This window comes from Gordonia sp. YY1 (assembly GCF_009872315.1).
GTDB lineage: Bacteria > Actinomycetota > Actinomycetes > Mycobacteriales > Mycobacteriaceae > Gordonia > Gordonia amicalis.
Genome location: NZ_WXYI01000019.1, coordinates 1 through 57671, shown reverse-complemented (window position 1 = coordinate 57671; position 57671 = coordinate 1). Strand labels below are relative to the sequence as shown.

Below are 57671 nucleotides of genomic sequence, written 5' to 3'. Positions count from 1 at the left end.
GCCGCTGGTGGCCGACCCCGCAGGAGCCGAATAGATGACGGTGACCCCCGTGAATCAGTCCGAGATCCCCGAGGCGGGCACCGGGCCGTCGAAGGCGAAATCCCTTCTGCAGCGCGTCATCTTCCCGCGCCCGGGTGAGCCGCTCGACGTGCGGTCGCTGTACCTGCTCGAGTCGGACTCCAATCACCGGCGTGCGCACGCGCCGAGCCGGACATCGGTGCTGCTCGGCGGCGAATCCGAGGTCAGCTTCGAGACCTACTTCAACGCCTTCGCGGCCGCCTACTGGCGACGCTGGAGCATCCTGGACTCGGTGGTGCTGCGCGTGGAGGTGGTCGGCACCGCTCGCGTCGACCTCTACCGCTCCAAGATCGACGGTTCGCGCATCGGCATCGGTGGCGACCTGATCGCCACCGACGAGAACGGCCGCGGTGTGGCCGAGTTCGAGCTCGACCTCGGTCCCTTCGAGGACGGTGGCTGGATCTGGTTCGACATCACCACCGACACCGACACCGAGATCGTCTCCGCCGGTTGGTTTTCGCCGATCGATGCGCCGATCTCGGACGCCGACACCAAGCGCGTGACCGTCGGCATCCCGACCTTCAACCGTCCCACCGACGCGGTGAATGCGTTGGCCGCCTTGACCTCCGACCCGATGGTCGACGAGGTCATCGACGCGGTCATGATGCCCGACCAGGGCACCAAGAAGGTGGTCGACGAGCCCGGATATTCCGAGGCCGCAGCGGCTCTCGGGGATCGTCTCCACATCTTCGACCAGGGCAACCTGGGCGGTTCCGGCGGCTACGCGCGCATCATGTACGAGGCGCTGCGACTCACCGATTCGCCGTACATCCTCTACATGGACGACGACATCGCCATCGAGCCGGACTCGATCCTGCGCGCGCTCGCGATGTCACGATTCGCCAAGTCCCCCATGCTCGTCGGCGGGCAGATGCTCAACCTGCAGGACCGCAGTCATCTGCACTGCATGGGTGAGGTGATCCGCCGCGACACCTTCATGTGGACCGCGGCGCCGTTCGTCGAGTACGACCACAACTTCTCCGAACACCCGCTGCGTGACCGCAAGAACTCGAAGAACCTGCATCGCCGGATCGATGTCGAGGGCAACGGCTGGTGGATGTGCATGATCCCCCGGGAGTGCGCCGAGACCGTCGGCCTGCCGATGCCGCTGTTCATCAAGTGGGACGACTGGGAGTTCGCGCTCCGCGCGGCTCGGGCCGGCTATCCGACGGCCACCATCCCGGGCATCGCGATCTGGCACATGGCGTGGAGCGACAAGGACGACGCCATCGACTGGCAGGCGTATTTCCACCTGCGCAACCGTCTCGTCGTCGCGTCGATCCACCATGACGGACCCATCAAGGGCATCCTGCGCTCGATGACCAAAGCGACCGCGAAACATCTTCTGTGCCTTGAGTATTCGACCGTCGCCATCCAGAACGAGGCGATCCGCGACTTCCTCGCCGGTCCCGAGCACATCCGCAGCCTGCTGCCGACCGCGCTGCCCAAGGTGGCGGCGATGCGCAAGGAGTACCCGGACGCGGTGGTGTTGCCGTCGGCGACCGAGCTGCCGCGGACGTCCGGCGAGGCGACGCATCTGGGTACGGCGATCCCGCTGAACCCGATCAGCAAGGTCAAGGCGCTGACCGCCGCGGTGGTCAACAACGCCCGGCCCGCCGACCCCCGGCATCATGAGGTACCGCAGGCGAACTACCCGCCGATCGAGGCGCGCTGGTTCTCGCTCGGACGCGTCGACGGTGTCACCGTCACCACGGCCGACGGCCGGGGAGTGGTGTACCGGCAGCGTGATCGCGAGAAGATGATCGCTCTCGCACGTGAGCATTTCGCGCTGATCAAGGAGCTTCAGGAGAAGTTCGGCGACATGAAACAGCAGTACCGTGCCGCACATCGTGAGTTGACCAGTAAGGAGAGCTGGGCGGTTGTCTTCGGAATCGAGTAGTCCCGAGGTGGAGGTCGACGAGTCGATGAAGCTCCCGGCCGACCACGCCCCCAGACCCCTCGCGGGTGAAGAGAAGGTCCTCGTCGCCATCCAGTCGGGCATCGGTTCCCGGCCGGGTGTGCGGTCGGCGGCGCGTGGTCTGTCGCACTTCGGCGAGCACGCGCTGGGATGGCTGGCCATCTCCGGGGCCGGCTGGACGCTGGCGCGTGCCCGCGGCGACGTGCGCTCCCAGCAGCTGTGGATCGAAGCCGGTGTGGGTGCCTTCGGCGCGCATGCGGCGTCGGTGATCATCAAGCGCATCGTGCGCCGGCCGCGGCCGGCACATCCCGCGATCGACATCGGGGTGTCCACGCCGAGCAAGCTGAGCTTCCCGTCGTCGCACGCCACCTCGACCACCGCGGCCGCGATCCTCATCGGCCGGGCGGCCGGCTGGGACGCCCGGGTGCTGCCCGCCGCGCTCGTGCCGCCGATGCTCCTGTCACGCCTGGTGCTCGGTGTTCACTACCCGACGGACGTCACCGCGGGCGCCGCGATCGGTGCCGCGAGCGCAGCGGCCGTCATCGCGGGCGATAAGGTGCTGCTCGAACCCACCCGGAATGCTCCGGCCTCAGGACGTGCCCGTCGCGCGGCGCGCGTCCTGACGCGGCTCGGCCTCACGGCCGCAGTGCCCGGCGGGCCGCTGCGACTCGCCGCGTCCCCCGTCATCGCGCGGGTGACACGACACAGGGAGAGTGCATGAGCGAGGAGCCGATCGAGCACGGGAAGGTCGCCGGGCCGCCGAAGAACCTGACCACCGGGCTGATCAAGGCGATCCGTCTGCGGCAGTGGGTGAAGAACGTCCTGGTGCTCGCCGCACCGCTGGCGGCGGGCAACATCACCGAGCTGTCGGTGCTGGCCGACGCCGGCATCGCCTTCATCGCGTTCTGTCTCGCCGCGTCGAGCATCTACCTGGTCAACGACGCCATGGATGTCGAGTCCGATCGCAATCACCCGACCAAGCGGTTCCGGCCGATCGCGGCCGGGGTGGTCCCGGTCCCGCTGGCCTACGCGCTCGCGTCGGTGCTGCTCGCCGGCTCGATCGGCGTCGCGTTCCTCGCGAACTGGCAGACCGCGGTCGTCATCGCGATCTACCTCGTCATCCAGCTCGGCTACTGCTTCGGTCTGAAGAACCAGGCAGTCATCGACATCTGCATCGTGTCGTCGGGCTTCCTGCTGCGCGCGATCGCCGGTGGCGTGGCCGCCGAGATCGAGCTCTCGCAGTGGTTCCTGCTGGTCATGGCCTTCGGTTCGCTGTTCATGGCCGCGGGTAAGCGGTACGCCGAACTGCAACTCGCCGAGCGCACCGGCGCCAAGATCCGCAAGGCGCTGCAGTACTACACCACGACCTACCTGCGCTTCGTCTGGACACTGTCGGCCACGGCCGTGGTCATCTTCTACGGGCTCTGGGCGTTCGACAAGGGCGGTGACAACGGCCACGACAGCAACGTCGCCTACGCGGTGTCGATGGTGCCGTTCACGGTCGCGATCCTGCGCTACGCCGTCGACGTCGACGGTGGCGCGGCGGGCGAACCCGAGGAGATCGCCCTCGGCGACCGTGTACTGCAGCTGCTGGCCGTGGCCTGGTTAGTATGCGTGGGTGTCGCGGTCTATGCAGTCAATTGACGGTCTGCAGTCCACTGACGGTGTCCGGTCGGAAGGCGGAACCGACGCCGTCGTAGATCCCCGCACCACGGATCGTCCGCAGTCGTCAGCGGGTCGCGCCCGGCGTCGTCTCGCCGCGGTCAGCTTCCTGATCGGCGCCGTCGCCGTCACGACGTTCTTCGCGATCGGCGCCTGGCAGCGCCGGTGGATCGCCGACGACGGCCTGATCGTGCTGCGTACCCTGCGCAACCTCTTCGCCGGCAACGGACCGGTGTTCAACGCGGGTGAGCGCGTGGAGGCCAACACCTCGACCGCGTGGACCTATCTGCTGTGGTTCTGGGCCTGGATCACCGACGGACAGCTCGAGTACGTCGCGCTCTGGGTGGCCCTGGTCTGCTCGGTCGCCGCCATCCCGATCGCCATGTACGGCAGCGCACGCCTTTACGGCAGGCGTCTGGGCGGTATCACCGGTGACGGCTGGACCCTGCTCCTCCCGTTCGGCGCCATCATCTACGTCGCCATCCCGCCGGCCCGCGACTTCGCGACGAGCGGCCTGGAGAACGGTCTCTGCATCTTCTGGGCCGCCGTGCTGTGGTGTCAGCTGGTGGCCTGGGTGAGGCGCGGTCCCCACGCCGGACCCCGCGCGGCGGCGGCGACGCTCGCCCTGGCCTTCACCGCCGGCCTGGCGCCGCTGGTCCGTCCCGAGCTCGCCGTGTTCGGCGGTCTCGTGCTGGTCCTGGTCTTCTTCGCGCCCCTGGGCTGGAAGATGCGCCTCGGCGTGGTCCTCGTCGCCGGTGCCCTACCGGTGGGCTACCAGATCTTCCGGATGGGCTACTACGCCCTGCTGGTCCCCAACCCCGCGGTGGCGAAGGACGCCAGCGGCGCCAAGTGGGAGCAGGGCCTCTCCTATCTGACCAACCTGTTCGGCCCCTACGCGCTGGTGCTGCCGGTCGTGATGGCCGTCGTCGCCGGGGTGATCCTGGTCGTCGGTGCCCGTCTGCGCGCGGACGCCAAGCGGAACGCGGACGCGGCCGACGAGACCCCGACCGACTCCCTGGAGGCGGTGACGTGGCGCTCGCGTCTGGCCGCGTTGTCGGCTCGACTGCAGTCGTCGACCGCGGTCGTGTCCGTCGTGGTGGTCGCCGGTCTCATCCTGATCGTCTACTGGATACGTCAGGGCGGCGACTTCATGCACGGTCGGGTGCTGCTCGTCCCGCTCTTCGTGACGCTGCTGCCGCTGATGGTCGTGCCGCTCACGGTCCCCGCGCACCTCGGTGCCGTGTTCGGGCGTCGTGCCTCACAGAAGTCCGTCATCGACGATGATCTGGAACCCGTCACCGTGTCCTCGGCCGAACGTCGTCGCACCCGCGCCGGTCTGGTCGGCGCGGTCGCGATGGCCGGACTGTGGGTCACGGTCCTCATCTGGGGGATCAGCACCCACGCCAACGTGCTGCCCAACGCCGGCATCGACATCGGGCGCAGCGGCATCGTCGACGAACGTCGCTTCTACGTGACGAACATGGGCAACGAGAACCCGGTGACCGCCGAGGACTACCTCGCCTACCCGCGCATGAGTGCGATGGTCGAGAAGATCGACAAGTACCACGAGGATGGCGGCGTCATCCTGCCGTCGTTCAACTACGACGAGTGGTACGTCGCGCAACTTCCCGCTGTCATGCCGCAGGGCGCCAAGCGTCAGGTGACCGTCTACTTCCTCAACCTCGGCATGACGAGCATGAACGCGCCGCTCGACGTCCGCGTCATCGATCAGATGGGGCTGGCGTACCCGCTCGCCGCCCACACCGAGCGACTCGAGGACGGCCGTATCGGGCACGACAAGATCCTGCCGAGCGAATGGGTCGTCGCCGAGGCCGGGGCGTACCCGCGCAAGCCGGTCCTGCCGGGATACCTCGACGAGGACCTCGTCCGCCAGGCGCAGGTGGCCCTCCAGTGCCCCGAGACCAAGGACCGGTTCGCCTCCTTCGAGGCGCCGTGGTCGTTCAGCCGCTTCAAGCACAACCTGAAGCAGGCGTTCACGTTCAACAGCTATCGGATTCAGCGCGAGCCGGAGTACGAGATCGCCCGGTGCGGTCTGGAGATGCCCCCGCCGGTCAATCCCGGATAGTCGGACATCCGGGTTCACGCGGGTGCGCGCGACCTTGGCACACGAACCCAGGCAAAAGCACAGAAAACACGTGTCCTGTGCTGAGGACTTGCCACCGAACATCTCGGATCGGTAACGTCCCGGGCCCAGGGGCCGATAGTTCGTTCGTGACCGAGGTGTCCGGGAGTGCTGCGACACCCTCGGTAACGGGGTTGTGATCGCAATCACATGGTTTGTCACGCCGGGGGGCATCGAATAGGCTCGCCGACGGCGAATCGCATGCGAGATCGGCTCGGTAACCATCGTCGCGCCGGCACTGCGCCGGCGACGAGAGATGTGAGACGCACTAGGACCGGACGGGACCGGCGGGATATGAGAATCCGCAGCTCGACCGGCTGAAGAGGGAGATTCTGTACATGCGTGAAGCTGCCACCCAGGCGAGCAGGCCAGCGCGCGGCCGGATCGGTAACCGGCTGATCGCCGCACTGGTCGCCGTGCTGACAGTTGTCGGGCTGACCGGAGTCGTCGCCGGACAGGCCAGCGCCCGCATCGGCGGGACGCAGGTCGGTAAGCAGGAGTTCTGGGTCAACGGCTGCGGGATGCCGAATGTGAAGGTCCGCGCGTGGAAGCGGCCCGGCAACTACAAGACCGTCATCATGCTCGACGGCATGCGCGCCCAGTACGACTACAGCGGCTGGGAGATCAACACCAACATCCAGGAGATGGTGAAGTCCGGCGTCAACGTCGTCGAACCCATCGGTGGTCCCGCCAGCTTCTACACGGACTGGGATGCGCCCAGCAATTTCAATGGTCAGCCCTACCGGTACCGCTGGAACTGCGTGATCAGCAACACTCTGGTCCGCGAGCTCGACCGGCGCGGTTACCGCGTCGGGCCGTCGAAGCGCTACGCGATCATGGGCCTGTCGATGGGTGGTAATGCCGCCCTCGTGATCGGCGCGCAGAACCGCCAGAACTTCGACCGCGCCGGCTCGCTGTCGGGCTACAACTTCCTGAGCGCACCCGGTATGCGCACCGCGCTGCGTCTGGCCATGTTCGACGTCGATCCCAAGCCGTGGAACATCGACGCGATGTGGGGCCCGCCGTGGAGCCTGCGTTGGTTCCAGAACGATCCCTTCTGGAACATCGGCAACATGCGTGGCATGAAGCTCTTCGTCGGATCCGGCAACGGGCTCTTCGGTCGGTACAACGCGCTGCCGAACGTCTTCGACGACCTGTTCAAGGGTTCGACGCTGGAGTTGCTGGCGTTCACCCAGTCGAAGGCCTTCGAGGCCGCCGCATTCGTCCAGGGCGTGCCGCTCATGACTTACTACGCCAACGGCACCCACGCCTGGGGTTACTGGCAGGACATGGTCTGGAACGCCAAGAACCGCGGATTCTTCCGCTGATCGGCACCGGTCCGGCCTGACACGGCCATCACGACGCCCCGTCCGGGAATCCCGGGCGGGGCGTCGTCGTGTCATGCAGAGCTCCACCTGCTTTCGGTATCAACTGTCACACAAATCTCACGAGTCACAGCGTGGCGTTCGGACACCGGGCATCAATCCCGTGTAAGAAACTCCTGAGGCGTTTGGTATTGATGATGCGTTGTGACTGACGGGGAATCGGTCAGGATGTGCGGACGCCGTTGTACTTGGGCGAAGGAGTTCTGGAGAGTGATGCGGCGAAACAGTGGTTCACGACCGTTCGGTGTCGGAGTGGCCTGGCGAACGGCGATGGCCGTCGTGGTGGCCATCGTGGCCGTGGTGACGCTTGTCGTCGGCCAGGGCCTCGCGGGCGCCGAGCCGGCTCCGGCTTCTCCGGCCGCACCTCCCACCTCGGCAGCGCCGGCACCCCCGGCCTCGCCGCGCGCGCCGGCGCCGGCTCCGGCTCCGGCGGCGGCCCCGGTCCCGCCCGGCAAGGTGACCAACACCTACTGGTACACCGATCGCCGGGTCGCCCTCTGGGTGTACTCGCCGTCGATGAACACCAACATCCAGGTGCAGATCCTCCTGGCCCGTGACTGGCACGCCAAGCCCAAGGAGAAGTTCCCCCAGCTGACGATGCTCGACGGTCTGCGTGCGCAGGACGACCAGAGCGGCTGGATCCTCAACACCAAGATCGTCGACTTCTACAAGGACAAGAACGTCAACGTGATCCTGCCGATCGGCGGTGAGTCGAGCTTCTACACCGACTGGAAGGAACCCGACCGCGGCAAGAACTACAAGTGGGAGACGTTCCTGATGCGGGAACTGCCGCCCGTCCTCGAGAACGACTGGCGATCCACGGACGTCCGCGGCATCGAGGGTCTGTCGATGGGTGGTTCGGCCGCGATGATGCTCGCCGCACGTAACCCCGGGTTCTACAAGTTCGCCGCATCGTTCTCCGGCATCCTGCAGTTCAGCTCCTTCGGTATGCCGCAGGCCATCCAGTTCGCGGTGCGCGACGGCGGCGGCTACGACTCGATGAAGATGTTCGGGCCGCCCTCGGATCCGGCCTGGAAGGAACACGACCCGTACGTGCTGGCCGAGAAGCTGCAGGGAACGAGCCTGTACGTCTCCTCGGGCAACGGCATGGTCGGCGAACACGACAAGCCGTCGGACATCCCGATGCTGGCGACCAACTACTCCGGCGTGGGCTTGGAGATGCTGAGCCGCGTCACATCTCAGCAGTTCGCAATCCAGTTGAACCGCAAGGGAATTCCGGGTCAGGCCGTCTACCGTCCGTCCGGGACGCACACCTGGCCGTACTGGGAGTTCGAGATGATGCAGGCATGGCCGCAGGCTGCGGCTGCCCTCGGCCTCTCGCGTGATGCGGTCGCCTGCCGCGTCGACGGTGCATTCCGCAAGCTCTGGGACGCCAACAAGGGCGATCTGGGTGGCTGCCTGACCCCGTCCTACGGTGTGCCCGGTGGCAAGGCCCAGGACTTCGCCAACGGCCGCATCTTCACCGGTCCGAAGGGTCCGAAGATCGTCACCGGCGCCATCGGCGGTGCCTATGTGGCCGCGGGCGGCCCCGGGGGCCGTCTCGGCAAGCCGCTGAGCAACGAGGAGCCGACCCGCGACGGCAAGGGTCGGGTCAACTACTTCGAGCACGGCCGCATCACCTGGACGGCCAAGGACGGCAGCAAGGTTCTGAAGTGATGGGTTCTGAGGTGATGGGTTCTGGAGTGATCGGGGCCTCAAGTGCGGGTCGAACCTCGACCGCACGTGTGCACCTGCTGAGACTTCGCTGAGGAATCGAGGGGTTCGTGCAGGTCGCGCCCGTGAGCGGGATCGTCGGGGTGTGCGGGGACGGTAGCCTGACGGGGCGTGCGATGCAGTGTCCGACTGCGTCGCGTCCGGCTGGATAGAAGGTTCGACAGGAAGTGGCGATGACAACGAAGTGTGCTCGGCTGGTGCTGGCCGTGACGGGCCTCGCTCTCGCGCTCGGCTCGGTCTCGGCCTGTTCGGACGACTCGACGGCCAGTGCACCGATCACCAACAACCCGGTCACCACCACGTCGCTGTACTCGGCCGCGGGATCGTCCGCGAGTGCGCCGGGTTCGGCATCGGCCGAGTCGCCCAGCAAGGCCGTGTCAGACGCGCCGTCGGGCACCTCGAAGCTGCCCGAGACCGGACCCAACCCGAGCACCAAGGTCCCGGACAGCTTCCCCGGTCCCAGCGGAGCGCCGCTCGACGACAAGGCGCGTGCCTACCTCGGTGCGCTCAAGGCGGCGAACGTGACCTTCATGGGGGACAACGACAACTCCGTCGCGCTCACCATGGCGAAGTACGTCTGCGGCGCCCGGCAGAAGGGCACCGATCCGGGCATGGTGAAGGCTTTCGTCACCGCCTCGGTCGGGCCGGGCACCAAAACCGTCGAAGAGGCGAACATCAAGGCGGACAAGGTGATCCGCGCGGCAGAACAGCACTACTGCTGACGTGATGGCCAAACGCACCGCGGGCCGCGCTCGGCAGAGCCCCGCCCGGCGGTTGGGTAAGTTCTCCCTGTTGCTGCTCGCGCTCGCGGTCATCGCGATCGTGCTCATCGTCCTGCTCGTCCTGGTCTGGCTGAAGCCGGGACCGACGCCGCCGATCGGTCCCGGGAAGCCGTCGACTCCGACGAAGGAACGTCCCGAGGCGCAGCCCGCGGACTGTCCCGATGTGCTGACGGTGGTGATCCCCGGAACCTGGGAGTCGAGCGCCGGAGACGACCCGTACACGCCGACGGCCAATCCGAATTCGCTGATGTTGCGAATCTCACGGGGGCTGTCCGAGCAGTTCGATTCGTCGCGGACCGAGATCTACACGGTGCCGTACACCGCGCAGTTCCGGAATCCGACGAATCTCGCCGACCGTCAGGCCGATTACAACGTCTCGCGCACCCAGGGCTACAAGCGTGCGGCCGGAAAGATCATCAACACCAACAAACGCTGCCCGCTCACGAACTACGTGCTGATGGGGTTCAGTCAGGGGGCGGTGATCGCGGGCGATCTCGCCAGCAACATCGGCAACGGCCGGGGTGTGCTCGCCGACGGTGACCAGGATCTCGTTCTCGGGGTCGGGCTCATCGCCGACGGGCGTCGCCAGCCCGGCAAGCAGAACGACGTGGATCCCAGCCCCGACGGTGTCGGTGCCGAGATCGCGCTCGGCGGCATGGGCAACATCGTCCCGGGCATCACGATGACCGGTCCACGCGACGGGGGATTCGGCGATCTCGAGGACCGTGTGGAGTCCATATGTGCGCCAGGTGATCTCATCTGCGATTCGCCGACGGTCCTCAATCCGCTCGCCGCCGTGTCGAAGTTGGCGAACGTCGCGAACAACCCGATCCACGCCATGTACGCCACGCCACGGCACTGGGAGAACGACGGTCAGACCGCGACACAGTGGATGTACTCGTGGGCCAAGGGCCTCATCGACGACGCCCCGCGTCCGAAGCACAGCTGACCCCTCGGTGTCCCGCAGTCCGTCAACTTGCTGTAACCCTGCTGCCGACACCACCGATTCGTTTTGCGGGGCCGTCACGCTGCATTAACGTGTTGGGCTGGCCCGGCGTTCGTCCGGGCGATCGACACAGGAGATGCCACACGGCGTCCCTCGACGGCCGGAACACGAGGAGAGGACAGCGATGACGCAACCCCCGAACGATGCGGGTGGCAGCTCCTCCGGTCTGCGTCCATTCCGATTCGGTGCGGGTGGTGAGGGCAACAAGGACGAGGGTGGTGCCCGCAAGTTCGTCAAGCTGGCCCAGACCGCCGAGGAATACGGCTACGACACGTTCGCGGTGCCGGATCACCTGGGCAACCAGGTCGGTCCGCTGGCCGCGCTCGGTGCGCTGACTCAGGCCACCAGCACCATCCGCCTGGCGACCTCGGTGCTGGCCAACGGCTGGCGTCACCCGGCGTTGCTGGCCAAGGAGGCCACCACGATCGACGTGCTGAGCAAGGGGCGACTCGAACTCGGCATCGGCGCAGGCTGGATGAAGGAAGAATTCGACAAGGCGGGGATCGAGTTCGAGTCCCCGGGTGTCCGTATCCGTCGGCTCGGCGAGGCACTCGTCATCCTCGACGGGCTGATGCGCGGCGAGACCGTCGACTTCGACGGCGAGTTCTACAAGATCAAGGGCCTCGAGGGCAGCCCGCGACCCCGTCAGGGACCGCGGCCGCCGATCGCGGTCGGCGGTGGCGGACCCAAGATGCTGGCGCTCGCCGCCAAGCACGCCGACATCATCTCCGTCGCCCCGGGCACCACGCCCGACGGCAAGATGAAGTTGTCGGACATGACCATCGAGAAGACGGCCGAGCGCGTCGACCGCATCCGCCAGGCCGCGGGTGACCGTTTCGACGACATCGAGCTGAACTGGACCATCGCCGTCACCGTGATCACCGACGATCGCGTGGCAACCGCCGGGATGGCGCTGAAGGCCCTGGAGCAGGGCTATCCGCCGAACATCGCGCACGACACCGAGTTCACCGTCGACGACGTGCTGTCCTCGCCGTACATCGCGATCGGCAGTTTCGAGGAGATCGCGGATCAGATCCGTGAGGTCCGCCGCCGCACGACCATGTCCTACGTCGGGGTCTTCCCGACCCAGATGGACGCCTTTGCGCCCGTTCTGGCCCAGTTGAAGGGGGAGTAGGATGACCGTCTGTCTCGCCGGTGAACCGCGAGGTGGTGGGTCGTCAACCCGCGGGTGTGCGTCACCGAGCCGACGTACGCTTTTTCAAAGCTGAGCATGACGATCACAATTTTTTCGTTGGGTAACTGGACGTGCGCTACCGTATCCCGCGGTCGGCACAGGACGTGGATGGCAGAAACGCCGGGTGTTGTCGCCGAAGGACGTCACCGGGGAACTGCACTCGCGTGGGGGGAGTCCACGAGGGGGCCACAGGAGTAATGAATGCTGAAGACTGAACTCGAAGACTTTCTCGACGAAACGGGCAACATCTCGTTCACCGAGGAAGCGACGCTTGTCGACTACGTCGAGCAGAACGTACGCGAGCAGGCCGATACGCTGGCCTACCGGTTCATCGACTACAGCCGTGAGCGTGACGGTGAAGCCCAGGACCTGACCTGGGCGCAGTTCGGCAAGCGCCTGCGCGCTGTCGCCGCACGCCTGCAGCAGGTGACGAAGCCCGGCGATCGTGTCGCGATCCTCGCGCCCCAGTCGCTCGAGTACGTGATCGGCTTCTTCTCCGCGCTGTACGCCAGCACCGTCGCGGTGCCGCTGTTCTCGCCCGACGAGCCCGGCCACACCGATCGTCTGCACGCCGTCCTCGACGACTGCAAGCCGACCGCGATCCTCACCTCCACCAAGTCCGCCGAGGCGGTCCGCGACTTCTTCGCGCCGCTGCCGGCCAAGGAGCGCCCGCGCGTCATCGCCGTCGACGCGGTGCCTGACTCGGTGGGGTCGAGCTGGGTCGCCCCGGTCGCGGGCCAGGACCACAACAAGGACACCGTCGCGTACCTGCAGTACACGTCCGGTTCGACCCGCGTCCCCGCAGGCGTGGAGATCACCTACCAGGCGGTCGCCGCGAACGTCCTGCAGATCTCCGACACCATCCAGATCGACCGCAACGCGCGTGGCGTCACCTGGCTGCCGATGTTCCACGACATGGGTCTGCTGACCGTGATCCTGCCCGCGCTCGGCGGCCGCTACATCACGATCATGAGCCCGCAGGCGTTCGTCCGCCGGCCCGGCCGCTGGATCAAGGAACTCGCCGCGGCCGCCGACGGCGCGGAGACCTACGCCGCGGCCCCGAACTTCGCCTTCGAGCACGCCGCCGCGCGCGGTCTGCCCAAGGAGGGCGAGACCCTCGACCTGTCGAACGTCATCGGCCTGATCAACGGCTCGGAGCCGGTCACGGTCAGCTCGATGAAGAAGTTCAACGAGGCCTTCGCGCCCCACGGCCTGCCGAAGACCGCCATCAAACCCTGCTACGGCATGGCCGAGGCCACCCTCTTCGTCTCCGCGACCCAGCGCGACAACGAGGCGAAGGTCATCTACGTCGACCGTGACGATCTCAACGCGGGCAAGCTCACCGTCGTCGACGAGGGTGCGCCGAACGCGGTCGCCCAGGTGTCGTGCGGTCAGGTCGCGGTGAGCCAATGGGCCACCATCGTCGACCCGGAGACGGCGACGGAGCAGCCCGACGGACACGTCGGCGAGATCTGGCTGCACGGGCTCAACATCGGTGCCGGCTACTGGAACAAGCCGAAGGAGACCGAGGAGACCTTCCACAACAAGCTCGTCTCGCCGCTGGCGGAGAACAGCCATGCCGAGGGTGCCCCGGCCGACGCCCTGTGGATGCGGACCGGCGACTACGGTGTCTGGCTCGACGGCGAGCTCTACATCACCGGCCGCGTCAAGGACCTGGTCATCGTCGACGGACGCAACCACTACCCGCAGGACCTCGAGTACAGCGCCCAGGAAGCCAGCACCGCGCTGCGTCCGGGCTTCGTCGCCGCCTTCTCGGTACCGGCGAACCAGCTGCCCGCCGTGGTCTTCGAGTTCGCCGGCAGCGGCCTCACTCCCGACCCCGACGACGCCTCCGAGCAGCTGGTCATCGTCGCCGAGCGCGGCCCGGGTCGCAAGGCCGATCCGCAGGAGGTCGCCGACACCGTGCGTGCCGCCATCGCGCAGCGTCACGGCGTCATGGCGCGCGACGTCCTGCTGGTTCCCGCCGGCTCGATCCCGCGCACCTCGTCGGGCAAGATCGCCCGCCGGGCCACCCGCGCCGCCTACATCGACGGCAGCCTGCGCGGCGGCTACAAGCAGACGGCGTTCCCGGACGCGGCGGAATAGCGCGCCGGGCACCCGTTCACGGCCGCGGTGTCGGTGATCGTCCACAACAGTCACCCGGCACCCGGTTTCGGGTGCCGACGAGAGCAGTAGTCTGGAAACGATGTCTGAACTGAACACCGACGAGTCGCGCAGCACCGATCTGCCCGACGATTCGTCCCTCGAAACCCCCGGTTCGGTAGACGGAGCGACCGCCGACGCGAGCACTGCACCCTCGACCGGTCAGGCCACCCCCGGAGAGACCGCCGGTGACCTCACCGTCGATGAACTGCGTGACTGGCTGCGCGACTGGGTGTCGCAGTCGACCGGTGTGCCGGTCGGCCAGATCGACGTCGACCGGCCGATGGAAGAGCTGGGACTGTCCTCGCGCGATGCGGTGGCGCTCGCCGCCGACGTCGAGGACAAGACCGGGGTCATCCTGACCGCGACGGTGGTCTACAACCATCCGACGATCGCATCCCTGGCCCAGCGCATCATCGAGGGCGATCCCGACGAGGGCCTCGACGACACCGCCGACACGTTCTGGCGGCGTGATCGCAGCGCGGACGACGACATCGCGGTCGTCGGCTTGTCGACCCGTTTCCCCAAGTCCGGCACCACCCCGGAGTCGACCTGGGAGGCGCTCATCGGTGGCGTCGACGGCATCTCCGACCTGCCGGAGGGCCGCTGGACCGAGTTCACCTCCGATCCGCGTTTCGCCGAGATCCTGGAGTCGTCGAACATCAAGGGCGGCTACCTCGACGACGTGCGGTCGTTCGACGCCGACTTCTTCCAGATGAGTCCGCGTGAGGTCGAGATGGTCGACCCGCAGCAGCGGCTCGCCCTGGAACTCACCTGGGAGGCGCTCGAGCACGCGCACATCCCGCCGAGCGACCTCAAGGGTGCGCCGGTGGGAGTGTTCATCGGTACGTCGACCAACGACTATCAGCTGCTGGCGACCCTCGGCCTCGGTGAGGGCGCCGAGGACACCGCGGCCTACGCGCTGACCGGTACCTCCACGGCCATCGTCGCCAACCGCGTCTCCTACTTCTACGACTTCCGTGGACCGTCGATCGCGATCGACACCGCGTGTTCGTCGTCGCTCGTGGCGATCCACCAGGCGGTCCGCAGCCTGCGTACCGGCGAGTCCGACGTCGCCCTCGCCGGTGGCGTGAACATGCTGATCACGCCTGCTGCGACCCTCGGTTTCGACCGGATCGGCGCGCAGGCCAAGGACGGCCACATCAAGGCCTTCTCCGCCGACGCCGACGGCATGATCCGCGCCGAGGGCGGCGGTCTCGTCGTGCTCAAGCGGATGGCCGACGCCCGCCGCGACGGCGACGAGGCCCTCGCGGTCATCGCCGGTTCGGCCGTCAACTCCGACGGTCGATCGAACGGTCTGCCGGCCCCGAATCCCGAGGCCCAGGTCGAGGTGCTGCGCTCGGCCTACACCGACGCGTCGATCGATCCGCGCTCGGTGGACTATGTCGAGGCCCACGGCACCGGCACCATTCTGGGTGACCCGATCGAGGCGGACGCTCTCGGGCGCGTCGTCGGACGCGGCCGCGCCGCCGACAAGCCGATGCTCCTCGGTTCGGTCAAGACCAACTACGGCCACATGGAGTCGGCGGCCGGGGCCGGCGCGATCGCCAAGGTCGTGCTCGCGCTGAAGCACGGGGTCATTCCGGGTTCGCGCAACTACAGCGGCCCCAACCCGTACATCCAGTTCGACGCCAACAACCTCAAGGTGATCCCGGAGTCCACCGAGTGGCCCCGCTACTCGGGCCACGCCGTCGCCGGCGTCTCCGGCTTCGGCTTCGGCGGCACCAACGCGCACGTCGTCGTCCGCGAGGTGCTGCCGAGCGACCTGCAGCCGGAGGCGGCTCCGGTCGATGCCTCGGCTTCCGAACTCCCGGCCACCGAATCGTTGCCCGGGAACTCTTCGCTGGTTGAGCCGTCTTCTCCGCTGGTTGAGCCTGTCGAAACCGAGGACGAGTACCTGACCGAGGCGGAACGGGCCATCCTCGCCGCTCAGGCGTCGAACACCGAGCCGGCGGTCGAGGAGACCGCCGTCGATCCGGCCGAGGGTTTCGCACCGTGCGCGGTCGAGGGTTCGGTTGTGCCGCTGGTGATCTCCGGCTTCCTCCCGTCGCGGCGTCGCAAGACCGCGGCCGACCTGCTCGAGTGGCTCGAGTCCGACGAGGGGCGGGCGACCCCGCTCGCCGACATCGGTCGTGCCCTCGCACACCGCAACCACGGCCGCTCTCGGTCCGTCGTGATGGCCCGCTCGCACGAGGATGCCATCACCGGTGTCCGGGCGATCGCCGACGGCAAGGGCAATCCCCTCGTGTACTCGGCGGATTCGCCGGACGCCGCCTCGGCGGTCTGGCTGCTGTCGGGTTTCGGGTCACAGCACCGCAAGATGGCCAAGCAGCTCTACACCGAGAACCCGGTCTTCGCGAAGTACGTCGACCGCGTCGACGGGTACATCCAGAACGAACTGGGTTACTCGATCGCCGAGATGTTCCTCGACGACGAGCAGACCTACGGCATCGAGACCAGCCAGGTCGGCATCTACACCATCCAGGTCGCGCTGGCCGACACTCTCCGCCACCATGGTGCGGAACCCGGTGTGCTGGTGCCGCATTCGATGGGTGAGGCGTCGGCCTCCTACATCAGCGGCGGACTGTCGCTGGAGGACGCGACCCGCGTCATCTGCCAGCGTTCGCGCCTGATGGGCGAGGGCGAGTCGATGCTGCAAGGCGACGACATCCGCCTGATGGCGCTGGTCGAGTACAGCGCCGAGGACATCAACGACGTCCTCGTCGACTACCCCGACCTCGAGATCTGTGTCTACGCGGCACCGACGCACACCGTCATCGGCGGCCCGGAGGCGCAGGTCGACGCGATCGTCGAACGCGCCGAGGGCGAAGGCAAGCTCGGACGCAAGCTGGCCACGAAGGGCGCGAGCCACACCTCGCAGATGGACCCGATCCTGGGCGAGCTCGCCTACGAGCTCACCGGTATCGAGCCGCAGCGCCTCACCACCGGTTTCTACAGCTCGGTCGACCGCGAGGTGTTCTACCGTGCGGGACACGGGCCGGTCCACACCATCGACTACTTCCTCAAGGGTCTGCGCCACAGCGTGTGGTTCAGTCAGGCCATCTCGAAGGCCGTGGAGAACGGTCACCGCACCTTCCTGGAGCTGTCGCCGAATCCGGCGGTCCTGATCTCCGTTGCGGCCGTGACCTTCTCGGCCGGCCTGCACGACGCCGAGCTCATCGAGACGCTGCGTCGCAAGGAGGACGAGAGCTTCGGCCTGGTCAACGCGCTGATGAAGCTGTACGTGCACGGCCACCCGGTCGACGTCGCGTCGCTGTTCGGCACCGGCGACTATGCGGCGGTCCCGCGAACCCGCTTCGAGCGCAAGGAGTTCTGGCTCAAGGCGCAGATCTCCTCGGGCGGCTCGGCCGGCTCCGTCCCGGGTTCGCATGTCGCGCTGCCCGACGGACGCCACGCGTGGGAGGTCAACGCCGCAGCCGTCACCGACCTGCGTGCGCTGGTGCACGCCGCCGCCGCTCAGGTGCTGACCAACGCCTCCGTCGGTGCGGCGGTCTCGCACGGCGAGATGCCCACGACCGGCACCGTCACCACCACGCTGAGCCCGCATCCGGGCGGCGCGTCGGTGAGCGTGCACGTCAAGGCGGACAAGAACTTCCGTCTGCTCTTCGAAGCCGTCGTGACCGGCGACCTCGACGAGGCCGCGGGTTCGGTGTCCACCGCGCCGGCGGCGTCCACGGAGTCCGGTCCGGCCGTCTTCGCCGACGACAAGGTGGTCGTCGAGGACGAGGTCGTCGACGACATCGGCAACAGGTGGAATCCGGATTCCGGTGAGAGCGTGGGGGATCGCCTCGCGATCATCGTCGGCGAGTCGATGGGTTACGACCCCGAGGACCTGCCGCGCGAGATCCCGCTGATCGAGCTGGGCCTCGATTCGCTGATGGCCGTGCGGATCAAGAACCGCGTCGAGTACGAGTTCGACATCCCGCAGCTGCAGCTGCAGGCGATGCGCCAGGCGAACCTGGCCGATGTCCAGAAGTTCGTCGAGTTCGCGGTCACCCATCGCGACCAGCTCGACGACCTCGCCGAGAACGCTTCCGGCGGAGGTGAACTCGACACCGCAGCGCTCAACGCCTACATCGACGAGCAGAACGCCAAGGACGAGGCCCCCGTGCCGGCCACCGAGGAGTCCCCGGAACCGAAGCAAGAGGTCGCCGAGGACGTCGCGGACGTGGAGGTCGCGGTCGCGACCTCACCCGGCACCAATCCCGAACCGGTGAAGGCGCCCACCGACATCACCTCGCAGAAGGCGGTCGCGGAGGCCGCCGGTTCGGATGTCCCGCCGCGCGATGCGGCCGAGCGGCTGACGTTCGGCACCTACGCGGTCGTGACCAAGAAGTCCGCCGGCGGCATCTTCAACAAGCTGCCGGTGCTGTCGGAGGAACTGGCCCAGCAGCTGACCGATCGTCTCAACGAGCGGACCGGTGGCGACATCGACGTCGAGGACATCCTCGACTCGGAGACCATCGAGGAGATGTCGAACTACGTTCGCGATCACCTCGATGCCGGGGCGTCGACCGACGGATTCCTGCGCTACCTGCGTCTGGTTCCCGAGGGCAAGAAGGTCTACGACCCGTCCGCGGGCGACCCGACCCCGATCCTGCTCTTCCACCCCGCGGGCGGCAACACCTCGGCCTACGAGGCACTGCTCAAGCGCCTGCCCGACGACCAGCCGGTCATCGGTTTCGACCGCGGTGTCGAGGGAACCATCGAAGACCGTGTGCGCGAGTACATCCCGCGTCTGCGTGAACTCCAGCCGCACGGCCCGTACGTGCTCGTGGGCTGGTCGTTCGGCGGTGCCCTCGCCTACGGCGTCGCCCAGGTTCTCCGGGAAGCCGGTGAGGACGTGGCCTTCGTCGGTCTCATCGACGTCGTGCGTCCGCGTGAGGACATGACCGAGACGCCGGAGACCAAGCGGGCCCGCCTGGAACGGTGGAAGGACTTCGCGATCCGCAACTACGACCTCGACCCGGATGTGCCGATCCCGATGGAGCGGCTCGTCGAGACCGACGACGAGGGACAGTTCGCGATCATCATGGAGATGATGTCGATGTCGGGCACCAAGATCCCCGGCGGCATCATCGAACACCAGCGGACCTCGTTCATCGAGAACCGGGTGCTCAGCAACATCGCGCCGGAACCCTACGACGGCAAGGTCGTGCTGTACCGCGCGGACAAGATGCATGCGGGTGCGATCGAGCTGGAACCGCAGTGGGCCGAGATCGACGAGGACGGCCGGTGGGGTGAGGTCGTCGACGACCTGGAGATCATCCACATCGGCGGCGACCACCTGTCGATCGTCGACGAGCCCTACATCGCCAAGATCGGCGCAGATCTGGCCACGCGTCTCGGCGAGCTTGGTAAGAAGTAGTTTCAACGAGACATCGTGGTCGCGTAGAAAGTGAAGGACCGTGACTGACACCACCGCAGGCAAGCTCGCCGACCTCCGGCAGAAACTGAAGGCTGCTCGCGAACCGGGAGGGGAGAAGGCACTCGCCAAGCGTGCCGCGAAGGGGATCTGCTCCCCACGCGAACGTCTGGCGATGCTGTTCGACCCGGGGACGTTCGTCGAGATCGGCGCGCTCGCCAAGATGCCGGGTGCCGCGGAGAGCGGCTACGGCGACGGTGTGGTCACCGGCCACGGCCTCGTTCACGGTCGCCCCGTCGCTGCGTTCTCGCACGACCAGAACGTCTTCGGCGGCACCGTCGGCGAGATTTTCGGCCGCAAGGTGGCCTCGCTGATGGAGTGGGCGGGCAAGATCGGCTGCCCGATGGTCGGCATCAACGACTCGGCCGGCGCCCGTATCCAGGACGCGGTCACCTCGCTCGCCTGGTACGCCGAGATGGGTCGCCGCAACGACCTGCTCTCCGGTCTCGCCCCGCAGATCTCGGTCATCCTCGGCAAGTGTGCGGGCGGTGCCGTGTACACCCCCGCCAACACCGACATCCTCGTCGCCGTCGAGGACAAGTCGTACATGTTCGTCACCGGCCCTGATGTGCTCAAGCAGGTCAACGGCGAGGAGATCTCCGCCGAGGACCTGGGCAGCGCGCACAACCAGGCCCGCTGGGGCAACATCCACCACATCGCGCCCGACGAGAAGGGCGCCTTCGAGTGGGTCCGCGAGTACCTGCAGTACATGCCGTCGAGCGCGTATGAGGAACCGCCGGTGATCAATCCGGGCCTCGAGCCGGAGATCACCGAGTCGGACCTGTCGCTCAACGACTTCATGCCGGACAACGACAACGCCGGTTATGACATGAAGGACATCATCATCCGGCTGTTCGACGACGGTGCCTTCCACGAGGTGGGAGAACTGTTCGCGCCCAACATCATCACCGGGTACGCGCGCGTCGACGGCCGCTCGGTTGGCATCGTGGCCAACCAGCCGAGCGTCATGTCCGGTGTGCTGGACACCGATTCGTCGGAGAAGGCAACGCGTTTCGTCCGGATCTGCAACGCCTACAACATCCCGCTGGTCTTCCTGGTGGACACCCCGGGCATCCTCCCCGGCCTGGCCGAGGAGCAGAAGGGCACCATCCGGCGGTCCGGACGCTTCCTCTACGCCTACGTGGAGGCCGACGTACCCAAGGTCACCGTCGTGCTGCGCAAGGCCTACGGCGGCGCCTACGCGGTGATGGGCTCCAAGCACCTCGGTGCCGACATCAACTTCGCGTGGCCGACCGCCAAGATCGCCGTCATGGGCGCCGAATCGGCGGCCGCGGTGCTGACCCGTCGTCAGACCGAGGGACTCTCGGCCGCGGAGGCCGACAAGGTCCGCCGCGAGTTCATCGACTTCTACAACACGATGATGGCCACGCCCTACCTCGCGGCCGAACGCGGCTACGTCGACGCGGTCATCGAGCCCGCCGAGACCCGGCTGCAACTCCGGAAGGCCTTGGCGCAGTTGCGCGACAAGCAGGTCCTCAAGACCCCGCGCAAGCACTTACTGATGCCGATCTAGCGCAGGCCCACCCCTTTTCGGCAAACCCAGCACCTCTCGGGGTGCTGGGTTTGCCCATTTGTGGTGGATCTACGGACCCCTAGTTGCCGATCGCCCGCATCGGGCCCGGCGTCCAGAGCCCGTTGTGGGTCTCGGTGGACAGGGTCAGCTCGGCGTCGGTCTGCGGCAGGATCGGGGTGAGGGCCTGGAGCGAGCCCCAGTCCTTCGCCCAGTCGTTGCGCAGATACGACGGGTAGACGCGACCGCGCATCTCGTTCTCGATGATGCCCAGCGGACCACCGGCGTCGCCGGACATCCAGCGCTGCGAGTTCACCCGCTCGCCCTCACGGTCCGGGGAGATCCGCCAGGCCGGTGTCTCGAGGACGCCGTGCTTGACCTGAGCCGGCCGCTGGCACGGGAACGCGAGTCCGGCCTCCCAGTCGATGAGGACCGGATCCTCGCTGCCCACGAGCGAATCGAGCGTCTCCATCGACGAGACCCGCGGCGGCGTCACCGCGAGCCACTGATCGCGCAGCGGCGAGGTGTCCTCGGCGAGCACCCGGACGACCGTGGCGCCCGGAGGTGCCTGGTCCAGCGGGAAGCGCAGGTTGCGCCACTCGGGAGCGCCGCCGATGTCCAGCGGGACCATCTGGCCGGCGGGGGCGACCGTGCCGTCCGGCGCGACGCGGCCGAACTGCAGCCTGACCTTCTGGCCCGGCCGGACCACCGCGAGGTCGTCGATGTACTCGACGTAACCCGCGACGGACATGGTGATCAGCGGCTGGTCGTCGGAACGCTTCCCGGGCAGCTGATACCACTCGGAGGTGAGGCTGCCGGTTCCGGTGGGGGAGTTGTAGGTACCCAGCACCGGGGTCTTGGCCGGTGACAGTCCGAACGGCAGCTTCACCGTCGAACCGTTGACGCCCGCCTGAGCGGTGCGTCCGCCACTGGTGTCGCTCGACGCCGTGGTGTCGTCGGAGCTGCTGCTGCTGTCCTCGGTCGGATCGGACTGTGTGCGATCGACTTCGGCGGTCGACGTGCCGGCGGAGTCGTCGGACTCTGCCTCGGTGTCCTCGGAGAGGTCCGAGGCGACGCCGTTGGGATCGAAGCCCACCGCGCCGGCGCCCGTGAGTGCGGAACCGGGCGACGGGTTGTTCTGTCCGGCAACGCGTGCCGGAGCCAGTAGCCCGGCGGTCGGATCGCCCTCCACCAGCACGGCGTCGGCGAGCGCACACGGCTCACCCTTCAGGGCGTTCACGTTGGAACTGAGCCACGACCATGAATTGCGCTGCGTCCAGTCGGCTTTCGCGAACGAGACCAGGGTGAAGCCCAGCATGATGGTCGACACGACGATGATCGACGGGCTGCGCAGGCGCGCGAACAGCGACGTCGACGCACCCGCGCGGACGGTCTCGTCGACGTAGTCGTCGCGGAAGTGCTGCCACAGGCCCAGCAGCGTCAATGCGACGGCAACGGCGAGGATGCCGGTCCACAGCGGGATTCCCTTGACGTCGGGAACCGCGTCGCGCCAAGGGATTCCGTAGCTGCCGACGTACCACCACTGGTTGCGTCCGGAGAACGCCAGCGCGAGGACGTAGGCGCAGGCGGCGGCGAACAGCGTGCGGTTGCGGCGGCGCCGCATGATCGTCCGGTCCGCGCAGGCGGTGGCCACCGCGGCCAGCGCACCGCCGATTGCCGCATACACACCCATCTGGTGGGTCCACTTGGTCGGCAGGAACGCCATAAGGACCGCCGACCCGGCCACCATTGCGAGCAGGCGCCAGGTGGGCGCGGTGGCGATCCCGGGCAGCCGTCGGCGGTTGAGCAGCATGATCACCACGAGGATGAAGCAGGTGAACACGATCAGGACGCCGAATCGCCGCGCGATGCCGCCGTCGGCGGTCGGGTTCATCAGCATGTAGTAGCGCATCGGCTCTTCCCACCACTTGTTGGTGGGACCGACCTGGCCGTTGACCGACACCGCTTCCAGGATCGGTGCGAGCGGCTGGTCGGCGAAGATCTCGAACATCACTGCCAGACCGGCGGCCAGGATCGGGAGCAGCAGGGGCAGGACGCCGTCGCGCTTGCGGCGCACCACGAACCGCTTGAGCAGCGGGCGGATACCGGCGACGAGTGCGATCGCCGCGATGACGCCGGTGGGATGGATCGTCAGCGTGAACGCCGCCAAGATGATGGCGACGGTCAGCGGGAAGAACCGGCCGGTGGCGATGGCGCGTTCGACGCAGACCCACGTGAAGAGAGTGCCGAGCGCGATCAGCGGTTCGACGCGCAGGCCGTTGTTGTAGGGCATCCACACGGCGAGGAAGACCAGCGCGGCTGCCCAGATCGCGGGTGTTGATTCGCGGACCGCACGTCCCAGCCGGGGGATCGCGGCACGGGAGATCAGCCACCACGACGCCATGGCGAATCCGAAGGGCAGCAGGCGGAGCCACGGAGTGGCGGTGCTGATGTCCATCCAGACCGACAGGTACTGGTAGTGCCAGCCGAACGGATCCTGCGGCACACCGAAGTAGCGGTAGTAGTTGTCGAGATAGCCGGCCTCCCGGGCGATCCGGCCCACCGTCACCTGATATCCGTCGTCGGCGGTGTTACCGCCGACGAACAACCAGATCAGCAGGATGAGGGCAACGAACCCGTCGACCGGACGCACTCGCCACCAACCGGCCGGGAAGACCTTGTGGTGTCCACGCGCATCCCGGGCGTCGAGGACGGCGAGGGCGACGAGCGACAGGATGGTCGACGCCACGCCCAGCACCAGCAGCCAGAACTTGAGAGTCGTGGGGGTGGAGACGAATCGGGTGTCGATGGTCGACCGGAAGGACAGGCCCTCGGTGGACACATTCGACGGGAGCCCCGAGTAGACGCCGATGATCTGGGGCCGTGCGTTCGGGTCCTTGAGGTCGAACTCGTGGATCGCACCCTCGGCCTCGGGCACGCCCTGGATGGAGCCGCGACTGCCGTCGGTGTCGGCGTCGACGACGATGCGGCAGCCGGGGGCGTTCTGAGCCGCGGCACGAGGAGTGTTGAGCAGGACCACATTTCGTTGAACGACCTGCAGGTTGTCGGCGGTGGCCCGGATGAACAGGCCGACCTTTCCGGCTTCCGCACCCCCCTCGGGCACCGTGGACAGCAGGACGCCGCCGTCGCGCGGGAGCGACGCACCCAGCGCACAGGGGACGGAGACCTCCATCGACACCGGCACGAACGACACGCTCGGTGCCGCGACGTTGGCGACCGAACCCTGTTGCGGCCAGGCGAGCTCGGACTTCGTGTAGTCGACGGGCAGGAACGGGCTCAGCAGCGCCAGCAGGATGCCGAGTGCACCCGCCGCCATCGCGACGATGCGGGCCTTCCCGGCGTGACGCTCGGAGAAACTGTCCCGGCGTTCGGTCACAGGTGGGTCGTCGTGTTCCGTCTCGACGGGAACGTCAACGCGGTCAGTCATCTTCGGGCACCACCCTGATCGGGCCGGGTCGTGACCAACCCCAGTTGGTCGACGAACCGGTCATCACGTCCGCGGGCCGCGCCTGCGGCACCAGCGGGTTGAGTCGCTGCAGGTTGCCCCACTCGCGATACCAGTCGTTGTCGAGATATGTCGCCACCGTCGACGGCCGGGTCAGCGCCTCGACCGTCGTCAGCAGGCCGCCGTCCTCGGTGGCCATCCAGGTCTTGGACTGCGAGTTGGCAATCCACGACTCCGGCAGGATTCGCCAGTCGGGGATGTCGAACACACCCTCGTGGGCGGTCATCGGCCGCTGACACGGGAACCAGGCGCCGGCGGCGAAGTCGATGAGAACCGGATCGGTCGATCCGACCACCTGTTGCAGGGTCTCGAGGACCGGTGCACGCGGAGGCGTGATCGCCAGCCACTGGTCGGCGTCGAGGTTGTTGTCCTTGGCGACGATCCGCATCGCGGACGCGTCGGCGGGCACGCGGTCCATCGGGATGCGGAGGTTGCGCCACGGCCGGTTCGAACGTTCCGCGTCGATCGGGACCGCCGGTGCGCCGACCTGGACGAACTCGCCGTCGACCTCGCGACCGAACTCGACCTGGAGTGACTGTCCGAAGATCGGCACGCCGTCGCGATCGTAGGTGAACACGGCACCCGCGGCGGTGATGACGATCAGCGGCGAGGCAGCGCGGTCCGGCAGGCGGTACCACCCGGTGGTCAACGTGGCCTGTCCGTCGCTGGTCTCGTGACTGCCCATGACCGGGGTGGTCGCGGGGTCGAGGCCGTACGGGAGCGCGGCGGTGCTGCCGTTGACCCCGCGCGGGCCGACGCCGCCCGCGGTGCCGGGATTGGAGCCGTAGACGATGAAGGTCTTGGACAGGTCCGCCGAGGTGTTCATCGCGCCGGGCTTCTGGGCACCGGCCTGCGGTGTCAGATCGGGTTTCACGCCGTTCGGGCTGAAGCCGTGCGAGTCGCCCGCCAGCGTCTTGGACGCCGACTGGCCGGACGCCGGGGCGAGCGTCCCCTTGTTGGGGTCGGGTTCGACGAGAACGGCGTCGGCCATCGCACAGGTGTTGCCGCGCAGGGAGTCCAGGTTGGCCGACAGCACGGTGAACGTGTCGGCCCGGCTGACCGCGGCCTTGGCGAAGACCGCGAGTTCACAGGCGACGATGAGGACGGCGATCGCCGCGATCGGTGCCGAGGCGACCCCGATACGCCAGCCCGCGGGTGCGGCTCCCTTCTCGTGCGCCAGACCGGTCTCGTCGACGAAGTCCATGCGCAGGTGCTGCCAGATCGCGAACACCAGCGCGACGACGGCCAGCGCGAGCAGCACTGTGGAGACCTGCATGCCCGCGACGACCGGCGCCTTGTCGAACCAGGCGATGCCGAAGTCGTACGGCCAGGGCCACGCGTTCTTGCCGGCTGCCGCGGCGGCGCACGCCACCAGCAGTCCGGCGATCAGGATCGACAGGTTGCGCAGCGTTCGACGCGCGGCCTGGCCGATCGCGACACAGGCGACGGCGGCCAGTGCCGCGCCCAGACCGGCGAAGATGCCGAACTGGATCGTCCACTTGGTCGGGGTGAACGACAGCAGCAGGATCGTCAGCAGCGACGCACCCAGGACGCGCCACACCGCGCCGGGATCGATGCCATCGATTCGCTTGCGGCGCAACATGATCGCCAGCACGAGGAACATCGACACGGCGAACAGCAGCACCGGGATACGTCGTGCGAGCGCACCGTCGGTGTGGTTGACGGCCAGGAAGTAGTAGCGCAGCAGCTCCTGGTACCAGGCCAGCGTCGGCCCGACCGAATAGCGGATGCGGATCGCCTCGAACACCGTCGCGAGGGTCTGGTCGCGGAACACGACGATGACGACGAGCGCGCCGGCGCCGAGGACTGGTGCGAGTAGCGGCAGCAGGCCGTCCTCACGGCGTCGGCGGACGAGGATGCGCAGCATGGGTCGTGCGCTGGCGATCAACAGTGCCAGCGCGACCAGACCGTGCGGAGCCAGCGCCAGGGTCAGCAGCGCGGTGAGCGCGGCGAGTGCCGCGGGGAGTATGCGGCGCGTGGAGACCGTGACCTCCACCGCCCACCAGGTGAGCAGCGTGCCGAGCACGATGATGCCCTCGCTGCGCAGGCCCGAACACATCGGCAACCAGAACGCCAGGAACACCGCGGCGCCGGTCAGCATCGCCCACTGCGACCGCCGGACGGCGCGACCGAGACGAGGCAGCAGCACCCGGCTGAGGATGAACCACGCGGCGAGGCCGGCGATCAGCGACGGCAGGCGCATCCACAGGCCCGTGGTCGAGATCGTCGACCAGTAGGCGAGGAAGCTGTAGTACCAGTCGAACGGGGCTTCGGGAATGCCGTAGAAGCGGTAGTAGTCGGACAGGTAGCCCGCGTCCGCCGCGTTGCGGCCCATGTTGAGGATGTAGCCGTCATCGGGTGAGCCCGCGCCCAGGAAATGCCACACGACGAGCGTCAGGGTGACGCCGATGTCGGTGGGGGTGGGGCGGAGCGCCGAACGCAGACTCAGCCCGCGCCCGACTCGACGGTGATAGCCGTGGATTCGGTCCAGCCGGCCCACGGCGACCAGCGCGACGATCGCCGCGACGATCCCGACGATCATGACCAGCCACTTGATCACCGAGGGCGACGAGTCGAAGCGGTCGTCGATCTCGATCCGCACGTCGATGCCCGACGCCCGGACCTGCTCGGCGGTGAGGTCGGTGAAGACGCCGGCGATCTGCGGGTTCGACGAGGGTTCGGCCAGTCCGACGTCGCCGCCGCCGGCGGTCGCCGCACCCGGCGGCAGACCGACGAACTGGGCGCCCGTCGTGGTCGCGTCGGAGAAGATGCGCAGCTCGCTGCACGCGGACAGCGCGGAGCGTGGCGCCGATGCGAGGGTCTTGTTGCGGACCGTGACCGTGACGTTCGCGGCGTCGGCCACGACGAAGAGACCGTTCTCACGGGCCTTGGTGGCGTTCGCCGGCATCGTCGAGAGGACGTTGGTGGAGGCGTCGCCGGGGGTGGACGCGAGCACCGGGCACCCGACGGTGATCTGCAGATCACGCGCGGTCTGCGCGACCAGAGGTGCGGCGACCGATGCCGACTCCGGCTTCAGCTCCTGGCCCTGCGGCCATGTGATTGACGCCGTCGACGTGCTGACCGGCAGAAACGGGGTCAGGACACCGGCGACGACCGCGACCAGCCCGGCGACCGCGGCCACGATCGCCACAGTGCGGGAGGAGCGGTCGGAAGGATGCGCTGCAGGGGTATCGGCGCCGACGGCGGGCTCGTCTGTTTCGGACACTCCAGGCGACTTTGGCACAGGCGCATCGTAGTCAGCGATGCTGTGACAAACCCAAATCGTCCCGCTCCCTGAGTTGGCCCCGGAGCTTGCGGAGCGGCGGCGTGGTGCTCCCTGAGTAGCCCCGGAGCTTGCGGAGGGGCGTATCGAAGGGTCAGGCGAACCGCGCGAGAATCGAGTGAACGGCCTGGGTGACGGTCATCCGGTCATAGGTCTGGACGAACTCGAAGGTGCGCTCCAGGTCGGGTCCGGCGTCGTGCTGGTCGCGAGCGGAGAGCAGGGCCGCGAAGTGCGGACCGAGAACCGCGACGTTCCATTCGTTGATCAGGTCGTCCTCGGGATCGAGGGGCGCGCGATGCACGTTGCCGTCGCGGACGTCGGGCAGTCCGACCCCGTAGACACCGGCCAGGCCGGTCTTCTCCGACATCTCCCGCCACCGCTTGGCGGTGCGTGGGGTGAAGTGTTCGGCGTACTGGAAGGTGCCCAGGACGATGGCGGCGCCGCCGATCGCAGCCTGGTGTTCCAGCGCCTTGCTCATCTCGATGAGCAGCCGCTTGTTGCCCATCCGCGGTTCGATCGAGCTCGAGGCGATCCGATACGGGGTCGACTTGTCCGGGTCTGGGGTCGTCCACACCGGCATCTCGGGCAGCGGCACGATGGTCCGCGACGCCAGTACGGACGGGTCGGACACCGGCGGGTACAGATCGCCGATACCGAACGCAGCACCCATCGTCTGAGCGGTCACGCGGGACTGCTCGTCGTCGACGCCCTCGGCGATCACCACGGCATGACTGCGCTCGGTGTGCGCGGCCAGCGCGTGCGCGAGTTGGGCGGAATCGGCGGTCGCCTGCTTGGCGAGCAGTTCGGCGCCGGTCACGATGATGTCGGGTTCGACGAGCGAGAGCAGGGTGGCGGCGTGCTCGCTGCGGACCAGGCCGTCGACGCAGATGATCTTGCCGGCGTCCCGCGCCCGGGCGACCCGGGCGAGGGTGCGTTGTGGGCTGCGCTCGACGGCATCCGGCAAGACCACCATCACATGGCGCTCGAGCGTGCGCGTCGTCTCGTCGTCGAGATTGTCGATCAGTTCGAGGTCGAGATTGACCAGCAGCGGGAGGATCTTCGCCAGCGACTGTGCGCGCGGGTCGGCAGCCATCTTGCGTTTGCGTTCGTCCAGGACCGGATGTTCCTCGACGAGTCGCGCGGCCCGCTTGAGGGCGGCGGCGGTGGCGAGTCGGGTCCCGGCGGGGCCACGAAGCTGCAGTTCGACGGCGGCCAACGCTCCGTCCGACAGCCGGCAGACCGGCGCGAACTGCATGTGGAGCTCCAGATCGTTGAACAGCGTGAATGATCGTGTATCAGCCACACGTACCTCCCCGTCAGAGCGAGGACGCCCCGATTGATCCGGTCGGACGCGCTGTCTTCACATCCTGTTCACGGCAAAAGCCTGTGCTCAGAGTAACAAAGCGTCGGTTCCCGGACGTGCGGCGATCACCGCGTCACGTCGAGAGTCGTTCGTGCAACGTGATCGGTTCGAGGGAGGAGAAACCGCGGCCGCGAACTGGGTGGTGTGGGCATTCGCGACCGCGGTTTCGGTGAGGGCCGGGGGACGGCCCTCACCGGGCTAGCGGATTTCTCGGTCAGCGCGCGGCATCGGCGGCTTCCTTCTCGCCACTGGCGCCGGCGTGGGTCAGCTCCCCGGTGTAGCTCTCGAGGTGGGCGCGGACGAACCACTGGAACTTCTCGAGTTCGGCGGTCTGCCCGATCAGGATGTCCTCGGTGATCGGGTCGATCTCGCCGATCTTCTCGATCGCGTCCCGGTGCGAGGTGATGAAACCGTCGTAGACGAGGTCGAGGGCACCGAGGTGTGCCTGCGCGGTGTCCCGTCCGATCGAGTAGTCACTCCACGAGCGGTCGGTCTCGATCGCCTTGGCCGTGCCCCGCGGCGACGATCCGAGCGTCGCGATGCGCTCGGCGACGGTGTCGGCGTAACCGCGCACCAGTTCCACCTGCGGATCGATCATCTCGTGGACGCCGATGAAGTTCGCGCCGACCACGTTCCAGTGGATGTGCTTGAGAGTGAGGTGCAGGTCGTTCAGCGCGCTGAGGCGCTCCTGCAGGATTCCGGCCACCTCGTCTGCCGATTCCGTACTGAGTCCTGGTGCCGTGAATTTACTCATGAACACGACGCTAGGTCCCGATCGCGGCCTGTTCGAGCGTCACCGGGGATGAGTGACGCAACCGAGATTGGAGATCACGGTGCGGTAACGAAGGCGGGTCGCCAGGTTTCGACGGGGCCGTCCTGGGTATCAGCCGCGCGTCCCCGTCGTCCCTGGTCACGACGTGTCAGTACCCGCTGGAACGCATCGGTGCGGGGTCGTACAGACCCGACCGTCGTGCCTCTCCGAGGTCGATCTCGGCCGGTGGCGCCGGGATGATCTCGGTGAACCGCTGCAGGCCGCCCCAGTCGCGTCCCCAGTTGTTGCGCAGGTAGGTCGGCAGCAGGGTCGGACGCAGCATCGCCTCCGTGATGCCGAGCGGACCGCCCGCGGTGCCCGACATCCAGGTCTGGCTGTTCTTCCGGGTGGCCTCCGCGTCGGGCATGATCCGCCACTTGGGCACCTCGAGGACGCCGTTACGCACCTTCATCGGCTGCTGGCACGGGAAGACCAGGCCGGGCAGCCAGTCGATGAACACCGGATCGGTCCGGCCGACGACGTCGTCGAGTGTCGCCAGCTTGCCGACGCGCGGCGGCGTGATGGCCACCCACTCCGACGACGCCGCGGCCGTGTCCTCGACCAGGATGCGCACCACGGTGGACTGCGGCGGCGAATCGGCGAGCGGGAACCGCAGGTTGCGCCACGTCGGGACCTCGCCGATGTCGATGGGGAACATCTGGCCGGTCGGCACCACGCGGCCGTCGGCGCCGAGGCGACCGAACTGGGCGATCACCTTCTGGCCCGCGTGCACGACACCGATGCCGTCGACCGCCTCGACCGATCCGGCGACCGCCATGGTCAGCAGCGGTGCGTCGTCCGAGCGTGCGGGCAGCTGATACCAGTCCGTGGTCAGGGAGGCGGAGCCCGACGGCGCTCCGTAACTGCCGAGAACCGGTGTGGCGGAAGGGTTCAGACCGAACGGCAGGCGCACCGTCGACCCGTTGATGCCGCGTGCGCCCTGGCCGCCCTCGGTCCCGCCCTGCGCCGACGACGAGTTGGCGGACTCGTCCGCACCGGCGCCGGTCTGTGCGGTGTTCTGGGCGCTCGTGGTGGCGGAGTCGTTGTTCTCGGTGGCGTCCACCGACAGCTTGTCGGGGACGCCGTTGGGCGTGAAGCCGGTCGCATCCGGACCCGACAGTGCCTGCGACACACCGGGTGCGGGACGACCGTTCACCGCTGAAGGAGCGAGCAGGCCGGCCGTGGGGTCGGCCTCGACCAGGACGTCGTTGGCCAGGCCGCACGAATTGCCGGTCAGGGCACGAGCATTCGACTTCATCCAGGACCAGGAATCCCGCTGCTCGTAGGCGCCCTTCAGGAACGATGCGACCATGAACAACACCATCAGGCCCGAGATCACCGGCAGCGGTGAGAACTTGAGCTTCGAATACCAGTGGTCACCGCCGCGGGTACGGGTCTGTTCGTCGACGAAGTCGTCGCGGAAGTGGAACCACAGTCCGGCCAGGGCGGTGACGACCGCCGCGAGGAGGATGAACCACGCGACGTTGACCCCGCCGACGGCCGGCGGACGGTCCCACCACGGCACGCCGTAGCTGCCGACGAACCACCAGCCGTTGGTGCCGGCGAAGGAGATCCCGGTGATCGCGAGAACAGTGGCCGCGAAGAAGGTGCGGTTGCGGCGTGACCGCAGCACCGCCGGTGCCATCATCGCGCCCGCTGCGGCGGCGAGACCGGCGGCGATACCCGCATACACACCGAAGTGATGGGTCCACTTGGTCGGGGTGAACGCGATGAAGAACATCGTGCCCAGGGTGACCGCGACCAGACGCCAGATCGGAGCGCGCGCAACCCCGTTCGGATGCTCGCGACGCAGCAGGCGCAGCAGCACGACGAACAGGCACAGGATCATTGTGAGCACGCCGAAACGACGGGCCAGGGTGCCGTCCGCGGTGGGCAGGATCAGGTAGTAGTACCGGATCGGTTCCTGCCACCACTCGAGAGTAGGTCCGACGTCGGAGGCGACCTTGTTGCCGGCGATGAGCGCGCCGATCGGCTGGTCGAAGAAGATCTGGAAGAGGACCGCGGTGCCCGCCGCCAGGATCGGCGCGAGCATCGGCAGCAGGCCGTCGCGGTTTCTCCGGGACACCAGGGTCTTGACGATCGGCCGGATGCCGGCGAGGAGGGCGGCGACCGCCATCAGTCCGCCGGGCGCGAGGGCCAGCGTGAACGCCGCGGTCACCACCGCGATCGCGTATGGCAGCAGACGTCTGGTGGCGATGGCCCGTTCGACGCAGCACCAGGTGAGCAGCGCACCCACGGCTTCGGCGGGTTCGGGACGCAGACCGTTGTTGAACGGCAACCAGATCGCGAGGAACACGAAGGCGGCCGACCACACGGCGGGGGTGCTGTTGCGGACCGCGCGTCCCAGGCGCGGGATCACCTCGCGGCTGATGAGCCACCAGCCGAGGAGTCCGAGCAGGAAGGCCGGCAGGCGCATCCACGGCGTGGCGACGCTGACGTTCGTCATCCACGAGATGACCTGGAAATGCCAGCCGAACGGGTCCTGGGGGACGCCGAAGTACCGGAAGTAGTTGTCCGCGTAGCCGGCCTCGCTGGTGATGCGGCCGACCGTGAAGTTGTAACCGTCGTCGGAGGTGTTGGCACCGGCGAACCACCAGAAGGCGAGAATCGCGACGACTGCGACATCCGGAGGGCGGATCGTCCACCAGCCGGTCGGCAGGAATCGCTTGTGCGCGCGACCGTCCCGGCGGTCCAGGACGCCCAGTGCGATGAGCGAGAGGATCGTCATCACGATGCCGACGACGATCGCCGCGAGCTTGAGGGGCGTCGGCGAGCTGACGTAGCGGGTGTCGATGGTCGCGCGCAGCGACAGTCCGTCCCGGGACGCGTCGGCGGGCAGATCGCTGTAGATGCCGACGATCTGGGGGCGCATCTCGTGGTCGGGGATGGCGAACTCGTGCAGACCGCCGGTGGCGGCGTCGGGCGCGGGCAGGCCCTCGAAACGGCCGTCGACGCCCTCGCCGTCGGCGTGCATCACGATGCGGCAGTTCGGGTTGGCCTGCGCCGCCGCACGATCGGTGTTGAGAAGCACCACGTTGCGGTCGATCATCGTCAGCGTGTCGGCGGTGGCGCGGACGAAGAGACCGCGGGCGGAGTCGTCCTGGCCGCCCGCCGGCGTCGTCGAGAGAAGGACCCCGCCCTGCGCGGGTAACCGGGAGGCCAGCGAACACGGCACGGACATGTCCATGTCGATCGGGACGAAGGCCACCAGCGGCGCCGCCACATCCGACACGGAATCGCCTTGTGGCCATTTGAGTTCGGCGGTGGTCTGGTTGACCGGCAGGATCGGCGTGACGATGGCGAGCAGGAAGCCCAGCAGGCCCGTGACGACGGCGACGATCTTCGCGGTGCGGTTGGATTCACTCATCGGATTGGGGCTCCACCCTGATCGAGCCGGTGCGTGACCAGCCCCATTGCGTCGTCTGTGCGGTGTCGATCTGTGCATTCGGTGCACCGGGCACCAGCGGCGTCAGCTTCTCCAGCGCGCCCCAGTCGCGGGCCCAGTCGTCCTCGAGATAGGTCGACACGGCCCGTGCCGAGGTCGTCGCCTCCGAGATGCCCAGCAGGCCGCCGTCGACCCCGGCCTGCCAGGTCTTGGACTGCGAGTTGGTCAGCGGGTAGTCACCCAGGATCCGCCACTGCGGCACCTGCGCGACGCCGTGCGAGACACCCATCGGCTGCTGGCACGGGAAGTGTGAGGCCACCCCGAAGTCGATCAGGGTCGGCGCCGACGATCCGACGACCTCCTGCAGAGACTGCAGCTGCGGAGCGCGGGGCGGGGTGATCCCGATGAACTGCTGGTCGCCGAGGTTGTTGTCCTGCAACGACAGTCGCATCACGGTCGCCGCGGGCGGGGCCGCCGACATCGGTATACGCATGTTGCGCCACGGACGGTTCAGGATCACCGGTCCGGGATCGATGGGCAGCATGTCCGGGCCGACCTGTTCGAACGAGCCGTCCGGTCCCGGACGGCCGAACTGCACGACCATCTTCTGCCCGAAGTTCCGGACCCCGAAGGTGTCGATGGTCGAGACGGCGCCCGCGGTGCTGAACACGAGCAGCGGCGAGGCGGCACGGTCGGCGGGCAGGTCGTACCAGCCGGTCGTCAGACGCGCCTCCCCGTTGTAGCCGTGGCTGCCGAGCACCGGGGTGGTGGCGGGATCGAGTCCGAAGGGGAGTTTGGCGGTCGAACCGTTGACGGTCTCGGGTCCGCGACCACCGGTGGTGCCCGCACCGAGTCCGCCGGTGATGGCGAACGGGCGTGCCATGCTCGCCGAGACGTTCATCTGGCCCGGTCGCTGACTTCCGGGTTCGGGCTGGAGGTCATCCGGAATGCCGTTGGGGGAGAAGCCCACCGGGTTCTCGCCGCGCAACGCCGCGGTCGCCGACGCACCACCCGCGGGGGTGAGCATCCCGGTGTTCGGATCGAGTTCGACGAGCACCTCGTCGGCGAGGCCACACGGGTTGCCGCGCAGGGTGTTCAGGTTCTCGGCGAGCACCGTCGGCGCGGGATACCGGGTGACGGCCGCCTTCACGAACAACAGCATCTCGACGACGACGAGCAGGCCGGCGATCACCGCGATCGGGGAGGAGGCGAGGAACAGGCGACGTCGGTCTGCCCGGGTTTCGCCGGGACCGGTGTCGCTGTGTGCGAGTCCACGATTGGTGACGTAGTCGAGCCGGAGATGCTGCCACACCGCCAGCGCGGCGGCGAGTACGGCGAGGATCAGGAACAGCGTCGACGCGCCGTATCCGGCGATGACGGGCGCCCGGTCGAACCAGGAGATGCCGTATTCGTAAGCGAACGGCCACGAGTTGTAGCCGGCCATCGCCGCGGCCATCGCGAAGAGCAGACCCGAGACGAAGACGGTCAGGTTGCGAGCCGAACGCGCCGCCGACTGCACGACGGCGATGGTCGCGGCCGCGGAGATCGCGGCGGCGAGACCCGCGAGCACGCCGAACTGGATCGTCCACTTGGTCGGGGTGAACACGAACAGCAGCAGGGTGACGCCGACGGCCCCGACGAGACGCCACACCGGGCCGGGATCGATGCCGCGAATGCGGGTGCGCCGCAACATCACCGCGACCACCACGAACAGGCCGGCGAGCAGCAGGAGGAGCGGTACGCGTCTGGTGAGCGAACCGTCGTCGGTGACGACCGAGATGAAGTAGTACCGCAGGAACTCCTGGTGCCAGGAGATCACCGGACCGACGGTGTAGCGGAGTTTGATCGCCTCCAGCACAGTCGCGAGGGTCTGGTCCCGGAAGACGACGACCAGGACGACCATCCCCGCGGCGACGATCGGCGCGACGAGCGCCGCGGTCGCCGTCCACCGCGAACCACCGAGTTCGTTGCGGCGGCGGAGCAGGATGTGCAGCAGGGCACGCGCCGCGACGAGCAGGATCGCGATACCGACGACACCGTGCGGCGCGAGCGCGAGGGTGAACCCGGCGAGCCCGGCGGCGAGTGCGGCGGGAAGCAGACGACGGGTGGAGATGGCGTGCTCGGCTGCCCACCAGGTCAACAGGGAGCCGAGGACGATGATGCCCTCACTGCGGAGTCCGCTGCAGAACGGCAACCAGAACGCGGTGAACGTCAGGGCGGCGGCCCACGTCGCCCATGCACTGCGGCGCACTGCCGGACCCAGGCGTGGCAGAAGCACCCGGCTGAGGACGAACCACGACACGAGGCCCGCGACCATCGCCGGGATGTGCATCCAGAGGATCGACGAGGAGATCGACGACCACACCGAGAGGAAGCTGTAGTACCAGTCGAACGGCGCCTCGGGGATGCCGTAGAAGCGGTAGTAGTTCGCCAGGTACCCGAATCCGTCGGCCGTGCGGCCCATGTTGAGGATGTAGCCGTCGTCGGGCGATCCGGCGCCGAGGAACAACCAGATCAGCAGGATGGCGGTGACGACCAGGTCGGTGGCCCGCGGCTTGAGCGAGTGCCACCAGGCACGGGTGCGCGCCCCGATCCGGCGGTGGTACCCGAGGATTCGGTCGAGTTGGGCGAGCGCGATGAGCGCCACGATCACCGAGATCACGGCGAGGACCATCACGACGATCTTCAGCACCGTCGGCGACGACTCGTAGCGGTTGTCGACGCGGATCGAGACCGACATCCCGTCGGCGGCCGCGGCGCGGACCCGCTCGGGGCTCAGGTTGCTGAAGATCCCGGCGACCTGCGGGCGCTTCTCCGGCGGGAGCACCGTCGAGTCGCCGAGACCGACGAACTGGGCGCCCGGCCCGCTCGGTGCGGAGAATATGTGCAGTTCACGGCAACGGTCGAGGTCGGCACGTGGCGCCGTGGCCGCGACACTGTTTCGGAACGTGACGGTGACGGCCTGATCGGTTCCGGTCACCCACAGCGACGAACCCTTCGACGTCGGTGCGCTCACGGGCATGGTCGCCAGGATCACGCCGGTCGGGGCACTCGCCAGCGTCGAACACGGTATCCGGGCGTCGAGAGTCTGCGGGGTCTGCGCGATCAGCGGCGCCATCACCGACGACGTCTCGGCGTTGAGCTCCTGACCCGCCGGCCAGGTGATGTCGGCGTCGGTGGCCTTCACCGGGAGCAAGGGCGTGAGTGCGCACAGCACCACGCCGAGGACACCCGCGACGATCGCGATCAGACGGGCGGTACGTGCGGAAACACGAGACGTCGGGGCTGTCACAGGCACGGTGCTTGATCGTATGCGACCGGCACCCGCTCACCTACCGCGCACCCTGAGCTGCGACCTTCCCGCTCCCTGACCTACTGCTCCCTGAAGGGTCAGTATCTGATCGGCGCGGGACTCCACAGGCCGCTGCGGGTCTGCGTACCGGTCTCGATGTCGGCGAGGGTGTCCACGCCGCCGTACGGTTCGTAGCGTTCCAGCGCGCCCCAGTCGCGACCGATGTCGGCCATCAGGTACGTCGGCAGGGCGGTGGCCTGCTGGGAGACCTCGATCCAGCCGAGTGGGCCGCCGCCGAAGCTGTTCTGCCACGCCGACACGGCTGCGGCGAGATCCGACCCCGGCTTGATGCGCCACTTGGGGATCTCGGCGACACCCACGTCGTGGGTGAAGGGCCGCTGGCACGGGAACCCGAGCCCGGACGTCCAGTCCACGTGCACGGGGTCGGTGCTGCCGACGACGTCCTGCAAGGTGTCCATCTGCGGCACCCGGGGCGGGGTCAGCACGATGAAGCGGTCCTCGTTGAGGTTGTCGTCGGTGGCCACGATGCGGACCGCGGTGGTGTCGGCGGGCAGTTCGTCGGTGTTGTAGCGCAGGTTGCGCCAGGCCGGGCGGGGCCCGGGGTCGATGAGTTCGGTCTCACCGGCCGCGGTCAGGTCGGCGTCCTTGGTGTCCGGGCCGATCGGGTCGGCGGTGTATTCGAGCATCACGTTCGGGTTGTCGTATTCGCCGGCCACCGACATCGTCAGCAGCGGACGGTCACGCCAGTTCTTCGGGAGCGCGTACCAGCCGGAGGTGAGGCGGGCCGGAACCTGGTCGAACTTGGAGTAACTACCCATGACCGGCGTCGTCGTGGGGTCGAGGAAGAACGGTAGTGCCGCGGTGCTGCCGTTGACGCCGGGCTCGGGCAGTTCGCCGCCTCCGGTGCCCCCCGGGTTGGAGTTCAGGATCTTCGGGTCCGCCCAGACGTTGCCGGACAGCACGCCCAGCGAGCCCTCGCTGGCGGTCGACGCCAGGTCCGTCGGTACACCGTTGGGGGAGAAGCCCGAGGTGGCGGGCGAGGCGCCGGGGGCGGGGGCCGGACCGCCGAGCGGGTTGGCCTGCGACGAGTCGACCGGCCGCAGCATGTCGCGGTTCGGGTCGGACTCCACCCACACCTTGTCGGCCATCCCACACGGCTTACCGGCAACCGCCGCGAGGTTGGACCGCGGCACCGAATACGAGGAGCTCTGGTGGATGCCCGCGAAGATCGCGGTGATGATCTGGAAGACGACGACGGCCATCGCGAGATAGGCGAGGGGTGCGGCGGCCACCGAGGCGAACAGTCGCCGGTACCAGCGTTGCTCGGACGTGTCGACGGGTGCCTTCGGATCCGCGTCGGTGACATGCGGATCCGCGGAATGCGGGTCGGTGCCGGTGAAGGGTTCACGGAAGTGGAACCACAGCGCGACGAGGAGAAGTGCGAGCGACGCGTAGAGCAGGACGCTGCCGAGCATCAGGCCGCCGATCGTCACCTGCTGGATCCCCCAGGGCATTCCCCAGGAGGAGTAGTAGTAATAGGAATTCGGGCCGGTGAACGCCAGACCGCCGATGAACAGGACGAGCGCACAGAACAGGGTGCGATTGCGTCGTGAGTGCATCGACTGCTGACTCGCGGCGATCGCGGCGATGGCCGCCAGCGCGGCGGCGATACCGGCGAAGACACCGAAGTGATGGGTCCACTTGGTCGGTGTGAACATGAGGAACACCAGCGAGGCGAAGGTGATCGCGACGATGCGCCGAGTGGGTCCGATGGCGGTGCCGGGGATCCGGTTCTTGCGGATCAGGACCGCCGCGGACACCACGAGGCCGAGGATCATCGCGAGGACCGCGAAGCGTCGTGCGATCGACCCGTCGGCGGAGAAGGCGAACAGTGCGGAGTATCGCCCGAGCTCGTTGTACCAGTTCATCGACGGCCCGAGCGCGGTCTTCATGCTCGACGCCTCGGAGAACGAGCGCAGGGTCAGGTTCGAGAACACGACGAAGACCACGAAGCTGCCGGCGGCCAGGATCGGGGCGATCAACGCGACGAATGACCATCTCAGCGCGTGACGCGAGGTCGAGTCGCCGGTGATCACCCGGGCGCGCTTGATCAGCGCCATGATCATCGGTCGTGCACCGGCGATCAGCGCCGCGACCGCGAGCACACCGGTGGGACCGGCGGCGATGCTGAACGCGCCCACCAGGCAGGCCACCGCGGCCGGCAGCAGCCGACCGGTGGCGATGGCGCGTTCCACCGAACACCAGGTCAGCAGGGCGCCGAGACAGATGATCGGCTCGGGACGCAGTCCGTTGTTGAACGGGAACCAGCAGGCGAGGAAGGCGAAGGCGGCGGTCCACGCGACCATCGGGCGGGTGACCGCGGCACGACCGAGCCGCGGGATCACCTCGTGGCTCACGATGAGCCACACCAGGATTCCGCAGGCGAGCGCCGGAAGCCGCATCCACGGACTGGCCACCGACACATGACTGAGCAACCCGAAGACCTGGTAATACCAGCCGAACGGCGCCTCCGGGGCGCCGTACCAGCGGAAGTAGTTGGCGGTGTAGTCGCTGTCCTGCGCGACCCGCGACATCGTCAGCAGATAGCCGTCGTCGGAGGTGTTGGGGCCGATCATGTGCCAGAGGATCAGCGCGCCGATCACCACGTAGTCACGTGCGTTGAGGCGCCACCAGCGGGCCGGGAAGATGCGCCGGTGCCGACGACCGTCGGTCGAGTCGAGGGCTGCCAGTGCGGCGAGCGAGAGCAGCGTCGAGCTGACACCGACGATGACGACGAGCAACTTCGAGATGGTCGGGGCGGTGTTGTACCGGGAGTCGACGGTGACATGCGCGTCGAGACCGGCGACATCGGACGCCGGACCCGACAGGTCGGTGAAGAGACCGGTGACCTGCGGGCGCTGATCGGGCGAGTTCTTGAAGGCCTCTTTGTCCTCGGTGGTTCCCGCGAGCGGATCGCCTGCGTCGTCGGTCATGCCGACGAATTCGGCTGTCACCGCGTCGGAATCGGCGTGGACGACGATCTCGCGGCAGTCCTGCGTGCGGATGTCCTGGAGGCTCGCCGAGACCAGCGGGACGTTGCGGATGACGACCTCGACGCCCTGGCGGTCGGCCGGGGCGTCGGCGGCACCGGTCTTGCGGATGAACAGGCCGCGCTCGGCGGACTTCTCCGCCTGCTTCGGTGTGGTCGAGAACAGGACCGAACCACCGGGCGGCAGGTCGTCGACCGCCGTGCACGGGATGGTGACGTCGAGGTCGACGGGGGTGTAGCCGATGAGTGGGGAGGCGACCGAACCGATCTGTCCGTTCTGCGGCCAGTTGATCTCCGCGGTCTTCTGTTCGACCGGCATCAGCGGCGTGGCCAGCGCGAGAAGGAACCCGAGCAGGCCCGTGACTATGGCGACGATCCTCGCTCGTCGAACGGTCTGCGCTGGCACAAAGAGAGATGGTAGCCGCTGAGGTGTCTCGCCCCGGTCGGCGAGGCGGCGGAGACTATGGTGAACCCATGTCCGACTCCACGTCCGATGCCGCCGGCGTCGAACCGTTGCCGATCCTGCTGCTCAACGGGCCGAACCTGAACACGCTCGGCACCCGGGAGCCCGCGATCTACGGCTCCGAGACGCTCGACGACGTCGTTGACCTCGCCGAACGGACGGCATCGGAACTCGGCTTCGGTCTGCGCGCCGCGCAGACCAACCACGAGGGTCAGATGATCGACTGGATTCACGAATCGGTCGGGAAGATCAGTGGCATCGTCATCAACCCCGGCGGGTGGACCCACACGTCTGTGGCCCTCGCCGATGCCCTGGTCGTACCCGGCGTGCCGATCCTCGAGGTGCACATCAGCAACGTGCACCAGCGTGAGGCGTTCCGGCACCACTCCTACGTCTCGCCCATCGCGGCAGGCGTCATCGCGGGCTACGGCATCCGCGGATACGAGTTCGCGATCCGGAGACTCGCCGAGTTGGTCGGCTGAAACACTTGTTGCAACCAGCGGGTTGCAAGTCATCGACTGTTCACGATCCGGTCCACGGCGCCTTCGTCTTTCGCACCGTGAAGCTCGACGAACCGCGATACGCCGCCTTCCGGTGGCTGGCCGACGCATCCGATCCCGACTCGGAGTCGACGCTCGTCGAGTTCTGGATCGCCGACTCCGGGTCCGGAGTGATCCTCAAGGTCGTCGAGTCGGGATTCGCCGCGCTGTCGGGTTCGGATGCGGATCGGCGGGCCAAGTTCGACGGCAACACCGAAGGCTGGAAGATCGAGCTCGAACTGGCACGCACTCACCTGACGAGCGGTTCTCGTGCCTGACGTCGCCCCGGTCGAGGTCTTCGGTGCTCTCGCCGACGAGAGTCGCTGGCAGATTCTCGTCCGCTTGGGAACCGAACCGGCGTCGGCGTCGACGCTCGCGACCGAGTTGCCGATCAGCCGTCGGGCGATAGCCAAACACCTCAAGGTCCTGACCGATGCGGGCCTGGTCACGGCGTCCCGGGCCGGTCGTGAAATCCGTTACGAGGCGGTCGGTTCGGAGCTCTCGCGCCTCGCGCGGCACCTGGACACCATCGCGCGAGGATGGGATCGCCGGCTGGCAGGCATCAAGAAGGCCGCCGACGGAGACTGACCCGTCAGAACGGTTGCGCCTGAATGACGTCGCGTGCGATATCAACCCGGCGACACGACCTCGACCGAACTCGCCCCGACGGAACGACGTCGCATGCGACCTCAGTCCGACGTGCGCTCCAGGACCTGATCGATCGCCCGAGCGGTCGCGGTGGCGTGCGGTGCGCGGATCACCGAGATGTGGTCGCCGTCGACGTCGACGAACTCGACCCGGCCCGAGGTGAAATGGCCCCACAATGCCGGATCGTCGGTGTTGGTACGGGCCCGGATGACCGTGATCGGACCGGAGTAGGGGCTCGGTCGGTGCCGTCGGATCATCTCGGTGCCGAGCCGGAAGAAGACCACCCACTGGACGGACGTGGACAACGGCACGAGTCCGGCGGTGAGCACCAGCACCTTGAGGGCGATCTCCTGCAGCGCACGCTGCAGAGGTGAGCCACCGGGCCTGCTGTCCTCATCGCCACCGGTCCGGTCGGGGAGGGTCTCCTTCGCGGCGGTGAGGGAGCGCAGTGAGCTGCGGACCCGCTGGATCAGGTTCGGGCGTTCGCCGGAGAGTCGCTGCGCCAGAACGGGATCGATCACGGAGTCGAGCACCGCCACGGTGTGGCAGGTCTCGCCCGCTTTGGTGAGGCGTGCAGCCACCTCGACCGCGATGAATCCGCCCAGCGAGTATCCGCCGACCTGGTACGGGCCGCGCGGCTGGACCGAGCGGATGTCGGTGATCGCGCGGCGTGCGGCAGCACGGACGGAATGGTCTGCGCGACCCCGCTTCTCGACGCCCCTGGACTGGATGGCGTAGACGGGACGGTCGCCGGAGAGTGCCCGGACGATGGGCGTCAGGCTCGTCGCGAGACTACCGGCGCCGGCCATGAGGAAGATCGGGTCGCCGGTGCCCTTCCGCAACGGGATCAGAGTGGCGCCCGAGGCGTTCTTCGACCGATCCTTCGCCGCGGCCTCGATCCGGGCGGCGAACCGAGCGATCGTCGGCGCCTCGGCGAGCATCGCGGTGTTCACGTCCAACTGGAGATGGTGTCCCACCTCGGCGAGCATCTTCGCGGCGGCGAGCGAGTCGCCCCCGAGTTCGACGAAATCCTCGTTGCGTCCGATGTTCTCGAGTCCCAGGATGTCGCACCAGACTTGGTGTAACGCAAACTCGGTCAGCCCACGAGGGGGTTCCGGAGCCGGCCGCGGAGGCGGCGGCGGTAGCTCCGCGCGGACTACCTTGCCGCGCTCATTGCGAGGTAGTTCGGACAGCACGATGATGTCCCGTGGGATCATCCACGGCGTCAACGACTTCCCGAGCTCGAGTCGGATCTCGGCCGGCGATGGCGACCATTTCGCCGGATCGACCGCGACGTGTGCGGTCAGGCGCCCCTCGTTCCGGTTCGCGGTGACCACCGCATCGACCGTCCAGGGCAGGGCGAGGAGTGCGGCCTCCACTTCCAGCGGCTCGACGAGGTAGCCGCGGACCTTGATGGCGTCGTCATCCCGTCCGAGCAGCGAGAGCTCGCCGTTCTCGCCGAGGCGGCCCAGGTCTCCGGTGCGGTAGCGCGTCCGACCATCGGGCAGCGAGGTGAATCGCCGGGCCGTCAGTTCCGGATTCGCGTGGTAGCCGCAAGCGATGTGTGCGGACTCGACGACGACCTCTCCGGTGACGCCCGCGGGCACGTCTGCGTCGTGCTCATCGACGATGCGGATGCGTTTGTCCGACGCGGGACTGCCGACCGGTATCGCGCCGGCCTCGACGTCCCGCTCGGGCGGGAAGAGGTTGAACGCGAGGTTTCCGACCTCCGACGCCCCTGCCCAGCAACAGAACTCGCCGCGTGGGAGGATCGTCCGGCGTGCGCGCAGGACGTCGTCCCCGTGAGCGGGTTCCCCGCAGGTGGACAACAGGCGTAGTGATCCGATGGCATCGTCGGCGGAGAGTTCGCCCAGCCATGAGCGCAGAAGTGACGGCGTGCAGTGTGCGGTTGTCGCGCCCGTCGCGGACAGCCAGTCCCGCAACCCGGTGGTGGTGCGGCGGCGGACATCCCAGAGCAGCATGGTCGCGCCGTTCAGCAGGCTCATCGCGAGCGCGTCCAACCCGCCGCCGAAGCTCAGCGGGAGCAGGACCGCAGCCCGATCGTCGGGGCCCAGACGCAAGAACCGACGTCCGTCACGCGCATGGTTCACCGGCATCCGCTGGGGCAGCACCACACCCTTGGGGGCGCCGGTGGAGCCGGAGGTGAACAGCAGCACCGCCGGGTCGTCGGGTCCCGGCTCGACGACCGTCCGCCCGCGGGCCTCGTCCCTGGTGGGAGCCGGTGCGGTCGACGGGGTCGACGGTTTGGCCCCGGACAGTCGCAGGATGTTCGCGCGTCGATCTTCGGGCAGGAACGGATCGAGCAGGACGAGACGTCGTCCCGAGCACCAGACCGCCAGCATCGAGATCACCGAGTCGATGTCGGACTCGATCTCGACGGGGACGGCCTCGCCGGGCTCGGTGCTCGCGACGATCCGGTCGGCGAGCAGCTCCACGCGGGACGCGGCCTCGGCGAAGGTGATCGACGCCTCGGGCGTGTGGACTGCGACGGCGTCGCCACGGCTCGCGGCGACGGCTCGCCATCGGGCGGCGACGGTGCTCGGCTCGGCGGGTTCCGATGACCCGGGTGTGGGAAACGGACTGGAATCCAGGTGCTTGTCGCCGTTCATGTCCTCGAACTTTCCCCCGTGCCCGCCACTTTGTGAGGTAAAGCTACCCTTTGTTTCGGCAGGCGACACGGTCACCCCGGGAGAACGTGGCAGGGCTAACAGTCGCGAGGCCATGGCTCAGTAGGGTGGAGACGGCCGCCCGTCGGATGGGGCCGGGGCTCGACGAGAGGTTGACGATGAAGTTCGACGAAGTGATTCTGGGACGTCGCAGCATTCGCGGTTTCACACCGGATCCCGTGCCCCGAGAACTGATCGAGGAAGTTCTCGCGCTGGCCATGCGGGCCCCGTCCTCGATGAACACCCAGCCCTGGAACTTCCATGTGATCACGGGCGAACCGCTGGATCGCATCCGTGCGGGAAACACCGAACGCAACCTGGCTGGTGTGCCGCACTCTCGCGAGTTCCGGACCGGGGCGGAACGGTTCACCGGCGTACATCGCGATCGTCAGGTCGGCGTGGCGAAGCAACTGTTCGCCGCGATGGGCATCACCCGCGACGACACGGAGATGCGGCAGGACTGGGTCCTGCGAGGATTCCGTCAGTTCGATGCGCCGGTCTGCGTGATCGTGACCTACGACCGGATCCTGGACGGCAGCGACGACACGCCCTTCGATTGCGGAGCGGTTTCCACCGCGTTGGTCAATGCCGCCTGGTCCCGCGGTCTGGGTGCAGTGATCAACAGTCAGGGCATCATGCAGTCGCCCGTCGTGCGAGAGCACGCCGGAATCCCGGACGATCAGGTCATCATGAAAAGCATCGCGCTGGGCTGGCCGGATGAGACCTTCCCCGCCAACGCAGTGGTCTCCGAGCGCAAGTCGGTCGAGGAAGCCGCACGGTTCGTGGGTTTCGGGGAATAGCTCAGAGCGCGAGCGCCGGCGGCTATTCAGAGCGCGAGCGCTCGGAGGGCCGCGTCGGCGACCCTGCCGCGATACAGCGGGCCGTGACCGGCGAGTAGCAGGTCGGCCTCGAGACCGGTGAACCGCTCGACACTGCGACGAGCGGTGGGCTCGTCGTGCTGGAACGGCGACGGAATGCACTGTGGGCCGGCGATCGCCGACACCTCATGACCGCTGACCAGTGCGTCGCCGGAGACCAGCGCCCGCCCGTCGTCGACCAGGTAGGCGCTGTGGCCGTCGGTGTGTCCGGGACTCGCCACCGGCACCGGCGAACCCGGCAGATCGAGCGGCTCCGGGAACGGTGCTGCCGCCGACAATCCCGACCGGCTCAACACCCCGAGGGGCAGGGTCTTCGCCAGCCACGTCCACAGGCCTGGACGGACTGCGAGCGGTGCGAGGTCCAGCGGCGTGGCCTGCTGGAGGTGATGGCGCAGTGCGTGATCGACCTCGACGGGATCCATGAACACGTCGAAGCCGTACCGCGACTGCAACTTCGCCAGCCCGCCGAGGTGGTCGACGTGCGCATGTGTCAGCAGTGCGCCGCGGATGTCCTCCGGACGCCGCCCGATCCGTTCGATCGACTCGACGACCTGACCGGCCTGCCCGGGGTAACCGCCGTCGATGAGGGTGAGCTCACCGTCCTGTTCCAGCAGTACCCAGTTCACGACGTCGGTGTGGACGAAATGCGTTGTCGACGAGTCGCCGTCGATCCGCGTGATCTCCATCGGCCGGGTGCGCAAGGGTCGACGCATCGGTCACCTCCGGACGACGAGGACGAACGGACCGATCTCGGTGACCTCGAACCTCGGGTCGTCGAAGACCGTGGGGTCGAAGGTGACGGTGTAGCGCTTCACGTTCGGATCGTTCGGGTAGACGTCCTCGGCGAGACGCAGCGTGTATCCGTCGGCGCTGTACCGGAAAAGGAAGACGTCGGGGGCCTTCCACGGCGACTCGTCGAGGTGCCGGACCAGCTGATCGGCGTCCTCCGACTTCGCCCACCGCGCGATGGCCGCGGCGCGCTTGTCGAACTCGGCCAGCGGATTCGCGTAGTGCGAGGTCAGTCCCTGGAAGCCCCAGTACGGGTAGATCGAGAGGAATCCGTAATCGGCGGTGAGGACGACGTTCTCGGTCTGTGGTCGGCCGGTCTGCGCGGCGATGCGCTTGTCGATCTCGGCGAAATACGATTCGGCGCCGGCCGGACGTGCATCCGCACGTTCTCCGTATCCGTCGGTGTCGGTGTACGCGGTGGTGATCTCCGTGCCGAGATGGCCCGGAATGCTCTGCGCCGCTGCGATCGCGGCGAGTACGGCCACCGCACCCACGACCACGCGTACGTCACCGAACCTGCGCACGGCCCAGTGGGCGATGTCGACGACACCGAAGACGCCCGCAGCGGCCAGCGCGCACACCAGGATCGGTTCGAGCCGGAAGGACAGCAGCGTGGTGCCCATCGCGGTCAACAGCATCGACAACAGGCAGAAGAGGTACACCGTGACGACGGTTGCGCCCATCGCCACCGCGACGGTGCGGGTTCGGAAGCGCAGCAGGATCCACAGGAGGCCGATCAGCGTGATCGCGCCGACGAGATTGACACCGAACATCGGCAGCGGGAACACCGAACCGCGCTCGGGAAGGTAGTGCTCGGCGGTCCCGCCGCTGGCCGGGGCGCTGGACAGGCGCTTCAGCAGATACGGCGCCCACACCAGTAGCGCGATGAGCCCGGCGATCACCCCGACCGACACAAGACGACCGATGACGGCGACCACGATCTCGCGCCGGTGTGCCTTGACCGTCGCGGCCGGCGTCGACTTGTTGGTCGCCGCCAGCCAGCCCTGTACGAGGAAGTAGCAGGCCAGCACAACCGCGGTCAGCGCGAACAACCCGGTGTAGAGGGTGTAGGTCGCAGCCGACACCCCGAGGAACACACCCGCGGCGACCACCGCGGGCCAACTCGTCGCGCCCCGCAACGGCCCGGCCGGTCCGTCGGCCGCACGCGTGCGGCCCCGCAGTGCGTAGGTGAGGACGATCATCATCGGCACACCGACGATCACGAGGATCGCGGCGTACGGTTCCGGCGAGGCGTACAGCAGCGCCATGGTTGTCACCGCGAGTCCCAGTGCCACACCACGATCCGCGCCGAACATCCGGTTGAACAGGACGACGCCGAGTGCGGCCGCCACCGCCATCGAGACGATGGCCCAGGGCTTGTAGGCCTCCCACCCGGGCTGGCCGAGTAGATTCGCGAACCGACCGCCCCACCAGAACCAGCCGGCCGGGTAGTACGGCGGCAGATCCGGGTAGGTCATGTCCGCAAGCCGAGGACTCGACGTCATCCGCGTCAGGTACTCGGTGCGGAACTCCTGGTCGACCGACAGGCCGAACAGGTAGAGACGCGTTGCCCCCAAGGGCATTCCGATGGTGACCGTCACGAACGCCGACATGGCCGCCGCCGACAGGACCGGGATCAATACCCGGCCCTTGCCGTAGCGGTACAGCAGCGCGACGACCACCAGCACCGCGATCGCGAGGACCTGACCGGCGGTCGTGAGCGACCGGGTCACGTTCGACGAGTTGAAGGCCGGCCAGTTGACGGTGTCGATCGCCTCGAGACCGACGAGCGACACCACCGCACCGACCACCACCGCCGTCAGCAGAAGCAGCGCCGCGTGGCCGTAGCGTTCCCCTGCTCCCTGAGGTGCGAGCGGAGCGAGCCTCGAAGGGTCGCCAGGTTTTTCAGCGGTCACAGAGGGCGTCATCACGTCGCAATCAGTCGGCGCGGGCAGTACTCAGATGGGCAGCTTGCGAAAGATCGGGCGCGGGATGTGGCGCAGGACCATCATGATGTAGCGGAAAGGTCCCGGGACCCAGACGATTTCCTTGCCCTTGGTGGCCGCCGCCACCGCGAGGCGTCCCACATCCTCCTTCTCGACGGTCAGCGGTGCTTCCTTCACATGCGCCGACAGTCGAGTGCGGACCTGTCCCGGACGGATCACGAGGACACGAGGGCCGAAGGGGCGCAACGCCTCACCGAGTCCGAGGTAGAAGCCGTCGAGGCCGGCCTTGGTGGAGCCGTAGACGAAGTTGCTGCGACGGACGCGCTCACCGGCGACGGAGCTCATCGCGATGATCTGGCCGTGGCCCTGGGCGCGCATCTTCTCGCCGAGCAGAACGCCGACGGAAACCGCTGCGGTGTAGTTGATCTCGGCCTCGGCGACCGCGAGTCCGTGATCCTGCCAGGCCTGCTCGTCGTCGCCCTGGATACCGAACGCGACGATCGCGACGTCGACGTCGCCGTCGGCGAAGGCCTTCTCGATGACGTCGCGGTGGGTGTCGGTGGCGCGGGCGTCGAAGTCGATCACGGTGACCTCGGTGGCGCCGGCGTTCTTGGCCTTCTCCACCGCGGCCGCGGCGGTGGGATCACCCGGCAGGGTGGCGAGGATGACCCGCGCCGGACCCTTGCTCAGGTACTCGGCGGTGATGGCGAGCCCGATCTCCGAGCTCCCGCCCAGGACCAGGATGGACTGTGGGACGCCGACGGCGTTCATCATCTTCGGTCTTCTCGCTTTCGGTCTGCGGCCGGTGTGCGGCAGCGGTGGTGTGGAGGGTCGGAGCCGGTTGAGGGTCAGGCGAGTTCGAGGCGGCGGCCCATGTCGGACATGAACACCCGGTTGGGGTCGATACGACGACGCGTGGCGATCCACTCGCCGATGCGCGGGTACATCGCGTGGAAGTTCGCCGCCGACGTCCGCGAGTCCTTCGCGGTGTAGAGGCGTCCGCCCATCGCCATCACACGACGGTCCAGGTCGTTGAGGAACTCGGCGAGTCCGGCCTTCACCGGGAAGTCCAGGCAGACGTTCCAGCCCTTGAACGGGAAGCTGAGCGGGGCCTTGTTGCCGTCGCCGAACAGCTTGATCACATTGAGGAAGCTGACGTGGCCCGATGCCTGGATGTGCTCGATGAGGTTGGTGAACTCGGCCTCGTTGCCCGTGGGCACGATGAACTGGTACTGGCAGAAACCACCGCCGCGGCCGTAGGCGTTGTTCCAGTCACCGAACACGTCGAGCATGTGGTAGAACTGCGCCAGATTCTTGACCTTGCCCTCGCTGGGCGGGCCGATCCGGTAATACGCCTCACCGACCGCGGAGAAGCTGAGCTTGTTGGCCAGCCCGCGCGGGAAGACGTCCGGGAACCGGACGAGCGGCTTGTTGTTGAACGACAACGGGTTGTCGCGGTACTTCTCCGGGAGTTCGTCGACGCGCGCGAGGTTGCCGCGCGAGAAGGTGCCACGCCCGAGCTTCGGCGGTGCGCTGATGGTGTCGAACCAGCCCGACGCGTACTCGTAGCCGTCTTCGAAACCGTCCTGAAGGTGCAGGTCGAGCGTCTCCTGCAGCGATCCGGTGCGCGCGGTGTCGGCGATGAAGTAGGCACTCTCGGTGCGCTTCATCTGGATCTTCGCGCGCAGCACGATGCCGGTCAGGCCGATGCCGCCGACCGTCGCCCAGAACAGTTCGCCCGTCGGGTCGTCGCCGGAGCCGTCCGGGGTGAGCGTCAGGATGCGACCGTCGGCCACGAGCAGCTGCATCTCGACGACGTGGTTGCCGAAGCTGCCCTGGCTGTGGTGGTTCTTGCCGTGGATGTCGTGCGCGATCGCACCGCCCACGGTGACCTGGCGGGTGCCCGGGAGCACCGGCACCCAGAGGCCGTACGGAAGTGCGGCCTGCATGAGGGTGTCCAGGGACACGCCGGCGTCCAGGTCGACCGTCGCGGTTTCCGCGTCGATGGCATAGATCCTGGTCAGCGGGGTCATGTCGATCGTGAGACCGCCGCTGTTCTGGCCCGACTCGTTGTAGGAACGGCCGAGCCCACGGGCGATGACACCGCGCTTGAGGTAGTCCGGCTTGTCCGCGTTGTCGTCGGCGACGCGGGCCACCGCCTCGGCGATGACCTCGGGGTACGGCGTGGACAGGACGTGGCCCTCGATCGGGGTGGTGCGAGACCAGCCCACCAGCTTGCGGGTCGTGATCGGCAGCAACTCTTCAGTAGACATCGCTGAAGAGAGTACTCGGCCGCCGTGGGGCGACGATGAGAGACGACGTGCGAGAGTCGTCGCACCTCGGGGCAGCTGGTGCCCGACTACCGCCGGGTTGGCGCTCAATGACTTGACGTATCAAATAAACGACATCGACTTGCGATACATTCGCTCAGCACCATGGCGCCAGATGGGTCACACGCACCGGCGTGTCAAGCCTCGCCATGGGTACAGGTCACAATGATGGGTCTGCGTGCCGTGGACCTAATCCTCCCGGTCATCCGGAAAGAATGCGGAATGGCCTTTCTAGCACTGGGGTTGTTCGCTGGCGGACGGTTTGGCGTCGACCCCTACCGCTGAACGCCGGATGGCCAGACGACGTTGACCGGCTTACCCGTAGACCGTGCGTAGGCGACGATGTCTGCAGTCCCGCCTCTTCCCTGTGCGGGAAGTCCGTCCCAAACTGCTACGAGACTGTCACACAAGTCGACTACGCGTTGTCCCGCGGAGAGGTACGCATCCTGAGATGGCTGGTTAAAGTCCAATGTCTCGATGGACGAGGCTCGAGACAGTAATTCTCTGAACTGGTGCCGATCGCTCGCTCGCTCGAATGACGACTCATAGGCATGACTTGGCAGAACGACGTGAAGAGTCCCGCTGAGGCTTAGGACGCTCTCGGCAAATTTCTGGTCCGCCCCAGCAGCCAGGCTAGAGACGCCGACGAATGGCGGGCATCCGAGAATTTCTGGTAGTCGCGCCCTCAACAGGTCCCAGACCGGTTGTGGTGCCTGTTGATGGCCAGTGATTCCGTAGGTGGTCACAACCGGTCCTCGGAGGCCACGTGACGGTAATGCTTTCCTAGCGGTGTGAGACGGCAGCCTTCACTCTGCATCGCGGCAAAGTACATATGCTCTGCCCCTACAGGTTCCACTAGTTTGGCAGACGCGCATTTCTGAAGCTGCTTGAAAGTGCTCTCGTGCTCGGGGTGTGGATCGAGTCCGGATTCCCGCTTGTCAGGCTCGAACGAGGGATCGAGGGGAAAAATGTGGTCCGGTGTCGGGAACCACTTGGGTAGCTGGCGAAGCGTCGCCAGCGGTACGGCCGGGTCACATCGGCGGATATCCTGGAGGCTGTCGACGTTCGCCTTGAACACGGGTCGCTGATCCCAGGTCCCGAACGCCTCGGACAAATATGAGTACAGACCGGCCAATGTAACGTGGCCAAGGGTGTCCGCGGCCCCACCTTCTAACGCTCCCTCTAGGTAGGCAGAGAACTGTCCTCGGCCAGCGGGGGTTTCGGCCGCTGTCTGGTCAGCGCGGCTTGCAGTCAGCATGGAGACTCCTGGCCGAAGTATCGAACCAGACGCCAATGCAGCCGGGACGCCACCTGCGCCCCCGGCAAAGCAGCAGTCGAGGATGACCGCCACCTCCTGTTCGCAGGCGTTGATTTTCTCCAACACCTCAGAGAATCTGACGCCTGGTGTTTGTTCGGTGCCGTCGGAAGTCACGAGCGTAACGTCGGTACCGTCACCTATGCGTGCGCCATGACCCGCGAAGTACAGGAGCGACATATGGACTCCGGGTGCGAACAGACGGTCCAATGCCTCTAGCAGCTGGTCGCGGCTGACGTGGCCGGACTCAACGGGGGCTGACAGCATTCTGACCTCGAAGTTGAGGGAGTCGTCCTCGTTGCGCGACAGCAGAGGTTGAAGCGCAACTGCATCATTGACGCATCCTCCGAGTTCGTTGTAGTACCGATAGTTGTCGATACCCACCACAAGTGCGCGTCTAGGCATTAGAGCCCGTCGATGAAGTCCGCGACGTTCTGCCAAGTCCATGCTTTACAGGGGGCAGATCCCATTTCAGCTGGCTTGATGCGGTAACTGTCCTCGATCCATATGCCGAGCAACGGCTTACTCTCCTCGCGAGCGCAAGTGATTTCCCACAGTTGACCGGTGGCTCTAGGGGTGCTGCTACTGATGAGAGCGATGACCCCGTCTGAGCGGCGGATGCGCGTCCGGACCCGTTGCTTCCACTCCGTGTCGTAGGGGTTCTTCACACTCATGTCGGTCCAGTCGTAGGGAGTATTGCCCAACTTTCGCTGTCCGACGAAGAGGTCGCGGGTCCGCTCGTCCTCTTTGGCGAATGCTATGAACACAACCTTGTTGGCCATAAAGCTCGTCCTTCTGTAGGTGTTACGACCATGTCTAGCACCCACTACCGACAGATCGGGACGCCGTCGACTGGACAGAGGACTGCCGCGCGGGAGGTGGAGGATCAGTCCGGAGGCGCCCTGAGTGTCGGTTGGCGCGGGGCGCGACCAATCTCGGTAAAGAACATTGCGAAGCTGATTGGCCCGCCACCTACTTCACGCCACGGTGATTTACGGACCTCGGTGCTGACAGCTCTCGTCTCGGCAGAGCTAAGCACTACGTGACTTGTCGATTCGCACCGGTCAATAGTCGAGTCGCACCTCAGTTGTCGACACAGAGGCAGTGGCTCGCGCCGTAGATTACGTCTATGCCATCGACCTTCCAGGCTTTAGCCGTGGCCCTGCTTGCCCTGCTACCCGGCGCACTCTACGAACTTGCGCGTGAGCAGCGGTCGGGTCGGTGGGGTCTGCGGGGCACGGACCAACTCTTCCGGATGCTCAGTTTTTCCGTCGCCTTCCAAGTTTTGATCTCTCCCTTGACGTACTGGCTGTACTCGCACTATGTGGTGTCTGGGTTACTTATCCGGGGAGAGCCGGTGAGCGGTTGGCTTTGGGTGCTGTTGGCGGCGTACCTGCTGGTTCCATTCGCGCTGGGGCGATTCACCGCGATGGGCCATAGGTTTAGGGAAACCAGCGATCCGTCATTTTTGAAGAAAGTTGCTGTGTGGATCGTCAACCTCTACACCGATGCAGCTCCGGCACCGCGCGCATGGGACTATTTGTTCAGCAACCGAGAGCGTCGAGGCTGGATAGTCTTGCATCTCCACGACGGCACGCGTATTGGTGCGATGTGGGGTAACTCGTATGCCGCCGGCTACCGCGAAGACTCCGACCTATTCCTCTCGGAGCAAGTCGAACTCGCATCCGATGGAACTTTTATACTAGGCCCAGACCAGCTTCCGAAGAGCTTGGAAAAAGGCCTACTGATCCGGTGGGACGAGATCAAGTATCTAGACTTCTACGACGCGTAGTCTTAGAGCATACGAATCGAGGACGAGCATGGCGCCTAGGAATAAAGCGAACGACAACTTTGAGCGGAAAGGTGGGTATGCGGGGCCCCGTGTCCAACGGACCGACCTCAAGCCCCCACCAGCATCAGCCAGCCAGCAGACAACACGGCCAACTCAGTCGAACAGCGGTGGTTCGTCTTCGAGCAACGGGTCATCGAGTTAGAGAACGGAACGCTGCCGCTGGCTTGGACTGGCAAACCTTGAAAACACATCAGGGTTAACTCAGTAAGTGAGGCGCGCGGGAGTGTCGACCCCCAGCACCGCCGCCGCCGCGTTACGGCCCGGGATACCGCTCACCCCGCCGCCTCGTCGTGCGCCGGCGCCGCACAGCAGCAGCCGCGGGTGCCGGGTCTCGACGCCCCAGGTGCCGACCTCCGACGCCGTCTCCGCCCACGGCCACCGCAACGACTGATGGAAGATGTTGCCGCCGGGCAGCCCGAGCATCTCCTCGAGGTCCTGGGGAGTCTTGGTCTCGATGCACGGGCGGCCGTCGAGGTCGTGGGCGATGACGTTCTGGATCGGTTCGGCGAGGAGTGCGTTGAGCGAGGCGAAGGTCGCGCCCACCGCGTGCTCGACGGCGCCCGGCTCGTCGAACACGTCGGGTGGCATGTGCAGGCCGAACAGCGTGAGCGTGTGTTTGCCGTCGAGTTCGGGTCCGAGGATGGACCGGTCGGAGAGGGTGTGGCAGTAGATCTCACACGGCGGCAGTTCCGGGACCTCGCCGCGCGCGGCCTGTCGCCAGGCCTCGTGGAGCTGGCTCGCGGTCTCGTTGATGTGAAAGGTGCCGGCGAACGCCGCCTCCGGTGACACCGATTCGTCGCGCAGCCGGGGGAGACGGTCGAGGAGGAGGTTGATCTTCAGCTGCGAGCCCCGGGGCTGCGCCTCACAGACGACCGGCTCGTCGAGCAGCGTGTTGAGGACCCGCGGAGCGCACGCCGCGTGGAGCGTCGAGCCGCGCACGGTGCGCGGGCCGTGGGCCGGGTCGGTGAGTTCGACCGTGCCGTCCGCGGGATCGACACCGGTCACAGTGATGCCGGTGCAGATCTCGGCACCCGCCGACGCGGCGGCCTGGTAGAGCGCACCCGACACCGCGCCCATGCCGCCGACCGGAACGTCCCAGTCGCCCGTCCCGCCACCGATCACGTGGTAGAGGAAGCAGATGTTCTGCCGCAGCGACGGGTCGTCGAGGTCGGCGAAGGTGCCGATCAGGCCGTCGGTGGCGGCGATGCCGCGCAGCAGGTCGTCGTCGAAGTACTGGCCGAGCAGGCTGCCGAGCGGCAGGGTGGTGAGCGCCTCCCACAGTTCGGCGTCGGAGGTGTCGGTGCCGACGGCGAGTTCGTGCATGTCGGCGGCGGTGCGCAGCGGCTCGGTCAGGGTCGGGAAGACGCGCTGCGCGATGGTCCCGACACGGCGGTAGAAGGACTGCCACGCCACGAAACCGGCGTTGGAGAATCCTACGGCGTCGGCTCCGACGCGGTCGGCGCGCAATACGCGGCGGAAGGATTCCGCGGTCGCCTCGTCGTCCTGTGTGTCGATGAGGATGCCGCGCGTCGGGTCGGAGGGCAACGGTGTGTACGAGGAGTAGCGGCGGCGGATCAGGGAGATGTCGAGGTCGAGGTCGACGATGATCTCGCGTGGCATCAGCGAGACCAGATAGGAGAACCGCGACAGCCGTGCCGCCAGGCCGGGGAACGGCATCGCCGATACGGTCGCCCCGCCGACGTGGTCGGAGCGCTCCAGGACGAGGACCCGGCGTCCGGCGCGCGCCAGGTACGCGGCGGCGGTCAGGCCGTTGTGTCCCGCGCCGATGATGACGTCGTCATAAGAAGCAACTGCGGTGCCCATCGATCCAGTGCCCATCGGTTAAAGGGTCTCAGATCGACGGACACCGCAGCGGGAGAATTTCGAGTCAGCTCAGGATGCGGGCCACGAACGGCGTCGAGTCCTTCATCGAGGCCAGGACCGCACTGGAGTGGTCGTCCTCGGGGTAGACGAACAGCTCGACCGGCTGGTTGTTGGCCTTCATCTGCGCGTACAGCGACAGCGCCGACGGTGCCGGAACGTCGACGTCACGCAGGCCCTGTCCGAGGAAGATCGGACGGTCGTAGCCCTTGTACGGCGTCGCCATGTACTCGTGCAGCGCCGGGCTCAGGCCGGGGATCGACAGGAGCGGTGCGCGGAACCAGGTCCGTACGTCGTCACCGGCGAGTGCCTTCTTGAGGATCGGGTAGCAGGTGGTGCGGCCCTCGGCCAGGCGTGCGATGCCCTTCGGCGTCATCACCTTGGTGATGTTCATGTCGGGACGGGTGTCGTCGAAACCGGCCAGGATGTACGCGGTGTAGGCGTTCAGGCCACCGGGCAGGTTGACCGGCGGAACGACCGGTCCCAAGTTCTGGTACAGGTATTCGAGGTTGGCCGGGATGCCGGTGGCGACGACGCCGCGGTAATCCAGACCCGATCCACGGCTGAACTCGGTGGCGTAACGAGCGCCGTTCAGCGCGGCGGCCGCACCCTGCGACTGTCCGATGATGGCCCAGCGCTTGGCCAGCGGCAGATCCATCTGATGCGACGCGACGACGATGTCGACGATCGCGTGCGCCGCGGTCACGCCGTTCAGGTAGGCCATCAGACCCGGAGTACCCAGCCCGACATAGTCGGCGGCGACCACCGCATATCCCTGGTTCAACCAGTGGCCGAGGTACTTCTGGTCCCGCTCGCTGCGCGGGAAGGCCGACGGAGTGCAGTCGTCGTTCATGCCGACGGTGCCGTGCGCCCAGGAGATGATCGGCCAACCGCCGGCGGGAGCCTTGCCCTTGGGCAGGAACACCGCGCCGGTGCCCGTTGCCATCTTGCCGTGCTGGTTCAGCGACGAGTACTGGATTCGGTAGGCCTTGCCGGCCGCCGGCAGGTTGAGTGACTCGGCCAGGGGGACCTGCGTGATGAGGGTGCCCGCCTTGGCCGGGATGGGACCGGCGTACTCGGTGGCATCCAGACCCGACCAGTTCGGCGTGCCCACGGAGACCTCGTCATCCGCATGCGCCGGGGCGGTCGATCCCAGCAGGACCATGCCGAGACCGGCGAGGACGGAGACGAGTGTTCGCATGGTGCGTGACACAGGGGATCTGGACGTGAGGGCAGACATGTTCAGAACAGTAAGGGGAGTCGCGCGTGGCGCACAGTGCGGGTCGGCGAGGATTCGTGCCGTTCGGGAGCGCTGATTCGTGCCACTCAGGGTTGCCACTTGGTCTCGGCGAGGCGTTCGAGGGGTGTGTCCGACCTATCCTGGTCAGGTGGACATCCCCTCGGTCGAGCTCAGCAACGGTTCCTCGATCCCCATGGTGGGACTCGGGACCTACAACATGCTCGGCCGGCCGTGCGTCGGTGCGGTCAGCACGGCGATCAAGGCGGGCTACCGGCTTCTCGACACCGCTCCTCGGTACAGCAACGAACTCAGTGTCGGGATGGGAGTGCACGGTTCGGGTGTCCGGCGTGACGAGGTGATCGTCCAGACCAAGCTCAGCGGTGGCGACCACGGATTCGACGAGGCGATCACCGCCGCCAAGGAGAGCGCGCGCCGACTCGGCGTCGGCTACCTCGACGTGTATCTCATCCACTGGCCGTGCCCGAGTCTCGGACGCATGGTCGACTCGTGGAAAGCGCTGCTCACGCTCGCCGACGAGGGTTACGTCCGCACGCCCGGCGTCTCGAACTTCAAACCGCATCAGCTGCAGACGCTCTTCGACGCGACCGGCCGGTGGCCGGTGCTCAACCAGATCCAGTGCTCGCCGGCGCTACCCCGGACCGAACTCCGGGAATTCATGGCCGACAAGGGGATTCATGCGCAAGCGTGGCATCCGACCGGCCGCAAGGAAGGTGTCCTCGGCGATCCGGTGGTCCTGCGTGCCGCCCGCAAGTACGGCAAGTCGCCCACTCAGATCGCCTTGCGGTGGGCCGTCCAGCACGGAATCAGCGTCGTGCCCAAGTCCTCGCACGCCGGCCGTCAGCTCGAGAACGCCGACCTCTTCGACTTCGCCCTCGACGACGCGGACCTGGCCGAGCTCGCCACGCTGGACCGCGGTGAACGTGCCGCTCGGGACTCGGACGTCGACGAGGAGTTCTGATCCCGGCTCGTTGAGTAGGCGAGGAGCTCGCGACGAGCCGCGGCACGAAACTTCCACAACAAGCAACCCCATGCCGGTTGAGCCGACACCGAGCGGAGCGAGGCGTCGCGTCACGCATGCCGGTTGAGCCGACAGCGAGCGTAGCGAGGCGTCGCGTCACCCATGCCGGTTGAGCCGACACCGAGCGGAGCGAGGCGTCGCGTCGAAACTTACACACCGAGCAACCCCAATGCCGGTTGAGCCGACACCGAGCGAAGCGAGGCGTCGCGTCGAAACCCGCCCGCCACC

The 57671-nt window shown here is 67.3% G+C and carries 34 protein-coding genes and 1 pseudogene (1 of these 35 running past the window's edge); 19 read left to right on the top strand and 16 right to left on the bottom strand.

All coding sequences use genetic code 11. The annotated features are described in order from the left end of the window. The 13 genes from glf to BPODLACK_RS19800 all read left to right on the top strand — a co-directional run. A protein-coding gene (gene glf / locus BPODLACK_RS19860) for a UDP-galactopyranose mutase (RefSeq protein ID WP_006437672.1) crosses the window boundary here: on the top strand, positions 1–34 show its end. 1175 nt of this gene lie to the left of the window's left edge; only the last 34 of its 1209 coding nucleotides appear in the window; the start codon falls outside the window, past its left edge; its stop codon occupies positions 32–34. Then, positions 35–1978, top strand: coding sequence for a glycosyltransferase (locus BPODLACK_RS19855; RefSeq protein ID WP_006437671.1), 1944 nt, complete (start codon positions 35–37; stop codon positions 1976–1978). Further along, a complete protein-coding gene (locus BPODLACK_RS19850; protein ID WP_006437670.1) occupies positions 1959–2717 on the top strand; it encodes a phosphatase PAP2 family protein in 759 nt (252 codons plus the stop codon). Before BPODLACK_RS19855 ends, BPODLACK_RS19850 begins: the two co-directional genes overlap by 20 nt. Continuing rightward, the gene (locus BPODLACK_RS19845) at positions 2714–3640 is read left to right on the top strand and encodes a decaprenyl-phosphate phosphoribosyltransferase (RefSeq protein ID WP_006437669.1); all 927 of its coding nucleotides are present in this window, start codon (positions 2714–2716) and stop codon (positions 3638–3640) included. The genes BPODLACK_RS19850 and BPODLACK_RS19845 overlap by 4 nt, the downstream gene beginning before the upstream one ends. Further along, the gene (gene zomB, locus BPODLACK_RS19840) at positions 3627–5744 is read left to right on the top strand and encodes a flagellar motor control protein ZomB (protein ID WP_006437668.1); all 2118 of its coding nucleotides are present in this window, start codon (positions 3627–3629) and stop codon (positions 5742–5744) included. Before BPODLACK_RS19845 ends, zomB begins: the two co-directional genes overlap by 14 nt. A gap of 395 nt (positions 5745–6139) precedes the next feature. Continuing rightward, on the top strand, positions 6140–7129 hold the full coding sequence (locus BPODLACK_RS19835) for an alpha/beta hydrolase (RefSeq protein WP_006437667.1): 990 nt from the start codon (positions 6140–6142) through the stop codon (positions 7127–7129). 327 nt (positions 7130–7456) lie between these two features. Further along, positions 7457–8863 carry an alpha/beta hydrolase-fold protein gene (locus BPODLACK_RS19830; RefSeq protein ID WP_159406051.1) on the top strand — a complete coding sequence of 469 codons (1407 nt, stop codon included), beginning with the start codon at positions 7457–7459 and terminating at the stop codon, positions 8861–8863. A gap of 230 nt (positions 8864–9093) precedes the next feature. Continuing rightward, the gene (locus BPODLACK_RS19825; protein ID WP_006438282.1) at positions 9094–9642 is read left to right on the top strand and encodes a DUF732 domain-containing protein; all 549 of its coding nucleotides are present in this window, start codon (positions 9094–9096) and stop codon (positions 9640–9642) included. Between the two features lies 1 nt (position 9643). Continuing rightward, the gene (locus tag BPODLACK_RS19820) at positions 9644–10651 is read left to right on the top strand and encodes a cutinase family protein (protein ID WP_006438283.1); all 1008 of its coding nucleotides are present in this window, start codon (positions 9644–9646) and stop codon (positions 10649–10651) included. 181 nt (positions 10652–10832) lie between these two features. Next, on the top strand, positions 10833–11843 hold the full coding sequence (locus BPODLACK_RS19815; RefSeq protein WP_006438284.1) for an LLM class F420-dependent oxidoreductase: 1011 nt from the start codon (positions 10833–10835) through the stop codon (positions 11841–11843). A gap of 261 nt (positions 11844–12104) precedes the next feature. Further along, complete coding sequence (gene fadD32, locus BPODLACK_RS19810; RefSeq protein ID WP_006438285.1) at positions 12105–14009, top strand: long-chain-fatty-acid--AMP ligase FadD32; 1905 nt, start codon at positions 12105–12107, stop codon at positions 14007–14009. A 100-nt stretch (positions 14010–14109) separates the two neighbouring features. Then, a complete protein-coding gene (pks13, locus tag BPODLACK_RS19805; RefSeq protein ID WP_006438286.1) occupies positions 14110–19476 on the top strand; it encodes a polyketide synthase Pks13 in 5367 nt (1788 codons plus the stop codon). A gap of 40 nt (positions 19477–19516) precedes the next feature. Then, positions 19517–21067 (top strand): acyl-CoA carboxylase subunit beta, encoded by a 1551-nt coding sequence (locus BPODLACK_RS19800; RefSeq protein WP_006438287.1) that lies wholly within the window; start codon positions 19517–19519, stop codon positions 21065–21067. A 79-nt stretch (positions 21068–21146) separates the two neighbouring features. Here BPODLACK_RS19800 and BPODLACK_RS19795 read toward each other — a convergent pair whose 3' ends face one another. The 7 genes from BPODLACK_RS19795 to BPODLACK_RS19765 form a co-directional block, all read right to left on the bottom strand. Beyond that, a complete protein-coding gene (locus BPODLACK_RS19795; protein ID WP_006438288.1) occupies positions 21147–24512 on the bottom strand; it encodes an arabinosyltransferase domain-containing protein in 3366 nt (1121 codons plus the stop codon). Next, positions 24505–27762 carry an arabinosyltransferase domain-containing protein gene (locus BPODLACK_RS19790; protein WP_006438289.1) on the bottom strand — a complete coding sequence of 1086 codons (3258 nt, stop codon included), beginning with the start codon at positions 27760–27762 and terminating at the stop codon, positions 24505–24507. The genes BPODLACK_RS19795 and BPODLACK_RS19790 overlap by 8 nt, the downstream gene beginning before the upstream one ends. 226 nt (positions 27763–27988) lie before the next feature. Beyond that, complete coding sequence (locus tag BPODLACK_RS19785; protein WP_024498793.1) at positions 27989–29197, bottom strand: DICT sensory domain-containing protein; 1209 nt, start codon at positions 29195–29197, stop codon at positions 27989–27991. A 274-nt stretch (positions 29198–29471) separates the two neighbouring features. Beyond that, on the bottom strand, positions 29472–30011 hold the full coding sequence (locus BPODLACK_RS19780; RefSeq protein ID WP_024498792.1) for a Dps family protein: 540 nt from the start codon (positions 30009–30011) through the stop codon (positions 29472–29474). Positions 30012–30177: 166 nt separating this feature from the next. Further along, positions 30178–33456, bottom strand: coding sequence for an arabinosyltransferase domain-containing protein (locus BPODLACK_RS19775; protein WP_006438292.1), 3279 nt, complete (start codon positions 33454–33456; stop codon positions 30178–30180). Next, positions 33449–36772, bottom strand: a complete 3324-nt coding sequence (locus BPODLACK_RS19770) for an arabinosyltransferase domain-containing protein (protein ID WP_006438293.1) — start codon at positions 36770–36772, stop codon at positions 33449–33451. Before BPODLACK_RS19770 ends, BPODLACK_RS19775 begins: the two co-directional genes overlap by 8 nt. Before the next feature lie 92 nt (positions 36773–36864). After that, positions 36865–40242 carry an arabinosyltransferase domain-containing protein gene (locus BPODLACK_RS19765; RefSeq protein WP_159406044.1) on the bottom strand — a complete coding sequence of 1126 codons (3378 nt, stop codon included), beginning with the start codon at positions 40240–40242 and terminating at the stop codon, positions 36865–36867. 68 nt (positions 40243–40310) lie between these two features. Between BPODLACK_RS19765 and aroQ the strand changes: the two genes are divergently transcribed. The 3 genes and pseudogenes from aroQ to BPODLACK_RS19750 all read left to right on the top strand — a co-directional run bounded on the left by aroQ (position 40311) and on the right by BPODLACK_RS19750 (position 41426). After that, positions 40311–40781, top strand: coding sequence for a type II 3-dehydroquinate dehydratase (aroQ, locus tag BPODLACK_RS19760; RefSeq protein WP_159406043.1), 471 nt, complete (start codon positions 40311–40313; stop codon positions 40779–40781). A 32-nt stretch (positions 40782–40813) separates the two neighbouring features. Then, a pseudogene (locus tag BPODLACK_RS19755) lies at positions 40814–41116 on the top strand (ATPase); the annotation flags it as partial. Then, positions 41109–41426, top strand: a complete 318-nt coding sequence (locus BPODLACK_RS19750) for an ArsR/SmtB family transcription factor (RefSeq protein WP_159406042.1) — start codon at positions 41109–41111, stop codon at positions 41424–41426. The pseudogene BPODLACK_RS19755 and the gene BPODLACK_RS19750, both read left to right, overlap by 8 nt. 101 nt (positions 41427–41527) lie before the next feature. Here BPODLACK_RS19750 and BPODLACK_RS19745 read toward each other — a convergent pair whose 3' ends face one another. Continuing rightward, positions 41528–44116, bottom strand: a complete 2589-nt coding sequence (locus BPODLACK_RS19745) for an alpha/beta fold hydrolase (RefSeq protein WP_159406041.1) — start codon at positions 44114–44116, stop codon at positions 41528–41530. 176 nt (positions 44117–44292) lie between these two features. Between BPODLACK_RS19745 and BPODLACK_RS19740 the strand changes: the two genes are divergently transcribed. Next, positions 44293–44973 (top strand): nitroreductase, encoded by a 681-nt coding sequence (locus BPODLACK_RS19740; RefSeq protein WP_159406040.1) that lies wholly within the window; start codon positions 44293–44295, stop codon positions 44971–44973. A gap of 26 nt (positions 44974–44999) precedes the next feature. On the opposite strand, the gene BPODLACK_RS19735 is transcribed toward BPODLACK_RS19740, so the two are convergent. The 6 genes from BPODLACK_RS19735 to BPODLACK_RS19705 all read right to left on the bottom strand — a co-directional run bounded on the left by BPODLACK_RS19735 (position 45000) and on the right by BPODLACK_RS19705 (position 52213). Continuing rightward, the gene (locus BPODLACK_RS19735) at positions 45000–45764 is read right to left on the bottom strand and encodes an MBL fold metallo-hydrolase (protein WP_159406039.1); all 765 of its coding nucleotides are present in this window, start codon (positions 45762–45764) and stop codon (positions 45000–45002) included. 3 nt (positions 45765–45767) lie between these two features. Beyond that, complete coding sequence (locus tag BPODLACK_RS19730; RefSeq protein WP_236577728.1) at positions 45768–47768, bottom strand: galactan 5-O-arabinofuranosyltransferase; 2001 nt, start codon at positions 47766–47768, stop codon at positions 45768–45770. Positions 47769–47798: 30 nt separating this feature from the next. Further along, positions 47799–48560, bottom strand: coding sequence for a decaprenylphospho-beta-D-erythro-pentofuranosid-2-ulose 2-reductase (locus tag BPODLACK_RS19725; RefSeq protein ID WP_006438303.1), 762 nt, complete (start codon positions 48558–48560; stop codon positions 47799–47801). A 74-nt stretch (positions 48561–48634) separates the two neighbouring features. Next, a complete protein-coding gene (locus BPODLACK_RS19720) occupies positions 48635–50059 on the bottom strand; it encodes an FAD-binding oxidoreductase (RefSeq protein WP_096272773.1) in 1425 nt (474 codons plus the stop codon). Positions 50060–50858: 799 nt separating this feature from the next. Further along, on the bottom strand, positions 50859–51818 hold the full coding sequence (locus tag BPODLACK_RS19710) for a caspase family protein (protein ID WP_201450632.1): 960 nt from the start codon (positions 51816–51818) through the stop codon (positions 50859–50861). Positions 51819–51835: 17 nt separating this feature from the next. Then, positions 51836–52213, bottom strand: a complete 378-nt coding sequence (locus BPODLACK_RS19705) for a TIR domain-containing protein (RefSeq protein WP_159406037.1) — start codon at positions 52211–52213, stop codon at positions 51836–51838. Between the two features lie 347 nt (positions 52214–52560). Here BPODLACK_RS19705 and BPODLACK_RS19700 point away from each other — a divergent pair, with 347 nt between their 5' ends. Continuing rightward, positions 52561–53223, top strand: a complete 663-nt coding sequence (locus BPODLACK_RS19700; RefSeq protein WP_159406036.1) for a DUF6338 family protein — start codon at positions 52561–52563, stop codon at positions 53221–53223. 261 nt (positions 53224–53484) lie between these two features. On the opposite strand, the gene BPODLACK_RS19695 is transcribed toward BPODLACK_RS19700, so the two are convergent. Both BPODLACK_RS19695 and BPODLACK_RS19690 read right to left on the bottom strand, forming a co-directional pair. After that, positions 53485–55107: a phytoene desaturase family protein gene (locus BPODLACK_RS19695; protein WP_159406048.1), complete on the bottom strand. Its 1623-nt coding sequence runs from the start codon at positions 55105–55107 to the stop codon at positions 53485–53487. Positions 55108–55171: 64 nt separating this feature from the next. After that, a complete protein-coding gene (locus BPODLACK_RS19690; protein WP_236577727.1) occupies positions 55172–56404 on the bottom strand; it encodes an alpha/beta hydrolase family protein in 1233 nt (410 codons plus the stop codon). Between the two features lie 148 nt (positions 56405–56552). Between BPODLACK_RS19690 and BPODLACK_RS19685 the strand changes: the two genes are divergently transcribed. After that, on the top strand, positions 56553–57383 hold the full coding sequence (locus BPODLACK_RS19685) for an aldo/keto reductase (protein WP_159406035.1): 831 nt from the start codon (positions 56553–56555) through the stop codon (positions 57381–57383). Positions 57384–57671: the final 288 nt, after the last annotated feature.

Excerpts from the sequence above, each read along its gene's own strand:
- BPODLACK_RS19695 (WP_159406048.1), bottom strand. The coding sequence starts at position 55,107 with ATGGGCACCGCAGTTGCTTCTTATGACGACGTCATCATCGGCGCGGGA.
- BPODLACK_RS19825 (WP_006438282.1), top strand. The coding sequence starts at position 9,094 with ATGACAACGAAGTGTGCTCGGCTGGTGCTGGCCGTGACGGGCCTCGCT.
- BPODLACK_RS19775 (WP_006438292.1), bottom strand. The coding sequence starts at position 33,456 with ATGAGTGAATCCAACCGCACCGCGAAGATCGTCGCCGTCGTCACGGGC.
- aroQ (WP_159406043.1), top strand. The coding sequence starts at position 40,311 with ATGTCCGACTCCACGTCCGATGCCGCCGGCGTCGAACCGTTGCCGATC.
- BPODLACK_RS19690 (WP_236577727.1), bottom strand. The coding sequence starts at position 56,404 with ATGTCTGCCCTCACGTCCAGATCCCCTGTGTCACGCACCATGCGAACA.
- BPODLACK_RS19795 (WP_006438288.1), bottom strand. The coding sequence starts at position 24,512 with ATGACTGACCGCGTTGACGTTCCCGTCGAGACGGAACACGACGACCCA.
- pks13 (WP_006438286.1), top strand. The coding sequence starts at position 14,110 with ATGTCTGAACTGAACACCGACGAGTCGCGCAGCACCGATCTGCCCGAC.
- BPODLACK_RS19830 (WP_159406051.1), top strand. The coding sequence starts at position 7,457 with ATGGCCGTCGTGGTGGCCATCGTGGCCGTGGTGACGCTTGTCGTCGGC.
- BPODLACK_RS19700 (WP_159406036.1), top strand. The coding sequence starts at position 52,561 with ATGCCATCGACCTTCCAGGCTTTAGCCGTGGCCCTGCTTGCCCTGCTA.
- BPODLACK_RS19720 (WP_096272773.1), bottom strand. The coding sequence starts at position 50,059 with ATGTCTACTGAAGAGTTGCTGCCGATCACGACCCGCAAGCTGGTGGGC.
- BPODLACK_RS19815 (WP_006438284.1), top strand. The coding sequence starts at position 10,833 with ATGACGCAACCCCCGAACGATGCGGGTGGCAGCTCCTCCGGTCTGCGT.
- fadD32 (WP_006438285.1), top strand. The coding sequence starts at position 12,105 with ATGCTGAAGACTGAACTCGAAGACTTTCTCGACGAAACGGGCAACATC.
- zomB (WP_006437668.1), top strand. The coding sequence starts at position 3,627 with ATGCAGTCAATTGACGGTCTGCAGTCCACTGACGGTGTCCGGTCGGAA.
- BPODLACK_RS19835 (WP_006437667.1), top strand. The coding sequence starts at position 6,140 with ATGCGTGAAGCTGCCACCCAGGCGAGCAGGCCAGCGCGCGGCCGGATC.
- BPODLACK_RS19730 (WP_236577728.1), bottom strand. The coding sequence starts at position 47,768 with ATGACGCCCTCTGTGACCGCTGAAAAACCTGGCGACCCTTCGAGGCTC.
- BPODLACK_RS19725 (WP_006438303.1), bottom strand. The coding sequence starts at position 48,560 with ATGATGAACGCCGTCGGCGTCCCACAGTCCATCCTGGTCCTGGGCGGG.
- BPODLACK_RS19705 (WP_159406037.1), bottom strand. The coding sequence starts at position 52,213 with ATGGCCAACAAGGTTGTGTTCATAGCATTCGCCAAAGAGGACGAGCGG.
- BPODLACK_RS19845 (WP_006437669.1), top strand. The coding sequence starts at position 2,714 with ATGAGCGAGGAGCCGATCGAGCACGGGAAGGTCGCCGGGCCGCCGAAG.
- BPODLACK_RS19745 (WP_159406041.1), bottom strand. The coding sequence starts at position 44,116 with ATGAACGGCGACAAGCACCTGGATTCCAGTCCGTTTCCCACACCCGGG.
- BPODLACK_RS19735 (WP_159406039.1), bottom strand. The coding sequence starts at position 45,764 with ATGCGTCGACCCTTGCGCACCCGGCCGATGGAGATCACGCGGATCGAC.
- BPODLACK_RS19780 (WP_024498792.1), bottom strand. The coding sequence starts at position 30,011 with ATGAGTAAATTCACGGCACCAGGACTCAGTACGGAATCGGCAGACGAG.
- BPODLACK_RS19855 (WP_006437671.1), top strand. The coding sequence starts at position 35 with ATGACGGTGACCCCCGTGAATCAGTCCGAGATCCCCGAGGCGGGCACC.
- BPODLACK_RS19740 (WP_159406040.1), top strand. The coding sequence starts at position 44,293 with ATGAAGTTCGACGAAGTGATTCTGGGACGTCGCAGCATTCGCGGTTTC.